We start from the raw sequence: 56,113 nt of genomic DNA, 5'->3' as shown, positions 1-56,113 counted from the left end.
CGAGCCGGCGAACGCGAGCACCATTGGCAGGATGATCAGCCAACGGAAGCGCAGACCAAAGTTAAGCAGCGGGGTGTAGACAGCTTTTGCTCCGCGCACTAGCCAGTTATCTCCTTCGGTGATGCGACCGCCGAGAAAGAACGAGCACAGCACAGGCATCAATGTGAGCGCCAGCACCAGCGCTCCGCCGAGCGCGAGCATCACCACCACGGCCATCGGCTTGAACATCTTTCCCTCGATACCTTGCAACGAAAGAATGGGCACATAGACGAGAGTAATAATCAGCACGCCAAAGAACATCGGGCGGGCGACTTCCTTTGCAGAAAACAATACTTCGCGGGCGCGCTCCGCTGCCGTCAACGGACGACCAAGCTTGTGCTGGCGGTCGGCCAGATGTCTCACGATGTTTTCCACCATCACCACCGCGCCATCAATGATGAGACCGAAATCCACTGCGCCCAGGCTCATCAGATTCCCGGATAATCCCAGGCGGTTCATGCCAGTGATCGCGAACAACATTGAGAGCGGAATCGCCAGTGCTACAATGACAGCCGCGCGCCAGTTGCCCAAGAGCAGGAAAAGAATTATCACGACCAGCAGCGCCCCTTCGGACAGATTCCGCTCCACGGTGTGTATGGTGCGGTTGACCAGTTCGGCGCGGTCGTAGAGCGGACGAACCATCACCCCCGGAGGCAGCTTGGTCTGAATCTCGGTTAGTTTCTGGCGCACAGCACTCGCCACAATCCGCGAGTTTTCTCCCGCCAGCATGATCGCCGCGCCAATCAAGGCTTCTTCTCCCTGGTCGGTGCTCGCGCCCGTCCGAAACGCGCTTCCGATGCCGACTATGGCCACGTCACCCACCAATAGCGGCTTTACCCCACTGCCAAACTTTAGCGGCGTTTTGGCAATCTCCTCGGTGGTGGCAACGCGACTATTGGCGCGGATGACGATTTGCTCACCGCCAATCTCTACCATTCCGCCACCCGCATTATGCGTGTTCTGGCCAATGCGTTCGGCGAGGTCGGAAAGGGCCATCCCCGCGCTGGCCAGTCGGACGGGATCAGGCATGATGACGATCTGCTTGTCGTAACCGCCGCTGGTATTCACCTCCGCCACTCCCGGTGTCGCACGTAGCAGCGGCTTGATCTGGTAATCCTGAATCAGCCTGAGCGCCATCAACTGCTCGCGATGCGTAGCGGGCTTGTTGGTGGCCGAGTCCGTGAATTCAAGCGCGTAATAGAAGATCTCACCAAGCCCGGTCGCAATGGGCGCGAGCTTCGGGGTCAATCCCGGTGGCAATTCATCGAGCACGCCCTGCAACCGTTCGGTCACAAGTTGACGGGTGCGATACAGGTCCACACCGTCCCGGAAAGTCATCGTTACCTGCGAAAGCCCGAACTTCGACAGGGAGCGCAATTCCACCATGCCCGGAAGGCCCGCCATTTCGCTCTCGATCGGGAACGTGACGAGCTTCTCGATTTCCTCCGGCGCAAGCGCTGTCGTGGCAGTGTTGATCTGAACTTGCGGGCTGGTGATGTCCGGCACGGCATCAATCGGCAGGCGAAGCGCCGACGCAATTCCCACAACCACCAGCACTCCAGCAGCCAGCAAGATCCCGACGCGCTGCCGCAGTGAAAACTCGAGCAGGTAGTTCAACATAGCTCAGTGCCCATCCGCGCACGCCTTGCCGCCGCGCAGCGATTGCAGTTCCGCCAGCCAGAGCGTCATTACCGGACTCACAACGATTTGGTCGCCTGCATAGAGACCGTCGGTCACTTCCGTCCACTCGTGGTTTATGGCGCCCAGCTTCACGGGTGCGCGGACGAAACTTTCACCGCTCACCGTATAGACAAAGTCGCCTTCGGACGTCCGTAGCAGCGCCGTGCGCGGAATGGACACCACCCTCTTCTCGCTGTTCAGCGGCACACTAACGGAAACGAATGTCCCCTGGGCCAACCGCGCTTGGGTGTCCTCGATGCCAACCAATACTTCCACCGGGGCATTGCTCTGGCCGAGCCTCGGTTTCACAGCTTCGATACGCGCTGAGAGTGCGTCTGTTCCCTCCGCCTTCACTGCGACCACCTGACCCTCGCGCAATAGTGCGGCTTGAACAGGGCCGATCACTCCGCTCGCCCTCGATTCTGTTGAAATTGCCGGCTGCAACGAGACAAACTGCGCCTCGTTCGCGGCCCGATACACGCGCGCGGAGAACTCCAGCGCCGACGCTATCTGCCGTTCCTCAACATCTGCTATCTTCAAGCCGATGAACTTCGCCGTCTCGGGGCGAACGCGCAGCCCCGATTTCGCGTTGAAAGAGACACCGGCGGCTTCTGAAGCGGCCTCTGCCGTTGCTTTCTCGCCCCGCTGGCTGCAACCGCACGGCAGCAGCAGGAGCAAAGCATTGCAGACTGTCAGGGAGAAGATTCGTGGAGGTTTCATTACTTTTCTTCGGCTGGGGTGGATCTCGACAGCGGCCAGGGGATGCCAGTCAGCAGTTCCAGTTGCGCCGCCGCTTCCAGCGCTTCCTTCTTCGTGTCGAGCAAACCCTCGACGGCATCGAGGTATTGCTTTTGCAATTCGACGTAGGTGGAGATTGGCACTGCGCCGAGGCGGTAATGGCGGTCGGCCACTTCGGCGGCTTCCTTAAAGTGCTGCACCGAGTCGGGCCGCCACCTGGCCATCTCGCGCAGCTTCATCTCGTAGGTCAGTGCAGCCTCAAGAACCCTTCGCTGAAGCTCGCGCTCGGTGACGTTGAGCGAAACCTCAGCCTGCATCTGGCGCGCGGCGGCGGCTTCGATGTTGCCCTTGTTGCGATTCCACAGCGGGAGCGGCAGCGAGATGACCATGCCAATAATGCGCTGTTCCTCCGAGCCTGCCTTTTGTTCCGAGTAACTTGGCCCGACGCTGATGGTCGGGTAGCGTTCGTTCCGGGCGAGATCTACGCGGAAGCCCTGCTGCGCGAGTTCGACTGCGCGCACCTTCAGCTCGAAATTGTTCGAGCGGGCCAGCATCAGCAACGCGCTCCTGGCCTCCGGCGGACGGAATGCCAGTTGGGTCTGGCTCACGGAAAGCCGTGTGTCCGGCGCGACGCCGCGAAGCTGGTTCAACTCCAATAACGCCGCTTGCGTAGCCAATACCGCTTCGCTGGCCTTTCGCTGCGCGTTCAACTCGGTCGCCTCGATGACGCGCATTTCCAACAGCGGCGTCAGCCCGGCGGGGTCGCGTTGCACCAACACTTCCCTCAATGCCATAAACCGCTCGGCCACTTCGGTCGCGGCGGCGGATTTCTCCTGCGCGGCGAACAGACCGTAGGCCAGCGTCCGCACCCGGCCCACCAGCGCAATCTTGAACCGCTCGAAGCCGAGTTGGGCGAGTTCGATGTCGTGATTGGCGATGGCTTTGCGCAATCCGATGCGGCCCGGCCACTCGAACGGCTGGACGACGGACAAGGACCAAGCGACGCCCTCGGCGGAGAGGCCACCAAACTTCTGAACGTTATCTCCTATGTCGCCACTGAGCTGCGGATTGCCGAGCAGCCCGGCGATCTTGCGCCCGGCCTTCGCGGCGGTGATCTCGGCCTCGTAGAACTTGAGTTCCGGATTCTTGGCAAGAGCCTCATCCACTATGGCCTCCAACGTGGCCGAATGAGGTTCAGCGGGCCGGGTATTGGTCCAAGCGATGGCTTGGTGAGCCATCAGGTTGAGGACGAGGAGGATCGCGGGGCCCGGCCTGGCGCCGCAAAAAATGGGTGCAGCAGATGATGGTATCGAAAGCATGAGAGCGGAGAATGGTTGAGTGCATGAAAATGACCTGAAACGACATGCGAATGCATGCGTACCCAGGAATGTGAAGACTCACGCGAGGTGCGTGAGCCGTTCAGGAAGCTGCGGAGGGAGCGCGGACGGGGAGGGCGAGACGGAGGGCAAATGCCCAAGAGGTCGACAAAGGCGGCGGCGGTGCCGCAATCAGTACACCTTCAGATTCCTCGGCGGGTGAACCGATGTCGAAAGCAATGCATTCGATGGCCCCGACAAGATTGGGATGCAGGTCAGGAGCAAGGTCTTCCCATCGCGAGGATTGGTACTTCTCGCTTTCCAGAGTGCAGCAACCGCAATCGTCGCAAGATTGATGATCCTGATTTCCGGAATGCTCGTGGTCGGCGCAGCGCAGAAAATCCAGACCGGGCACGGACGCGACCACGCAACGCGCCGTCAGTGGCACCCACAGTAGGGCCATGACGAGGAACAGTGTTTGGCTCAACGCGCGCACGTCATGCGAATTTATTATTGGTTTGAGGGGTGTTCAACCGAAAACGATTGCTATGTTTCGCCTCTCGCCTCGTCTCGATTCGAACAGCGCGTTCGCTATGTGCTTCCCTTGATCAGGCCCTTTTCGACAAACGCCGCCCGCAACTCGTTAGCGAGGGTGATGACGCTGGCGAGGTCGGTGGCTGCGGCCTGATCTGCGTTCGCCCGCTGGGGCGTAGGCGTCGCACCGTGAAAACCAACTTTGGACGATGTGCCTGCCCCGACTTGCACCTCCCAAGACAAGCTCCCAGCGTGGCGCTTCAGGCCGCCGTCGGAAACGTTGAGGATCAGGTACCCGGTCGGGAACGAACCCGCGGCTGGGTCGGCGGTGACGGTTGCCGGCGTGGCTTGCCGCCAGGTACCAGGCGTGTCGGCCACAGTGCAAACGAACTCCGCGCCGTTCTGGTCGCGCCAGAGGTCGCCCACGCTCCACGTCCCGGAGGTCGGCGGGCCGTTGAGGGTGTTCGGGCTGCCGTTCTGGTAGGTCGGAACGCGGCGGTACAGTTCCTCACTGGCGATGACCCAGTTCTGCTGGGACAGGGCCACGAAGCTGGCGGCGTCGGTTACGTTGAACAGGCGGCCGGGGGCGATGGTGCTCATACTTTCCTCACGATGATCTCGTCGAAGTTCAGGCTTCGCAGGCCGGCGAACGAGTAGTAGGCCCGCAGCATGAAATCGGTCTCGGCGCCCAGCAGGGCGACCAGTTGGGTATTGGTGATGGTCCCCGGGCCGGTGTTGCCGGCGAAGACGATCTCGCCCTTCAGCGTGCCGCCGGTGGTCAGGACCTGAAGAACGGTGGCATCGGCCCGGCAGTCGAGGTTCTGCGTCACGTTGAATCCGAACCGCAGTTCGCTGGTCGGGGTCCAGTTGACGACGATGTCCTGCCCGGTGGCGTAGGTAGGGTGGGCGCCGTCCTCGAACACGCGGAGGTTGGTGGGCGCAGCCGGACGCTGGGCGCGGCGTTGGATGGTGACGGCGATCTCCGGGCAGGTCGCCAAGTCGAGTTCCTGCGCAAGCAGGTAGGGCTGCTCCTTGAAGGTGGCGGTTCCCTCGGGCAGGTCGGCCGTCCAGGTCACGGGCTTTTCGAGGCCCAGTTGGAGGACGTAGGCCGTGGCCCCGGTGGCGTGCGTCTCGGCCCGGGTCCCGAACCATTCCCGCAGCACCTTCAGCGTGTAACGCTTCGGTCCGGTGAGCAGGGCGTCGTAGCCGACCATGATCTCGTTCCCGAGGAACACCTGGAGCGGCTGCGTGGTCGTCGCTTCTTCGAGGGTGGTTTCCTCCAGGTCCCAATCGTCGCCGGTGAACGTGATGTCGACGGTGGCCTCGGCGAGGGTCCCGCCGTCGAGGACGGCATTCAACGTACCCTTCATGGCGAAGGACGAGCCCCCTGCGATTTGGACGAAGGAGTCGGCGGTGCGCTCCCACCACACGTGAAAGCCGTTGGTCAGCGGGTCACCGCGAACGGGCAGGAAGATCAGCGACGGCTTGGCATCCCGCAGGTAGCCGTAGGGCAGTTCGAGGGCGACGTTAGCCAGGAGGGGCTGAGCGGAGTACTCGCCCTCCGGCCCCACGTCGTCGGGCGCGACTGCTGTGGGAATGGCGTTCAGCCAACCCCGGTCCTCCTTCCACCGAATCGCCACCTCAGCCGAGTCGGGCTTGTCGATGGTCAGCTCGGCGATGCGGACCTTCAGCCCAGTCAGTCCGGCCGCGGTGTGCGTCAGGGTGACGAGGTCGCCGACCTGGACACCGGCCATGGACGTGCGCTTCACGCGGGCTGTTCCCGTCATCACTGGCAGGGCCGCCTGCCGCCCGAGGCTCGCCGCAATCCGCCACGCGACAGCCTGCTGGGTCACCCACGGGCGTTCCACGCTGCGGGTCCGAATCGATCCAGTGAGCGCAAAGTTCCCCCGGTCTCGGAACGAGACACCGTCCGCGGTCCAGGCCTTCTCCCGGTTCGTGAACTTCACGGTCAGGAGGTTGTAGGTGCTCTCCCATCCACCGGCATCCACATCGGGCGGATCGGTGAAGTCGTCCTCGTCCCAGGCCGCGAGCGCCTCGCCATCGCGAACAAGCCGCAGGCCGATCTTCCCAGTGGCGGGGTCGATGACGGGGAAGGCGTCGATGTTCTCGATCAGGGAGCCGAGGACCTGGTTGAACGAGGTCGGCGAGGTCAGGACGGGCGAGATGCCCATGCCTTCCGAGGCGAGGGTGCCAGCGACGGTGCCGAGGGTGGTCTGGTCGAGACGGGACGCCGGTAGCCCGAGGCCGAACACCTCGGAAGACCAAAGCTCGGCGAAGACCGCTACCGGGTTGGCGTCCTGTCCGATCAGGGCCGAGCCTGCCAGCCACGGGACCATGGGCGCCCGGCGCAGGACGAACTCCATGTTGGGCATCGAGGTCTTGTTGGCGCCGAGGAAGAGGTCCACCACCACGTAGCACTGGCGGCGGTAGGCCGGATGGGTGACACCGCTCGCCGCGAGGCTGGCATCGAGGGGCTGCGTCGCCGTGCCCCAGTAGACCGTGATGGTGCCCCGGTCCGGGATGGTGATGGCCGTGGAGTCCGTGCCCTCCCGCTCGACTGGCCCCGTCCACACCACGTCATCGTCGAAGAGGATCTCCTCGAGGGCATCGACCGGCCCATGGCAGACGATGGCGGCGGCGCGGGCGTAGTAGTTGAAGCCCACCGTTTCCTTCTTCTTGCCGACCTTCTTCTTGATGGGCTTCGAGCGGACATCCCAAGGCTCGGAAATCCAGGTCACGCCGAGCTTGGCGATGCCGGCGAAGTACGGCAGCGGGCGCCCCTGTTCGTTCGTGTTGGTCCGCTTGGGATCAACCCCCAGGGGTTCTTGCTCGCTGGCTTCCCTTAGATCGTTGGAGGCACCGAAGCCCATCGTGGTCGAAAGTGGTTGGTCAGGAGCTTGCGGTAGGTGGGGTCCTTGAGCGTCGATTGGATGACGCCGTGCCCGCGCAGGCAGTGAACGAAATTACCGGTCGTGGAGGTGACCAGGCCGAGGTGATGGGCGACGCCATGGCCAAAGCGGAAGCACAGGAGGTCGCCTTCGAGCAGCGGCGTCAGGGGGTCGGGCGGCTCGTCGACCGGCCATTCCTCGAAGCGCCCGTCCTGTCGGAGCCAGGTCACGAGCAGGCTGGTCGGGGCATGGCGCCCGGCGTCGATGGTGTACGGCCCGGTGAGGACGAACTCGATGACGCCAGCCTCGATCAGGATGGCGGCCGGCAGGTTCACGCAATCGACCCCAGCCCGTTTGATTCGGGCGTGGGGGACGAAGGGCGTGCCGATCCACCCGCGGCTGATTGCCGCGATTCGCTCGCGGAGTTCGGGAGTCAGTTCAAGCGGAAGGGTCGCGGTCATTTCTTGCCTCCTCCGATGTCGGGCGTGCGCATGCCCTTGAGGGTGATGTTGCGGGAGACGCTCCGGTGCCCGCCCCAGTTGATGAAGTTGGCGAACTTCGAGGTGCAGGTGTCGGCCTTCCCGTCGCAGCCGGGAATGACGGTGGCCGCGTTACCGGTCTGCGCCCGGTGGAACGGGTAGCTGAGGGTCAGCGTCACCGCGTTGCCGGCTGCAGCCGACGAGGCCATGACGGTGCGAACCTCGCGGTTCACGCCGGCTCCGACTTCAATCCAACCCTCGGCGAACCAGGCCGCACCGATTCCGGACAGGGAGGCGTCGGTCACGACGACGCTCCGACCCGAAACGGCGGTCACCTCCGCGGTCTTCCGGTAGGCTGCCTGGCTGGCGCCGCAGGGACCGGAGAACACCTGCCAGTTGCAGCGGGCCTGCAGGAGGAAGCCGGGCACCGAGCGCGGCAGGACTTCCGAAAACGAGGTGCACTTGGCGACAAGGCTCCGCCCAGAGGCGCGAACGCTCTGGACCCGGCCAATGGCGATCACGTTGCCGGTGTCGGCGAGGGAGAGGGATTCCCGAACCTCGACGTTCAGCGGCAGAGACAACGCGGGCGGCACCAAGTGGATCACCGGGATGTCCGGGTCCCGTTCACACTCGATTGAGAAGTCGGGCATGTCCGCCCGGGTGCTGCGCTGAATCTGCCCGTGCGTGATCCGCTTGGCAGTCCAGGTGTGCTCCTCGATTTCGAGGTCCCACGAGAAACCCGTGAGGCGCCATTCCGTGACTGGATCAGTGTCGATCCAGAAGCGGTAGAGGTAGACCGGCGATTGCCCGGTCTCGGCGGCCGCGTACTCCAGCGGAAGCTCGATGACCTTGATCGAGCGCACCTGCCGATTCTCCGCAATGATCTGGGCGCGTTCCGTGTCGTCGGCCAAGCGGACGTAGAGCAGCGGGCGGACGTACCAGTCGGCATCGGGCGTCGCCCCAAGGCCGGGCGACACCGTGACCCGCTCAAGGCCCTCGCCGAGGTCGGCGACCGAGGACACCTTCACGGCCACGGGAGCCTCCCCAGCCTTGGTGAACCAGAGATGGAGTTCGGGGCCGTCCTCGAACGTGGCGGCCACGCCAGCGGCCTCGATGTCGAACTGGGTCGGCGAGGTCGCAGCCACGATCCGGAAGGCCTGCTCCGGGGCCGGGAGCCAGAAGCCGACCAACCGCCCCCGCAGGGCAGCCGTCCAGGCATCGAACTCGGAGATGGCCTCGCCGGAATCGAGGGGCACCTCCGCCGTCCACCCCCGGATGACGTGCGTCTGGTCACCCCAGAGCAGCGTTTCCTTGAGCCCGTAGCCGACCTCCTGGATGTCGTAGTCTAGGCGCTGGACCGGCGACGTGGACCAGTCCAGGTCCCACGTGAAGACCGGACGCGAGAAGTAGAGGGTGATGGCCATGGTCAGGTCACAATGAGGCTGTCGAACCAGCAGCCGGATTCGCCGCCGGACCACGGAGCGAAGAGTTCGATCATGACGCCGCCCTTGGCCGTGGCGGTGAACGTCAATGGGCCGATGACGATCCAATCGGAGCCGGCCGGGGCCGATGCGCTGAAATCGGCGTTGAGCCCGATGTCGGCATTCGCCACCAGCCGAGCGGACGGGCGAGGTAACGTGGCCGAAGGTTGCTTGGCCTTGATCGTCACCGAACGGCTTCCGGCCGCGACGGGAATGCGGAGGCGGATCACGCCGCCCTTCGGAAGGTAGAGGCTTGGCGCGGCAGCGGACCCTTCGGTGTCGTCGCGACCAGCACCCAGCGCCAGACACTCCGCCGACGGCTCCGCGCTGACCGTCCGGATGCAACGGTGGGTGAGCGGAAGGACTGGGTGCAACTGGACCGCCATCGTGGGTATCAGTGCCCCCGGGTATTTCGCGATTGATCCGCCGTCTGCCATGGTCAGCTCCTTTCGACGGTGTCGCTGGTCTCCAGGAACATCCGTCCGTTCGTGTTCGCCGAGTTCGCCACCCGCCCAACGTGAACGAAGGACCGCCCGGCAAAGGCGCCCGTGCCGCTGACGGTGTCACCCTGTGCGTAGGTGATGGACGCCGGCGCATGGGCGGGTGCCCATATCCCGCGGAGGCGACCGCGCAGCACCACGCCGGGCGCGTCAGAGGTCCGGATGAAGAGGGGCGAGAGAATGAGCCCGCCGTCGGCCGGGTTCGGGAAGGCGAAGTTGCCGGCGCAGTTCGGCATGTCGGAGAACCCGGCCAGGACATCGAACTGCGGGCTCTTCACGATGGCCGTCGAGTCGCGGAACAGGAAGTGCCCGGGCATGGCGGAGTAGGCCCCCTGCGTCTGCGAGCCGATGCCTTCGATCCCTGAAGTCCAGTTGTTGGTGTTCTCCCAATAGCGCCCGATGATCGCCACGGCGTAGTTGTCGTTGGGCAGGTAGGACAGGAACTCGCCAAAATAGACGCCGCTGACGATCCCGGAGGCGTCGTAGTGCGTGAAAAGCACGAAGGTCCGGTCATCGGCCCCGAGCCACCATTGGCGAGAACTCGAATCGGCCCCGCTCGACTTCTTGGCGACGAGGTGGCCAACCGAGGCGACGGGGTTGGTGACGGCGTCGATGCCGGTCATGTCCTCGAAGCTCTGGATGCGGGCTTCCGAGGCCAGAGTGGCGTTGGCTTCATCCACGCGGAAGTAGGCGCGCATCCGACCGCTGCCCATGCGGAAGGCGGCTCGGTTCACGTCGACGTAGGGTTTGGTCCAGCCGGCGGCGGCTTTGGAGCCGTAGCCGTTGACCAGACAGGCGTCGAGGAGGGCGATGAGTGAGCCGCGGGTCCCGTTGAGGACTGGGGCGCTCGCGTCGTCGTGCTTGTAGAGTTTCCATCCCATGGTGATCAGGTGTTGAGGTTACGGGCTGAGGATCGGTGCCCGTTGCAGCCAGTGATCGAAGTCGCCGCCCGCCGACATCCGTGGCAGTGGCGCGCCGTGAAACCAGTAGTCGAACTCGAACAAGCCGGGGTCGCCCTCGGGCTCCGGATCGATGGGCGGCTCGCCCTCGATGTCCGGGACGGTCTGGAGTTGGAGGACCTCGACGCTCACCGCTTGCCGCCAGTCGTCGAGGGCTTCGAGTTCGCCGAGGGTCACCTTGCCGAGGATGGTCGGGTACACCCGGGCTCCGGCCGGGTAGGTGCGGGCGAGCGGGTCGGCGAGGTGGATGGTCTTGCTCTCGTGGAAAACGACCACCGCCAGGTCGAACAGGTTGAAGCTCTCCAGGTCCGGTCGGTGAATGAAGAGCACGTCGCCGGGTTGGCTCTGGAAGCCGTCCGCGGTCACCGTGACCTTCTTGCCACCGGCGGCGGCCGCGAGTTCCAACCCTCGACCCCAGTGCGGAACGATGGCTCGGCCCGCTTTGGCAGCGGCGCGAAGTCGGTCCGCCAACCATCGACGCTCGGTGAGGTCCTGCGGGACGAGTCGAAACCGGATGCGCTGGCGAGGCTTTAACCGCATCCCGACCCGGGCTTCGGACCCGGTGACGGCCGACTCGATCCGGGTATCCCACGAGCGCGACCACTCGACCGGCTGCCGCCAGTCGGGCGGGTGCGGGATCACCACGGCATCGTTGTAGGTCGTGACGGGCATGGGTCAGGTCTTGAGGCCGATGTCCATTCGGCGACGGCGGATCACGTCGACGATCAGCGCCTGGCCGTCCGAGCTTTCGAGGAACTCGCGGGCGTGGCGACGGTTGTCGACCAGGACGAGGCTCATGTTGGCGTTGGTCCCTCGTGGCTGAGGCGCCGACGCTGAGGCGGCCGGTTGAGACTCGCTCTCGGCCCCCTGGTAGAAACCTTCAGTGGGGGCGGAGACGGCCGACATGATCCGTTCGGTGATGCCGGCGGGGACGATCAGGCCGGGCCGGTCGGGCACGAAGAGTTCCGGGCCTTCCTCGCCCACCAGCGCGGGCATGCCCGGCGTCGGCCGGCCACCTTGAGCGAATGCCCCGGAGATTGCGGCCAAGGCCGCGAGCATCGCTGCCATGCCGACGACTGCTGCGACGCCGTAGGAAGAGATGGACGACATCATCGCGCCGGGGGCCTTCGCCGCCGCGTCTGTGGCGCCTTCCTGTGTCGAGAACATCATGTTCTTGATCGCCATCAGAGCGCGCTTGGCGATCCATTCCGCAAACATCCGACTGATGGCGGAGATGACGCCGTTGAGGATGGAACTGCCAATGCTCCGGAGTGCGTCTGCCCAGTCCATCGTCCCTTTGACCAAGCCTTCGATGCCCTGCGCGATGCCCTCGATGGCGGTGCCGATCACGCTGGAAAACGCCCGGGCCACCGATTCCGCCGCGGTGCCGATCCGGTTCTCCAGTTCGGTCACCGTGTTGAGCATCTGGTCCCGCATCGAATACGGGTCCGGGGCTCCTTCGGCCCGCGTCAGTTGTCCCTCGGCCCCGTGCCGCTCGCTTTCGAGACCGCGCATGGATTGGGTGAGGCTGTCGCGGACCTCCGCATCCTTCTCGACTTCGAGGCGGGTGCGGAGCTTCTCAATTTCCTGATCGATGAGGGTGACTTCCTCTCGGAGGAGGGCGATGCGCTCGCGGTACTTGTCCGCCTCGGTGGTGCCAAAGTTGGCCTCCAGCCGGGCCATCTCGTCTTCGACCGACTGCCGGCGGCGCCGTAGCTCGTACTCGGAGTCCCGGAGTTCGCGGGCGATGCGCTTGCGACGTTCCGCGGCGGGATCGACATCGGTGTCGGTGGCCGCACCCCCGGGCTTGGCACCCGGAAGCGATGGCGGCGACCAGAGCGAACCGGCGGTGGTGCGGAGTTCGTCGAAGCCCTTCTTGGTCTCGGCGACCAAGGTGGCGACCGTTGCTGCCGCTCCTTGAATGGGCGTGACCAGAGCGTTCCGAAGGGCCTCGCCCGTCTTGTCGGCGCTATCGATGACGGCCTTCCCGGTCGCCAGGAAGGATTGGGCGATTTCGAGGGCGGCGGCCTTGGCCTTGTCCTTGGCTTCACCGAAGCGACCTTGGGCGGCCAGGACCAGAGCCTCGGCGAGATCCCCGGCGGCGAGTACCGCGACCTTGATGTGCTCGATCAGGGCGCGGATGACTTCGATGGGTTGTTGCCAGATGCGGGCCAGCAGTTTGCCGAAGGCCTCATACACCTTGCCCATCGTCGCGGTCTGAACGGTCCAGGTATTGAACCAGATGCGGCCAGCGACGATGAGCGCCTGGATGTCGAAGACGAGGTAGCGGAGGGCTTCGGCGAGGAACGCGGCGCCCTTGCGGACGGCGTCATTCTGTTTCACCCACTCGACGAGTCGGTTGCTCAGGTCGAGAAAGGTCGGGATCAGTTCCGCGAGGGCCGTGCGGGCGATGCCTTGAACGGCCATGTGCAACCGGCCGAGGTTGTCGTTCAGCGCATTGGCACCCGCCGCCGTCTCCGGGGCGATCACCATCCCGAACTCCCTTGCTTCCTCCATCATCTCGCGGATGCCGTCGGCCCCGGCGTTGAGCATCGGGATCATGCTCAGGCCTTCCTTGCCGAACAGTTCGAGGGCGAGCGTGGTCTTGGCGACGCCGTCCGGCATCGCGGCGAACCGGGTGGCGATGTCCTGCAGGAGGTCGGTCTGCGAGCGGAAATGCCCGTCGGTCGTCTTCACCTCGATGCCGAGGGTGACGAAGGCGTCCGAGCCCGCGGAGGCCGACTTCGCGAGGAACTTCAGCGCGTTGTGCAGCGCTTCGGCGGAGGACTCGGACAGGGTCGCGGCGTAATCGAGCGCGGTCAGGTCACTGGCGACGATGCCGAGCTTCTGCGAAGCCTCCGCCGCTTGGTCCATCGCCTCAAGGGCACCCTTGAGCTGCGAGGCCAGTTCGCGAACCGAAAACCCGGCCACGACGGTGCTGGCGAGCCCAAGGGCGAACCCGCGGACCTTGGTCGCCATCGCTTCCAGCGGCACCGTCACCGCGTTCCGGAACTGGCGCATGCCCGCCTGCACGGTCCCCAGGCCGGTCAGCTTGACGACGACTTCGACCGTGTCGGCGGGCATGGTTCAGAGGTGCGGGTTGAGGCCAGCTTTCGCCGCAAGCGCCATGCGGGCGGCGGCGGCATCGAGGTAGGCGAGGAGTTGGCGCAAGGTCAGGCTCATGACCCAGTCCGGCGGGTAGCCCTGCCAGACCAGGAAATCGACGGCCCGGGTCAGCGGGTCGTGACGGTCGCCGTGACCGCCCCTTGCAGCACGCCGCCGACCGCCTTGAGCTTTCCCAGGAGTTCCTCGCGGAAGTTGATTTGGACGGCGGCACTCAGAAGCGTGAGCGCCTGCGAGGCGGACAGCGCTTCCAGTCGCGCCTGAGGCAGGCCGGTGGACTTCGCTAGCAGCGTATTGGCCAGCTCTCCGCCCGCGAGCACGGCGTCTCGCAGCCGGTCGGCGTTCAAATGGACCGATCCATCCGCTCCGATCGCCTGCGAACCGACAACCTGCTCGATCCCAGCGGCGAGCTTTTGCAGGAACTGGAGCGTGTCCAGCCAGCGGAGTTCACGGACCTGCACCTGTTCGGTGCCGATGTCGACGACCCGCACGGGGTCCAGAAGTTCGAGTTCGGTGCTCATGGGTTACTTCGAGGGCGGGTAGATGATGGGAACGCCGTTGGCATCGACTTCGGGCTCGGACTTCGCACCCCGGCTGCCCTTCGTGGCCGGGGTCGTGGTCTTGCCGGTCCACCCGCAGTAGGTGCGCAGGAAGATGGCGGCAGCCGCGGCGGCGGCGGACTCCTCCTTGCTGACGGGGCGGACCTCGGTGCTCGCAAGGTAGAGGGTGTACACGTCGGCGTAGGTGGCGCAGCGCTTGTCCTTGTCGGCCGTGGTTGAGCAGCCGGCGACAAGAGCGAGAGCCACGCAGAGGGCGAGGAGGGTGAGCTTGGTTTTCATGGCGGAGACGTGAGTTGGGGGGGGGGAGGTTCAGGAGGCGCTGCGGCGCTTGACGGTGGGCGTGCCGGTGGCGGTGGCACGGACGGTGTACTTCCCGAACTCGCCGCTCTGTTCGGGCCATGCGGTGACGCTGAGGATGCCGGTGAAGCTGATGTCGCGGAGGGGCACCCCGCTGAACTGGTTCGATTCGAGGATGCGAACCGAGCCGCGGAACAGGACCTGGCTGTTGCCGGTGTAGCTCTCGAACGAGACGGCGCTGGCGCCGAAGGTGAGGCTCAGGTCATCACCATCACTGACGGTGACGCTCGCAGGGAGGACGGTGACGACGCCCGCGCCATGATCGAGGGTGTAGTCGGTGCCCTCGACCAGCGTCGTGACGCCCTTCTTCACGACGACCGTGTTCAGGCCGACCGCGCCGACGAAGTAGCAGCGGCCTTTCACGACGCCGGTCAGGCTCGCGGTGCCCGCCGGAGCCGTGCTCGCCGCCTGGCTGACGGTAGCCGGGGCCTTGGCGAGGTGGAGCAGTCGGTGGTTGAAGGCGTCCATCTCGTCGAGGGTGAACTCCCAACGGTCGTGGACGGTGTCGACCTGCTCGTCATTGACCCGGCGGAAGCCGCCCTCGGCCACCATGCGGGTCTTGTACTGCTTTTCGGGCGTGTGCTTGTAGTCGGCGACGTTGCCGCAGTCGACGTACCCCGATTCGCCCGTCGGTTGGACGAACAGGCGGGCGGTGAGTTTCTCGTGGGCCTCGATGTGGCCGAGGGTGATGGCGGTTGGCATGGGATCAGTCGTTGGTTTCGGTGTCGTGGGCGACGCCAGCGCCGGCCTCGATCAGGTTCTGGGCGCAAGTGGCGGGGAGAGTGAGAATGGTGCCAGGCTCGAAGCGCTGACCGTTCACCCAGTGCTCCCGGGTGAGTTCAACTTCCTGGAGTTGGCGGACCTTGGGGGTGCTCATGCGTTCGAGTGCGGTCGGTGATGGGTGCTCGGCGCGTCGTGGTAGAAGCACGGGCGGGAGCGGAGTTCTTGAGCCAGGGCGTTGATCGCCGTGATGGAGGCGACCGACTGCGCCATCATCTGGCGGACCAACCACGCGCTGAAGAGGAGCGAAACGATGGCGGTGACGAGGGAAAGCCACACCACGTCCTTCTCGCGGGCCACGTCGGCAACGTGCGTCACCGGGGCCAGCGCATCGGTGGTCGCCGCGAGGAGCGCAAAGGCGTGCAGGACCCAGAGTCCGATGGCGACGAGCGACAGTTTTCGGAATCGTTCGGGGGACTTCATAGGGTGCCGACAGGTTTCACGTAGGCGGTGCAGAGAACGTTCAGGACGACGCGGTTGACCCCGTCGATTTTGCCGAGGTTCTGCCAAGCGGGGTCGTAGAGCTGGAACTGGGTGCCCGGGGCGCGGTGGCCGCTCAGGGCTTCGAGGCTCGACTGGAGAAGCCGCTCCCACGGGAGCCCGAGCCCACCGTGGCGGTTGCGCTCGACGTTCTCCTCGATGACCACCGGCACGTAGACGAGGTGGGCCGCGACGCCGTCGCGGGCCGACGCCGGAATGCCGAAGCTGGCGATCTGCCAGACGATCATCACCACGCCGGCACCTTTCAGGGCTGCCTCGCGACCCGGCGTGCGGTCGTAGGCGCCGTCATCAAGCAGCACGGGAACCCCGGCCATCGACGGGTGCGCGACGAGGGCGGCTTTCACCGCGGGTTGGATCTCCCAGAGATTCATTTCTTGAGGCCGGACGTTCGAGCGGCGGTGTTCGTGGCCTTCTCGATTGAGGCGAGGATGGCCTGTCTGCGGGCGCCCATAGCGTTGGAGAGAACGCGATCGACGTAGGCGTCCCCGGCCCACTCCGAACGGTTCTTCATCTTCACCGACGGGTTCATGGAGCCAGTACGGTCCTCGACTGTGCCGGTGACGGCGTGTTGCAGGAGCCATTCCGGGACGTTGCCGCCAAGGCGCGTCACCGTGGGCACCCAGCCGCCCTTGGCGCGGCCGACGTGGGTCTGAACTTCGCGGATGTAGTCGCGGACCTGCGGCGCATCCGGTGTGGCGACCCTCGCGGAGCGGGTCACCCGACCGCGCTTGTCACGGCGCGAGCGGTGGAGTTCGGCGGAGAACGGCAGGACTTGGAAGCTCGCGAAGCCGCCCTGCTTGAATCGCGAGAACACAACTTCCAGACCGGCGTAATCGCGTTTGCGGATCAGCTTCTTGATGCTGGGAGCTTCGAAGTCCGAGGGCCGGATCGGCGTAACCGCCCGTCGGATGTCGCGGGCCACGGCCTTGCGACCCTGCGCCCGCGTTCCCGGAGGCGTAAACTGAACGAGCTTCCGACCGAGCAGCATCGACTGCTGCCGGACGGCGACGCGGGCATCCTTGCCGAGCGTCAGGACGTACCGGGTGACGGCGTCGTTGAAGCCGTGGGCGTTGACCTTGAGATCAAGCACGGGCCACCTCCACGGTGAAACGGATCAGGAGGTTGTGGGCGGAGTCCTCCACCGCGACGACGCGAAAGCTGCGGCCATTCGCGTCCGTCAGTTCGTCACCGACGGCGATTTCGGTTTCGCCAAGGTCGGAGCGGAGGATGTGGAGGCTATCCTCCGAACGTTCCTCCGCCCCGAACGCGTACTCGCCCTCGGCTGCCGGCCGGGCCTTGAACCCCGGCTGATGATCCGCCAGCGCACGGAACAGCAGGCCGCTCCGGACGTGAGTCACGGTGCGACCGCGAACCGCGAGCTGGGATTGGATCCCAGCCATGCGTGCCTGTTCGGTCAGGGTCACGGGGTCTCGGCGGGCTTGGACTTCTTGGGCTTGGTAGTGGCGAGGCGCTGGTGCTCGGCAAGCAGCCAGGCCACGTCCCGGTTGCGGCGAGCGAGCCGTCGCAGCCGGGCATCCCGGCCTTTCTCGCCCTGCACGACCGTGAGGCGCTTCAGGTCGAGGGCCGTCAGCGCCACGGGCTCCGGGTACGGATCGACTTTGGGAGTGCTCATGTTTTGGTGGCCGTGCGCAGCACTCAGCCGTTGGTGCGCATGCACACGGCCCCGACGCGGTTGGCCGTGCCCAGCACGAGGTTCCAATTGGCGATGGTCCCCAGCTCGGCGTTGCTCGGGCTTTCCGCGGCCGGCGTCCCCACCCACTTGGTGCCGTTCAGGTGGAGCACGAACCGGGTCCGGTCGTAGATGATCTCGTTGTTGAGCCCGAACTTCTTCTCCATCTGGAGCGCGGCGACATCGACCACGTCGGTCTTCTGCGGCTTCTCACCCTTGGCGATGATCCCCTTGGCCAGGAGGTAGGTGTCGTACACGAACCCGTTGGTGGTACCGGCACGCACCAGGGCCTCCGACGTGTAGATGGGGATGCCGCGGTAAGTGCGGATGGTCCACGGTCCCTGGCTGGCCTTGTCGAAGCTGGTCTCATCGGCCAGTTCGAGCGCGGCGAGGATGGTCGGGTGCAGCCACAAGGCACCATCCATGAGGTCATCCGCCAGTTCGCCCATGAGGCTCTTGGCGTGGATGAAGAGTTCGATGCCCATCAGTTGGGCAGCGGTGGCGTCGGTGCCGGACTCGTCGAAGGCATCGACGCGGACCGCCTTCAGGGGCGCAGCCACGCCGGAGGCGCCCGCAGAACCGAAGGCCCCACGCACCATGGCGAGCAGGGTCTTCTGGCGCTGCTTCAGCCGGCGCTGCGCCATCTGGGCAACGATCTCGCCGACGGGGTCCTCGCCGGAAAGTTGGGCCGCGAACGCCGTGGCCGAGCTTTTGCAGACCCGGTTGCAGGCGACGGCCTTCATCTGGCCGCTGGTGATCTTGTTGTCGACCGTGGGCTCTGCGTTCTCGATCTGGATCTCGTCGTCCTGGTCGGTGATGTCCTTGAAGAACGGGATGGTGGCGACTTCGCCGGGGCCGGAAGCGAGTTCGGTGGCCTTGGGGTTGTCGACCACGACCCCGGAGTTCAGGAGCGTGGGAAAGGTGGCCTGCTTCTCCCGCATCGTCTGGAGCCAGATGTCGGGAATCCACAGATCGCTGATGGTGGTGGGCATGTTCGTGAGTGGCTGAGGTTCGGGAGACGGGGTTCAGGCGTTGAGCTTCGGGGACAGTTCGCGGATCGAGCCGACGCCCTTGGCGGCGAGGACGCGTTGGGTCGGAGTCAGGTCTGGATCGGCCGCGGCTTCCTTGTGCTCCGCGGCCTTGGGGCGCAGACCGAGCTTCTGAACCTCGGCGGCGACGGCCTTGTTGAAGTCGCCCAGCTTGGTGTTCAGGCCGGCGACCTCCGCCTTGGAACGTTCGAGGTTCTCTGTGAGGGCCGTCACCTTGGCGGTGAGGTCGGGGACCTTCGCGGCCTCCTTCTGGGCCGCCGTCAACTGGGTCTGGCCGGCTTCGAGCAACTCGGTGGCGGCGGTCAGTTCGGCGGTCAGCCGAGTGACCTCGGCCGTCAGGCGTTCGTTGGTCGCCAGAACGTCGTTTTGGTCAGGGATCGTGTCGGGCATGGCTTTCCTTTTTTCTTCAGGCGGAACGTTGTCCTTTGCGTGCCAAACGACGGGCCACCGACTTGGCGTAATTCAGGTCTCCCAACGCATCGACAAGCCCGTTGCGCTTGGCTTCCGCCCCATCGAAGACCTGACCTTGCATCGCCGTAGCGGGAACGTTGTCCTTTGCGCGCAGCACATCGGCCCGGAAGAGGTCGAAAGTGCGCTGCGCCTGGCGGGTGAATTCTGACGCGTGATCGGACGTGATTTCGGTCCCCGGCATGCCCGCCGCTTTGAAGGCGCCTTCCTTGTTCGTGAACACCCGGACCTCGATGCCGGCATTGGCCAGCATCCGGTGGTAGTCCACCACGGACACATAGGCCCCGATGCTCCCCACCATCGCGCTGCGACCCGAGATGACGGCCTTCGCCTGCGAGCCGATCCAGTAGGCGAGGCTGCACATCATCCCGCCCACCCAGGTCACGGCGGGCTTGGCGGAACCACGAACGGCATCGGCGATCTCGGCCCCGCCGACGGAAAAGCCGCCGGGGGAATTGATGTTCAGGACGATGGCCTTGGCTTCGGGATCGGCTTCGAGCCGATGAAACGATGCCAGGACCTCCGCGCTATCCTCGAAGCCGTCGAAGATCAGCTCCCCAAGGTCGGGCCGGTAGGCCAGCACCCCGTTGATTTCGAGGACGCCGACCCCGTCCTCGATCGTGGTCCGCGGGGCGAAGTTCTGCCGGACTTTGCGCCAGGAGTCGGGCTCCGCGGCGGCGGGACCGAGGATGCGGGTGAAGAGGGCCTGCCCGGCACGGGCCTCAAGCATCGGCACCTGCGCCGCCAGCATTGTCAGAACTCTGCTCATTACCCGATGCCGGAACGTTGTCCTTTGCGTTGTCGGGGGACGGCCCACCGCCGCCTTTCGGGGTGGCAAGACCGAAGCTCGCCATGACCGTTTCCACCGGGATGCCGTGCTCGCCCGCGACGGTCTTGGCCCGGTCGAGGATGTAGTCGATCTCCTCGAAGAGCTGGTCGGTCTCGCGTCGCCACGACCGGCCCCGGTTGCCGTAGTGATCCCGCCGCGTCATGAGCCCGCGGGCCACGTCCTCGCGCTCCTGCGCCATCTCGCGGCCGGCATCGATGGTGATCTTGGACGGGCCGATGAAGTCGCACCGCGCCCAGCCGTCGGTGGCCGGCAGTGCGCCGGATGCGATCCCGCTGGCGATGACCCGTTGCCAGGCCGAGCGCCCCAGCCGGGCGGCGACCTGCTTGCGGCGGTCGAACTTCCGCTGGGCCTTGCCATTCACCGCCCTCTGGTTCGGGCCGGTCAGCTTCTCGTCGAGGAAGAAGGCGGGCGGGAGGCCCATACCGGCGACGAAGCACCCGGCGAGGTAGCTGATGACCTCGATGTTGTTGGCCGGCGCGCTGGGAGTGTTGACCTGTTTCAGTTCGTGACCTTCCGGGACGGTGGGGATGTCGCCGGCGACGAGGTCGGCGACGGTGAAGCTGCGCTGTTTGGCGTTCGACTCCGGTGCCGACTCCTCCTCGGTCGAGCCTTCGCCTGCCGGTTCCGGGGGCGAGCCCCACGGGTTCTCTTCGAGGGGCGCCCCCTGAATGGCGAGGGTCAGGACCGTGGAGAGCTTCGACAGGACCTTCTGGAATCCCTTGATGTCGTTCCCGTCCCGCATGTCGTTCGCCCCACGGCGAATCGGGCTCATCCCCCGGTACTGGGTGTACCGCTCCAGGTCGAAGAGATGAACGAGGGCGTTGGCATCGAGCAGGGTCTTGCCGTCGAGCCAGTACCCGAGGACCCGGCCCTGCGTGTCGATTTGGACGCCGTCGAAGATGCGGTCATCCGCGACCGTCGGCTTGTCGATCCGCCACGATTCCAGGAGCTGGACCTGCGGGAAGCCGGCCTCGTCCGTCCAGAGGGCGAACACCTCGCCGTCGGTGTCCAGGTAGAAGGACCCCAGCCGTTGCAGGTCCCAGAAATCGAACCGGCCTGTGAAATCGGCGCGCTCGGCCCACTCGTCGAAGAAGCTGTTGGCGGCCTCGTTCCACTTCCGGTCCAAGGTCGCCGCTCGGGGGACCATCGGGGTGGAGTAGTTGGCGACCAGGTCCGTGGCGTAGAACACCAACCCGACGTTGTCCCAGAGGTAGCGGGCGACCGAGGCCAGTTGAAGCCGGTTGAACTTCGACAGCAGCCGGTGGACGTAAAGCCCGGTGGCTGGGATCGGCGTCCGGTGGTCGACGGTGTTCAGCGCCTCGAAGTAGTGCCGGACAGGCGTCACCGTGGGTGCGGGGCCTGCCGCGGGTTGGGGCGGGCGAACGTTCGAGGTTCCCTTGGCCGGGTTCGAGGCGGACGGGAAGAGGCGGCGGAAGAGGGTTATCACAGGACGGCTTTGTGGAAGGTGGGGTGGAGGCGATTGTACCGGGCGACGTCCAGCGGCGGGTTCTCCGGATCGGCGAGGGTGTTCACCCATTCGAGGGCTTCCTCCGCCATCACGGCGAGTTCGCTGGGCGTGTAAGCGCGTTCGAAGGTGAACGTCACCGACCCGCCGGCCTCGGAGGTCGACAGGACGGTCTGGCCGTTGACCACGTTCGCGGCCCACTTCTGGGTCACGAGCGCGTTCAGGGCGGCGACCAAGGTTCCCTCGGTCGCAAGTTGGAGTTTGAGCGCCCGGACGAGCATCCGGACTTCAAGGCGTGGACGAGCAGTCACGCCCCAGCGGGAACGTTGTCCTTTGCGGTCTCGGAATCGGGGATCGTGCCCACCTTCAGGCCGCCTGAAATCACCGCGGCGGCGTCGATCATCAGTTCGCAGTCCAAGTAGTGGTTGTCCCGCCGCTTCTGAACCCAGAGCACCTTGATCCGACCACGCGAATCCTCCCGTTCCTCGCGAACCTCTGCCGTCATCTGGTCGACGTAATCCCGGCCCGTCTTGCGGGGAATGGACCACTGGCCGACTACTCCATGAGTGAACAGGGCAAGGTGATCCTTCAGGCTCGGGTTCGACCACTGGAAGAGTGGCAGGTGCCGCCGGACTCGCGCCCTGCGTGCCCCGAGAGTCGGGTCGACCAGGATGCGACGCCAAACGCGACGGAAGGTTTTGCCTGTTCGCGGGTCCTGGCTGAGGAACCACTCGGCGTCGTCGCCCTTCATCGCCTTCCAGCCGGTGGCCATGCAGAAGCGGTAGACCTCGGACGCCTTGAAGCCGGTGTCGATCATGGCGTTGACCACCGGCACGTTCAGTTGCCGACGGATTTCTTCGAGTTCGGTCGTGTTGCTGCACCGGCCGTAACCGAGGAGCCGGCTGGCCCCGCCGGCGCCAAAGGCCCGTGCCACCCAGAAGTAGTGCTCGCCGCCTCGGGCCTGCCGGTCGGCCGCGATGAAGCGGGCTTTTTCCAGCGGCCAAGGGTCGCCGAAATCGTAGTCGGCCTTGCGCTGCTGGAGGTAGTCGTCGGTGGTGACCAGCCAACGGTCGAGGTCCCACGGTTCGCCCAACGTCTCGGTGACGAACGTGAACATCGGTTCGATGTCGCCCTCGATCCGCATGGCATCTACGGCGGCGAGGAACTCTTCGACGATGGACCGCCACTCGATCCAGTGCGGCAGGAGCGCGTTCCACGTGTAACTCACCCGTGACCTCGGGGCGTTGGCGTTCTGCGGGATGAACTGCCCGTGGCTTTCGATCCATCGGCGGTCCACGGGCGTGTCCTTGATCCGGTGTCCGCAGCCCGCGCACTCGAAGCGGACCGTCTCGGCGAGGGCGTCGAAGCGCCACTTGCCCTCGGGCTTCGTGGTGTCGTCGGAATCCCACTTGAGCTGCTCGAACTTCAGGGGCTGTAGGTGGTGGCAGGCAGGGCACTCGAAGTGCCAGACACGCTGGTCACCGGCGCGAAACGCGGTGTCCATGGCGTCGCCCTTGGTGCCAGGAGTCGAAATCAGGAACCGGCGGGAGTTCCAGAAGGATCGGGTGCGCTTCAGGACCATTTCCAGCCGGCCGGGTGCGTAGTTGCGGACCTCGTCGCAGAAGAGCCAGCGGATGGGCTTCGACTGGAGCCGGGCCTTTGAGCCCGACCAGCCCGCGTAGAATGGCATGCCGTCGAAGGCGAAGCCGGTCAACGTGGGCTCGGCCATGCGCGCCTTCACCGGGGGGCAGTCTTCGAAGGTCGGTGTCAGCCGGTCGCGGAGGAAGTCTCGCAGCTCATCCTTGGTCGCCGTCACCCACATCGCGGGGCCGGGGTCCTCCGCGATGGCCCAGCAGGCGCAGTTCATGACGGTCTGGGTCTTGGCGCTCTGGGCCGCGCACTGGACGGCGATGTCCCGGATAGCGTTGTTGGCGAAGTCGTCCATCACCGGCCGGACCCACGGGGACGCATCGGATCGCCAGCGGCCCGGCAGCGGGGATGTCTCGTCGACCCGGACGTGTTCCTCGCACCACTGCCAAGGAGGCCGGCGGTCGGCTGGTTTGCATGCGCTGCAGAAGCCTTCGATCAGGGGGTGTCTGGACGGTCCCACACATCAGGCGGGAACGTTGTCCTTTGCGCCTCGCTGGCCTGATCCAGCGAAACCCCGGTCGACCTACCTGCCGGACCGTCCAAACAGCGCCTCGGCCGGTCCTCGCGCGGTCTCGCGGCGGTCTCGCGGGCGCGTTTGGACACGAAAAAGCCCCTCTGGTTCGTCAGAGGGGCGTCGTGGCGCGGTGCGCGTCGGTTACTTCTTCGCCGGGACCAGTTCGAACACCCGGGCGTAGAGGCGGACGCGGCCGGTGATCCGGCGCACGATCTTGGCGGCCTGCGGCTCAGCGAGCTTGAAGGCGGCGGCGAGGTCCTTGGCGATGGCGTCCTTGTCCTTGCCGGTCAGGAAGTGGAAGGCGACGAAGCCGCCCTTGGTCTCCTTGAGCTCGTCGAGCGTGGTCGGGAGCCGGTCGGTCGCTTCCCCGTCGGAGTCGGACTTCGACGCCTTGGCAGCCTTCGCGGGCTTCTCGACCTTCGCCGGGGCGGCGGCGGCGGGCTGGGCCACCGGCTGCTCGGTCGCGGGGGCCGGGGTCGCCTTCTTTGCTTTCGCGGCCTTCGGCTCGGTGGCAGTCGCGGTGGTGGTCTTCGAGGTCTGGTCCTTGGTGGTTTCGGTCGTCTTCTTCATGTTGATCTTGGGTCGGCGCGGGGGTTTGGTTGGTCCGCTCCGAACGTGAGTCTCGCTACGGTGAGGCCGTCAGAGTGTCCAAGGGTTCTCCGAACAAACCGTGGACCCCGGTTCAGTAGAACAGGCCGAGCTCGCGCAACGACGCCCACGGGCGCGGGTGATCGGGACCGGACTGTCCGATCACAACATGATCGAGGACTTCGATGCGGATGATGCGGCCCGCCTGAACGAGTTCGCGAGTCGCTCGGATGTCGGATTCGCTGGGCCTCGCGTCCCCTGAAGGGTGCGAATGGGCCACCACGATGGCCGCGGCGTTTCTCAGGATCGCGGTCCGGAACACCTCACGCGGAGACATGAGCACGGTATCGAGCGTGCCGATGCCGGCGAGGTGGAAGCCGGTGGCGCGCCGTCGTGTGTTCAGGTGGATCACGCAAAGGCACTCGACCTCCTGGCTGTACCACGATGCCGTGGCGATGTTCGCCATCCAGTAGTCGTAGATGCGCTCGGGGCTGTCGCAGCAGGCGATGGGCACCGGGAGCTCACGAAGGCGGACGACACCGAACTCGTGGTTGTCCTTCGAGCGCCGACGACGGGGAGGTGTTTCGCTCATGGTCAGCCCAAGGGGATGAAGCCGCCATTGTGCTCGGCGATGGCGCGGTCGTAGGCCTCCTCGATGACCGATTGCAGCGTGTCGCAGTACACGCCGAGGACGCAGGCCAGCACCATCGATTCGGCTTTCCGCCGTGCATGCCCCTCCACGAGCCAGACGGTGTAAGTGTCGTCGGGCTCGTAGACGATGAGGAGGGTCCACGCCCGGCCGGGCTTCCCGTTCACCCGCGCCATCATTCCAACATCGAACTCGACACGGGGCGGACCGCCCTCCGAGGTGAGCCGGGACCGGAAGCCGGAACGGTATTCGCCCTCGGCTCGGGCGCACTTGTAGCGGAAGTCCTGCGCGCCGATGTAGGTGAAGGCCCCGCGGAGGCCGAGGCCTCCCGACTGGGCGATGATAGTGCGGATGGTTTCAGGGATCGAAGCAGCGTCCATACGAACGAGCCTCGTAAAGGGCGCGCCCGGGCAGCGGCCAGAGTCGACCGTGGTCAGTCCGAAGAGGAGCGCTGCCACTGGCCGAGCCGTTCGTCGATGGTATGCAACTGCTTTAGGACCTCGTCCTCTTCCTCCTTGAGCCGAGCCTCGACGACTTCGACCGGATGCCCGACGAGGGAGGGCGCGATGCGATGCAGACGGGTCAGCACCTTGCGGATCGCGGAGCCGAGTTCGGCGCCCAGGTGGGAGACTTCCTCGACCGGGATCAGCTGCCGCTTCAGTTCCCGGAGTTGGACCTTCAGCTTGGCGTTCTGCAGGACGACGTGTTGCGCCTTCTCCTGCTCGTAGTTCACCGGCGACCGGTTCGGCGTCTCGAACAGCCAACGGATCAGCGGGGCGAGGTAGACCCGGCTCCCGCGAAACGCCCCGCACCCCGACCGCTTGGCGTGCTTGATCGAAGTCGAGGGAATGCCGGTCGCGGCCGCGCAGGACGTGATGCTGTCGTAGGATTCCTGAACGGTGCGCTTCTCGTCCCGCTCACGGTAGTAGCGCAGCAGGCCTTGGATAGCGGCCACGAGCTGATACCGGCCGTTGTGGGGCGCTGGGAGCCAGCCTTCACGAGCGAGTTCGCGCAGACGCCGGTCGGTCAGTCCCGACAGCCGGATCAGTTGAGCCGTGTCGATTGTCCCGGGGTCGGCCATGGATCAGGCCTCCGGTGCCTCGATGATCCAGCCGACGAACTCGCCGACCTGGAAGAACACCCGCGCCGTCTTCGGCAGGAGCCGAGTGTCGAAGGGTCGCTGATACCCGGCGAGGGAAAGTTCCTTCTGGAGGATCGCGCCCGGTTCCGCGCCCACCGCGAGCTTTTGCTGGAGCGTGAGCCGGCTGAACGCGGTCCCCACGTACCCGGGTGGCATCTGGATCTTGTCGAGGATGACGAGGGCGCCGCCGGGCTTGGTCAGGCCCTGCAACCGGCGCAGGAACGAGCCGCGGGTGGCGACGGGCAGGAACATGAAGACCAGGAAGGCCACCGCGAAGTCGAATGGCTCGTAGGCGAAGCTGACGGCGTCGGCGACGATGAGTTGAGGCGGGCCTGCGTACTTGTCGGCCATCTCCTGGCTTTCCTCGATCGCGGTGAACTTCGCCTTCCGCTGGGCGAGCGTCTCCCGGAGGGCGTTACCGATGTTCCCGGTCGAGGCCCCGATGTCGTACACCCGACCTCCGTTCGGGATGTAGTGGCGGCCGAAGTGGGCGACGGCGTTTGTGGCAACGTCATACCACGGAAGCTGCTCGCGCACGTGCTGGTCGAAGTGCTTCGCGACGGCACGGCTGCGGAACGTCCAGTGCTGGGGGATCTCAAGCGAGGATTTCATCCCGAATGGTCCTTCCGATGGCTGCCATCATGACGGGGGGCACGGCGCGACCGAGACGCTCCCACTGCTGGCCGTAGCTGCCGGTCAGGACAAAGTCGTCAGGGAAGGCGCAGATGCGCTTCAACTCGGCGATGGCCAGCTTCCGCTTCTCGGTCGGGTGCGTGACGCTCGCAATTCCCGGATGCCCGTGACTGGCGCAGATGGTCGGGCACGGTGCGTCCGGATGCGGTCGCACGAGGTTGAAGTAGCGGTCGGACGATTCGCCGGGCTTGAGCCGATCCCACTCCTTGCCGATGGCGAAGCGGGACATGTCGAGGCCCTCGACCGCGAACTGGTTCGGTTTGGTGCCCAGCACCGTCGGGCACGGACGGTCAGGGTCGAACGCCTGGCCCTTTTGATCGAACGCCGCGCCGGTGCCGCCGGTGATCCGCGCCTCGACCAGTTCGAGACCCTGATGGCTCGTCACCGGGTTGTACGACCCGTGCGCGCTGACGGTCGGCGACGGCGCGTCCGCCGGCTTCCACGTCGGACCGTATTTGCCGCGCACGATCCACGGCAACGCGTCGCGGAGCGTGTAGCGGTAGGGCAGCGGCTTCGGGAAGACGGGCGGTTTCCCGAGGTCCTCGCGCACGCCGATGAAGATGGTTCGTTGCCGCGCCTGCGGGACGCCGAGCCATTGCGCGTCGAGGACCTTGACCCCGACTCGGTAGCCGCAGGCCTTCAGCTTGGCGAGGATTTCGAGGAAGTAGCCCTTGGCCACGCCTTTCACGAGACCGCTGACGTTCTCCGCCACGAACACCCGGGGCTTCAGCCCATCCAGGAGCCGGATGAACTCGAAGAAGAGGTCGTCCGTGCGCTGGACGGTGTCGGAGTACTTCTTCGCCTTGCCCCAGTGCTTCTCGCGCTTGCCCGCTGTAGAGAACGAGGCGCACGGCGGCGAGCCATCCATGAGATCAAGTTCGCCCGCCTTGAGCCCTGCCGCTTCAAGGATGTCGCTGGGCTTCACCTCCCGGATGTCGCGAGTGTCGAGGATCGTGTCGGGGTGGTTGGCCCGGTATACCTCGGCGGCGGCCGGGATGAACTCGCTCGCCCACACGAGACGGAAGCCGGCCATCCGGTACCCGAGGCACGAACCGCCGCACCCGCTGAAGGTCGAGATGGCGGTGAAACCGTTCCGCGGCACGGCGGCGATCTCCGCCATGCTCGGAACGCGGTAGGGTGGCTTCTCGATCTTCACGACGGCTTGCCCGACCACTTGAAGGCACACCTCGGACACTGGAACTCGGTCGGCACGTTCTCGTCGACCGCGGGGAAGTCGGCCGGGGCCTCGGGCTCTGCCGCGCCGGACAGGAGGCCTTGCAGCGCCGTCGCGTCGAACCCGGACAGGTCCATGTCGAGATCGGTCGCCTTCAGTTCGCCGAGCAGCGAGCGAAGCGCGGCGTCATCGGCCTCCGCGAGTTCAGCCAGCCGGTTGTCGGCGATCAGGTGCGCCCACTCGTCGGCCTCGGTTGCGAAGTCCTGGTAGTCGACGGGCACCACCGATAGTCCGAGTGCCTTGGCCGCTTCGTAGCGACCGTGGCCTGCGACGATGAACCCGGACCGGGTCGAGACGACCACCGGCGAGCGCCAGCCCTGATGCCCGATGACCTTGGCCAGAAGGGCGACCTGGCTCTGCGGGTGCTGGTTTGGGTTGCGTGGGTTCGGCACCAGCTTTTCCAGCGGCACCAGCTCGTCGAAGGCGCAGTTGACCGCTGGGCCGGCGGGCGGATTGGCGGAGGGTTCCGGGGCCGGGCTTGGAACCGCGGCGCGTTTTTTTGGTTTTCGGTCGTTCATGCGCGTTGTCGGGGCTGACGCCACACCTCCACCCCACCGGGGGCCGGCAAAAGATTCCTTCCCCCCACCGGCCCGGGGCCGAGGCACCCCGTCTCGCCTGCGAGAAGCCGGTTCTCGTGCGTTTTCAGGGAAGCGGGAACGTTGTCCTTTGGGTCGGCGTCAACGGCGGCCTCTCGCAGGCTGAGGCACCGGCTGCGCAGGCTGGCTGTGCGCGGTTGGAGCGTTGGGTCGCAGTGCATCGTTCTACCCACGTGCGGAACGTTGTCCTTTGCGCCAGTTCCAGGCGTGACGCTGGCCACGGTGACGCCAGCGCAGGAGGCGGCTGTAGCGGCCTGCGTGCTTGGCGAGCTTGGCCGGGGTCACCTTCGCGCGGCGGGCGAGTTCGCGAAGTGAAGGGCTGCCGGGGAAGTAGCCGGGGTCGAGAACCCACGCGAGGGCGAGGAGTCGAACGCCGAGCGATTTGGGCCAGACGCGACGATTCGTGTAGTTCGGGACGAGCAGCTGGATCAGCCGCTTCACCGCTTCGGCAACGGTCTTGTCCGTCTTGCCCGCTTCGAGGTCCTCGTCCAGGCGGTCCAAGATTTCGTTCCACTCGAAGTCCTGGTCTGCGGCGTCGAGCGGATCGCGATGCTTGGCAATCCACCCTTCGTGGAACTCCGGTTTCACGTCTGCTGCTCCTGGGGTTGGGGTTTGAAATCGTTCGAAGTCAGGACCTGAACTCGGGGTTGCCAGATCAGCGCTTTGCCGCCGCGCTGGGCTTTCACCTTCCGCCACGCCCACAACTCGAGCGCGGTGCCGGGCGTGGTCAGCCAGTCGAGGCACTCCTGGGCCTTCTCCTCGGTCAGCTTGCGAAGGTGGCCGGCGAAGTCCTGGCCGGTGGACTGGACGCCGACGACGCCGCGCCGAGGGTCGAGGGCGAGGATGTCGATGATTCCGAAGAGGTCCTGCCGGATGCCGTGAGGCCCGCCGTAGGGATTCCACTTCTCGACGATGGTGCAGACGAGGCCTTGCTCGCGGAGAGCGCGAAGCGTTCGCTGGGTGGGGGAGAGGCCTTTCACCGGCTACCTCCAGCGAGGACGTTGAACTCAGAATGGCCGCCCTTGAATGAATTGAATCGTCCGCCCCCCCCTTTAGGGGGGCGGTGATTCGATTCAATTGAGAATCGAGTTGATTGATGGGCAGTCCGGCATTTTGTCGAAAGGGCTTGGCAGCAGAGAGTTGGGCAATAATTGAATCGCATGAGAGGGGTTTTGATTCAGGGCTTTTTCCAGTCGTGAGCGGTGGGGCGTTCCTCGGCCTTGGTTTGGCCCTTTTCCGTGAGGTGGTAGAGGCGGGTCCGCCCCTTCTCGGTGAAGCGCACGAAGCCGGCCTCGACGGCGTCCTGGATGGTCCGCTGGACTGCCTGCTCGGAGCAGTCGAGGGCCTTTGCGACGACGCCGTTCAGGAAGCCCTGGTGGCGACCTGGGTGCGTTGCGATGCAGTGAAGGACCTCGACCAAGTCGCAGCTGCGCGGGCGGCCACCGGGGTTGCCGGCCAGCACCTCCTCGACCTCGGACTTCTCCGCCTCGCGCCAGCAGATGACGCCGACCGCCCGGTGGTGGGCGATGAAACGGGTGACCGTGGGAACGCCGTCGGACTGCCATCGGAGTCGTTTGCCGCGCTTGGGCGCCCTGAGTTCGAAGACGGTGTCCGAACCGATCGACCGAAGCGCGATGGCTGCTCTCGCCGGGTTGATCCACTCCGCGGAGCCGGCGCCGAGGTAGGCGTAGTCCCCGGCCTCCCAGTTCTCCTTCTCCTTTCCCCGGAGCGGCTTGTTCGTGTGGTGCGCGAGAATCAGGCCGACCCGGTGCCGTTGCAGGAGCGGATTCAGCAGCTCGCGCATGAAGTGGCTGACATCCTTCTGGCTGTTCGAATCGCCGCCGAGGTAGGCGAAGGCCGGATCGATGATGACGAGGTCGAAGGGACCGAACTCGGTCAGGAGCGCATCGAGAGTGAGGGCGAACTTGTCGCCGCTGCGGTCGTTGACCGTGCAGACCATGAATCGTTTCTGGGCCTGCGCTTTTTCGACTTCGGGCAGGTTGCAGCCGCTGAGGACGCCATCGCGCATTTCGGCGAGGTCGCCCTCGTCGTTCTCAGCCTGGATCAGGAGGACCCGCATCCCGCGTTCGCGGTAGGCCCCGCCGGGGGTGATGCCGAAGAGCGGTTTGCCGACGGCGAAGTGGATCCCGAGTTGCATCAGAAAAGACGACTTGCCGATGCCGGTGGGGCCGAGCACGAGGCAGACGCCGCCGCGGTAGAGGAATCGGTGCATGATGAGTTCGGATGGATCGTTTTCGGCGGCCGGGGCGCGAAGGTCATCGAGCAGCCGGACAGGAGGCACGCTCTCGACCTTGACCGCCTCCTTGTGGACGGACTCGACGAGGGCGGCGGGGAGGAAATCGGTCAGCAGGACGTTGAATGGGGTGGACTCAGACACGGGCAGCCTGGGGTTCGAAGTGAAGGATGCGCTGGCGGATGGCGGGGACGCCGTCGACGACGCGGAGGCCGCCAGGCATCCGGAGCCAGCCGCAGACGTCCCAGCGCGTGGCGTCGGCGCCCAGGAGGCAGGCGACGCAGAAGAAGCGGACTTGGTCCTGGCGGGACAGGTGATCGACCCGGAACCAGGCGTGCAGGCTCTTGCCGCCGGAATCGACGACCAGGACGAGGGGCGCGAGTTGCCCGAGCCTGGTCGACAGTCGGGCCTGCTGTTCCTTGGACAGGGCCGGGTTGTCGAACTCGGCGACCAGATGCCGGCGCAGGCCGGTGTTGTTCTGGCAGCGCGGGGCGAGCTTGCCCTGATAGTTCGGGGCCTCCCGATCTCGCATCGGGTTCACCACGATGAACTGGAGCCAGTCAGCGTCGGCGAGGGTGTCTTTGAGCGGTCGCACGAGCGCCCTCTCGGTGGTGCGCCCGGTGCAGACGAGTTCGCCCGGCTTGAAGAGACGCGGCAGCACGTCGGCGGCGCCGAGGCCGGTGTCGCCGGTGACATCGAAGGCCGGTGCGGTCTCGAACAGGACCCGGTCGATGAGCGCCTGACTAAGTTCGGGCCAGTCGACGGGTTGCCGGCCGAAGTTGACCTTGGCGACCGGGCGACCGGAGTAGGCGAGGTCCACCGCGGCCTCGATTTCGCGGTCCGGAATCTTCCGGTGGTCCACGAATTCGTCGCAGCACCGGCGCAGGAAGGCGAAACAGGCGTCGGCGTCGAGGACGTGACGCAGGCCGCTGGCGACCTGGGCGAGCCACCGGTGCGTGTTGCCCGGGGTCGGGACGGTCTTCAGGCGCTCGGCCGTTCGATTTGAGATGGGAAGCAGGAGGGCCATGGCGGGGTCACTTGGCGTAGAAAGGGGTCAGCTTGCCGTCGACCTTCAGCGGGAGGTGCGGTGCCCAAGGCATCGGGGTTTCCATGATCCGGGTGATGCGTTCGAGGTCCTCGCGGGCGGAGGCCTCGGGCAGCTCGAACACGAGTTCATCGTGGACGCTGAGGACGGGCAGGAAGCCGGCGTCGGCGCATCGGAGCCACGCGAAGGCGAGAACGTCGCGGGCGGTGGCCTGCGTCCAGTTCTCGGCCAGGAGACCGCCGTAGACCCGGATACGCTCACCGCCCACGGTGCAGGTGATACCGTCCTCGGTGACGCTGATGTCGCGGTAGAGCAGGAACCGCTTCGACGCGGGGTCGTGTTGCGCGACCGGCAGCGGCAGGGCGTAGTGCTGACGGTCGCGAGCTTCGCACGCCGCTTGAAGCCGGTCCCAGAGGTCGACGATCAGCGGGTTGGAATCGCGGAACTCGGTCACGATTCGCTTCGACTCCGCGTCCGAGAGTTCGAGGCCCGCCATCACCCGGGCCACCTCGATGAACTTCCGCCACCCGCAGCCAAAGCCGAGGCCCAGCACGCGTGCCTTCGCGAGTTGTCGGAGTCCGGAGCCGGTCCGGTCGCAGTAGGCCTTCAGCGGTTCGGGCTCGGCGTAGCCCATCGTCCGGCGGGCGTGGATTTCGTAGGCGTCGGCCTCCGGGCTTTCGCGGAAGAGGCGCAGGGCCTCGGTGTCCCCGGCGAGGTAGAGCAGGACCCGGCTCTCGATCTGGCTGTAATCGACGACGGCGAGCACTCGTCCTGGTGGAGCTACGATGGCGCGGCGGAGGTCAACGCCTTCGGCAGTCTTCCGGTTAAGGTTCTGGAGATTCAGCCCGCCGCCACCGGACCAGCGGCCCGTGCTCGCGCCGAAGTACCGCAACTCGTAGGCCATCCGGCCGCCAGGCATCCGCCGCGCTTCCATCGCTTCAAGCACCCGGGCGGTCCGGTTCGCGGACCGGATGCGTTGCATGTCCCGAGCCCAGCCCGTGCCCACCGATTCCGGGTTCGCGTCCGCCCACTCGATGAAGCCCGGGTCCTTGGCCGAGGTGCTGGCCGGGGCCTCGACGCCTTTCAGTTGGCAGGCGGCGCGAAACGACTTGATCGACAGCGCCCGATCCCACGGCAGCCCCGCAGACATCGCGCTGACCAACTCTTGGAGGCCTTGGCGACTCGCCCGAACGTGCTCCCAGTCGACGCAAAGCCCGCGCCGGCCCATCTCGGAGGTGATTTCGAAGAGGCGGCGCTCGTGCGTCGGCCAGTGGCGCTCCAGGTGGTTCCAAAGGGCGAGGCACGCCAACGCGTCTCGACCGGCATAGCGGCGCATCTCGACGGCGAGGAATCCGTCCTCCATCGGGTTCCAACCCTTCGCCCGAGACCTCGGCGCCTTGTCGAGCGTCTGGCCGAAGACGGCCTTCACCGCGCCCGCGAGGTCGCGGGGAAGTTGCAGGAAGGCACACAGGGCAGCGGAGCAGTGCCACTCGGCGGGACCGCGGGCGTCCGATGGAATCGCCCCCAACTCGCGGAGCCGCTCGAACACGGCGCGGTCGAAGTCGCGGTTGTGGCTGACCCACCGTCGGCCCGCGATGGTCGCCCACGGAAACTGTCGTGGGGCGCAGACGCAGGTTCGTTCGCCGTCGGTGACTGCCACGAGGTACGCGTGGAAGCGCGGGTCGTGGCAGTAGGCCCAGTGGCCCAGTTCCTTCACCGAGTAGGCCGATGTGTAGAAGGTCTCGAAGTCGACGGCGACCAGGTCTCCGGTCGGCTGCGCGAACCACATCGCCGGGGTCAGGATGACGGGTTCCGCGATCATCCCAGGACGGCCTTGCGAGGGTCGTAGCCATTCTTGTAGCGCCAGAGGGCCGCGACCATGCGGAAGGCCTGCCAGTCGCGAGTGGGATCGGGATGCTTCACCACGACCACGCGGCCGGGCTCGGTCGTCGAGATGAAGATGTTGGCGGCGAGAACGCGGCCAATCTGTTCCTCGCCCCAGTATGTGGCGCCGTACGCGGCGAGTTGCATGGCCTGGTTGTCGTAGGCCTGAACGTCCTCGCCCGGCTTCGTCTTGCGGGTCTTGTAGTCGAGGATGCCGATGCCGTTTCGGCCGTACCGGAAGAGCACGTCGGCGGTACCGGCGAACCCGTGCTGCCGGTTCACGAGACGGGACTCGCGGTCGACGATTTCGATTCCGACCTGCTGCTTCCACGCGAGCACGGGCTCGACGTACGTGCGGAGGTCCTCGGCGTAGGGCTCGCCCGCCATCGCGGCTTCGAGCGCACCGTGAATCATCGTGCCGAGGTCAGCGGCTTGCTCGACCTGCTCGAAGGCCACAGTGCGGACCCGGTTGCACCAGTAGTCCTCGGACTCTTCCTGCGCCTTCGGAGTGCGGAGCGTGGCGAGGGCGACCTGGTCGAGCTTCCACTTTTCGAGACCTGGCTTGGCCAGGATGCCGAGGATGCCGGTGACGCTCGGGTAGAGCCCGAGGCGCTTGGCGTCGCGGATTGTGGTCGGACGTTCGCCCCGACCGTCGGAAGTCGGAAGACGATGAACCGGCGTGCCGTCCTCGCGGTACCAGTGACCGGCGGGGACCTTGTTCTTGCTCAAGACTGCCATGGTAAGATTGGGAGGAAGTGCGGGGAGGACCTGCGGCCGATCCTCCCCGCGGGGTTGGGGTTGGTTCGCCGATCAGAAGGGCACGTCGTCGACGAAGGTCTCGATGCTCGGCGCTGCGGGAACCCGAGCAGGAGCCGGTGCGGGGCGCGGCGGCGCGAGCGGCTGCTGCACGGGCGCGGGAGCGGGGACAGGTGCGGGGGCAGCGGGTGCCACGAGCCCCTGCGGCACCGGGGACAACGCAGCGATCGAGGCGAACACTCCGACGCCGTCCTTGCGCTTCACATGCTCGACGGTCAGGAGGCACTTCGCCCCCTTGAGCGTGCAGTAGTCCCATCCGTACTCGGGGGCCTTTCCCAGCAGGGCCTTCAGGAACGCGAACAACGCGGACTTCTCGTTGCCGCTGATTTTCATCCGCCGACTGGCGACGCGATGGGGCAGTCCCTGCGGGCTGCGGAAGCCGAACAAGAACGTGGTCAAGTCGACCTTCTCGGTCTCCGTGGATTGGAACTTCGTTCGGACGACGCCAAACTCGTCGCGCACGTCGAGGACGGTTGCGATGTAGGTGCCCGCCGGTGCGAGGTCGTTTCCGATGACCTCGATGAACGGGTTGGATGTGTCGGTGGGTTGAGTGAGGACTGCCATAGTCAGACTTCTCCTTTCAGGGGTTGGGGATCAGCGGTTGGAGGACGAGCGCTCGATGGTCATGAAGGCCATCCAGTTCACCCACGTGGAGAAGAAGACCGCGCCGAGCGCGATCTGGGTGGCGTTCTTTTCCCCGGTGGCGATGGCGAACCACGCCGCGAAGAGAAGCAGCGCGATGTACGTGCTGAAGCCCCATACGCCGGTGGCGAACTTCTTGAGGGTCATGTTCCAGTCGATTTTGCGTTTCTGCGTTTCCATGTTGGTGTCTTGCGATTGCTGCTGACGTGCCGGGCGGGATTGGGATGGCGAGACAGCGAGCCCGGCGGTCACTGCTGCCAAAGGGGAATCAGGCTTTGCGGGAGCGGGCGCGTTCGGCCCGTACTGCCGCCTTCCGCCGCTGGAAGGCTTCGGTGGCGAAGTAGGCCTCCACCTCGGCGAATCGGTATCGCTTGGCACCGCTGACGCCGTGGCCGGGAACACGCCACCGGCGAAGGGTGGTGATGCCGAAGCCCAGGCGGCGGGACAGCTCGCGGAGGGTCAGGTACGGCTCCTCCTTCGGGAGTTCGCCGCGGAGAATGCGAAGGGCCGCTTCACGACGCTCGGGCGGTGCCGTCATCGCCGCGGACATGATGTCCTCCAAGGCGATCACGGTTCGTCCTCCGGGAACCGGTATTCGTAGCGGTTCCAGAGTTCAGCGATGGCGCCGAGGTCGCCCTCGCGGGCGAGGTCCAGGAGTTGGTGGAAGCGACCGTCGCGGAGGGGGCGAACCGGAGCCGCCTTGTCGCCGGGAGTCGCGGCGCGCTTCTTCTGAGCGGCCCGCTTCATACGCCGACCTCCCACGTGGCGACGCCCAGTTCCCGGGCAATTGCTTCCTTCAGCCACTTCTCCGGGGTGGCTCTGCCGGTCTCGATCTTTGTGATCTGGGATTCGGAGCATCCCACCCGCTTCGCCAGCGCGAACTGCGTCAGGCGGAGGCGACGTCGCGCCTCGCGCATCGCTAGCGATTGTTGGTTCTGCGTCGTTTGCATCTTCTTCGTCGGCGCCTTCTGGCGGGGCGAAAACGAAACCCGCCATCCAGGCATCTGCCTAAATGGCGGGAAATGACGCTTCCCAATTGGGAAGCCGGGCTTCCCAAACGTTGTGCTACGACTCTAGTGCCAGACACCTCCGGTCGGATGGGCGTACCGGAATGAATATCCCTTGCTCACGCACTGCTTGAGGTGCTCGCCGAACGCCCTCTCGTGCCTCTCTCCTTTTAAGAGCGAACGCTCGACCGCCCTGATTGCCTTGCTGACGTTCCCTCGCGCTCGCTCTCCGGTATCGGTGGCAATTTCGCCTTTGTTCAGGGCGGCCTCAAGCGGGCCGATTTCTGCTTCGATTTCGTCCGCCTCGACATGGCGACCTTGGTCTCTCGCTTGGTCGCGATCCGCTCGCAACCTGGCCAAATCCCGGAGGTAGTTGCGGTTGGCCTCCGGGTCCGCGGCGAGATGAATCGAAGTGCCTGATCGCGACGTCGCCTTTTCAGGGGTTACCGCTACTTCAAGGTCAAGTGCCCCGATGGTTTCGCCGGCATGGTGCAACAGATGGTCGAGATAGCGCGCTCCCAGGTTGTCAGCGAGGTGAAACTCCGGCCCCCCGGCGAACACAACACGCCAGACCTGACCGGACCTGCGGAAGACGAATCGTTCCGGCGGCTGGCGAGCCGAGATGGCTGCGGACACCTGCTGATGGGGCATCATCTTCACGGCGCTCCCGATGAACCGCCGTATCAAAGCATCGGCTGTGTCGCGCACTTCAAATCCACCACCAGCCTTTGTCGCGACGTGGCGGTCCAACGGGATATGCAGTGCCGAGTGCTGCTGCATTTGGCCGAGCGACTCGGCACTCAGAATCGACGCAGTTGGCGTCAGCTGAACAAATGGGCCGGGTAGGACTGAACGAAGGGTGGCGAACTCTCTGAGGAAGTTGGGTGGCATGCCAGCGACAGTCAGGACCGCTGGATGCCCTGCGCTTGGAAGTGCGCCCGCGGCGAATGAACATCGAGTGCCCGTGATTGCGTTTGGAGCAACAGGGGCAAAGCCGAGAGATCGGCCGATGGCGACCGCGAGACCTGCGACATCGAGATCGTACACCAGCCCGTCAGCGGCGGTGACCTGGAAAGTTGGGCAGGCTGATCCAGGACACCTGCAGATTGCCGCGAAGCGATCATCGTCGAACGGAACAAGCTCATGACGGCATCCGCAGGGCGCGGGATGAACGCAGGGACACGTCGCGACGCGTTGGGCGGACGGGCGAAGGTAGTTGGCAACGGTGTCCGCGTCCGCGCCGAGATGAAGTCGCCACTCGATCAGCGGCGCGGATGGAAACTCGAAGACTTCAAGCGCTTTCCAGAGTGCCATTGGAGTTCGGTTCAGAATGCTCGGCGGGGTGAACGAAGCCCTGACGCTGGAGCCATGGCGCGAGGACCACTGCATCATCGTCCCGCCCGAACTGCGCGTGGTTCGATGGACTGATGGTCAGCGTTCGTGGTCTTTTGGAGTCAGTGAAGTGGACGAGGAACTTGGCCTTCCTGACCTCCAGCGTCATCGGAATCGAGTAGCCTCGCCGTTCAAAGACGCCGAAGACGTCCTGCGCTTGATACCGCTCCCTTACCCACAGCGCCCCGGGGGTGGCGAGTTCGACCTCCACCAGCGTGATCGCCTCAATCCCCGGGATTCCCGCGGAGACGAGCGCGGCCCGTTGGGCCGTCTTCAGAGGTTCAAGGGTGTACTTCTTCGTGGTCGTCGGGAAGAAGTCGGCGTCATTGAACAGGTGCCGGCCGAAGGCGCGTCGGAACAGCTCGGGCTCGTAGCGGCTGTCCCCGTGGACGGCGAGTTCGCAACGCACGCTGTCGTAGATGACCAGATCATGGCGTTCAGGCCGATAGATTGTGCAGCCGGATGCGTTGCCGCGGAGTTCGACGGAGCCCTCGCGTTTCATGGGCTCCGCGTGACGAATGTAATACCAGAAGTGGCCATCCTTCTCCCGGTAGAAGACGCGAGCCGTCCTGCCCCGGTGGTGCTGTTCGTAGAAGTCGTTGAGTTCTGCCTCAAGTGGGCTCAGATCCTCCGGCGGTTGAACCCTCCGCACCCTTTGGCGAGAGACAAAATAGGTGAAGGAGCGGAACCTGGAGACGGCCTGCTCGGCATGCAGTTCGTTGAACAGCCTGCGATCACGGAGAAGCAGTTGCGCCGCGACATCCGCTGGCGACGAGTCCGGATCGAATGCGATCACGATGCTCCGGGCGCGCAGGCCCTCAACAATGTGGTCGAGCCCGTTTGGGCTGCCCAGCTGTCGGATCATGTCGAACTTCTCCACCAACTCGGGCGGGATGTCGTCTGGAGATGCGAAAAGGGTCGCGAGAGCCGGATAGTCGAACTCGGCGCACGAACCAAGAGGCCCGATGTTGAGGCCCTTGCCTTCGAAGAACCCGCGGTGAGGGACGAGCAGTTCATGCAGCCGTGGCGGAGCGAGCTCTTTGAGCGCGTCGGGGTCGGAGAATCGCCGGAGGTTGACGGTTTTCATGGTCTTCTTCTTCTTCGGTTGTCGAGATGACGGATGCGGGGTTGGCCCGCTGCCAGACGGATGGGTGCATCGAATTGGGGCGTAGGCGCTCGCGGGTCACCGGGAAGCCGCGGGAGCTTTTGCCCCCGCGGCTTGGTGTTCAGCGACGGCAGTTAGCCGCGGATCCAGAACCGCCGCTGCGGCTCAGGAACTTCCTGCCGCCCCGAGATCGGACAGATGACCAAGGTGATCTCCACCTCACGCCATCCCGCTCCGGGGCAGCACCAATGCTCGATGATCATCGAACTGGCCTTTCAAGGGAGACGCTGCTTGATCCGAAGAGAAGACCGGTGTAAGACAACCGGCGGACCTTCTATTCGCTCGGAGTGGGGTCTCGTTCCACCCGAGTTCGGTTCTGCCCCGGTGTGCGCGCTAACGCCCCGGGGCTAACCGTTTCGGCCCCTCGCGGGGCCAAAATCTTCACCGGGGCAGGTCGGTTTGTGCGTCCTCCTCGACGATCAGCTGAACCGCGAGCCAGTTCTTGATTCGGTCCAACTCCTTCTGGGTCACGGTCGGCGGGGCTTGGACCAACACTCGACGTTTTCCCTTCGGGTCGAGGAGCAAGATGGCGGGCGGATTGTCGAAGGCGGCAGGCTCGCCGTTGCCGGTTTTCGGGGCATCACCTTGGGGTTGCTGGATCGAGGGAGATGGCTCGGACGTGGTGGTTGGGTTCTTCAGCTTCAACTGTCCGCCTTGTCGTACGATGAGGCCTACGAGGATCAGGTACTCGACGATCACCCGAAGCTGCGGAAGATGGCCGGCTTCAGCGGTGGAGACCTCGGCAAGCTCGTGAACAGCCTCGTCCTCGGTCATGGGCTTGAATTTCAGCAGAGGAATCAATCGCTGACCAAACCACGAACGCTCGAACAACGGTGCGAGTTTGCTCCACGCCCGCGACTCGTCGATGCCGTACATCCGATGCATTGCCATCAATTCGTCGGAGGGCAGGAACTTCCGTCCCTCCTTGCGAATAATCCCGACATCCAGGAGGAACGCATTCCCCATGCTGATCGTGCCCGGGGTCATGTCGGCGAACTTAGTGAGAGCCTCGACCACCACAGGCGCGCCCTCAGCTTCGTATGCAGCGGCGTGCGCCCGGATGATCTCGCACTGGCGAGGGAAGGTCACCCGGTCTGTGGGAATGGTTCTGGTCAACGTGGTGCGCCGCTGCGGTTTTGCGAGCTCGGAATCGGTGCTCGGCGCGGTGGGAGTCTCGGGCGAAGTTGGGTCTTGGCTCATAAGAACGGGATCAGTATGCATCTCGGAATGCGGACGTCAAGCATCTCGATTGCTACGAGGACAAATAATGCCGCGATCCAAAGGACGTCAAATCATCGACAATGTTGCTCCGTGCGCACTGTGATGTTTGGGTTGCTTGAATTTGCATTTTGGATGTTTGGGTTGCGCGTGATGCAGGTGCCTGGCTGGCGGAGTCTGGTGCGTAGTGCTGCAGGTGCTGGTTCGACGCCGCTGCCCCTTCCGACGGAGGATAGGGGCCCAGCTCGTACGCAGGCTTCAGCCGAAAGGTGACGGGGAGGTTGACGTGATCGGTGAAGGGACGCCCGGAGCCCACCGTTCGCGGAGCAAGACGCCGATTGTGCGCGGTGGCCCGGGGGGGAGTTCGGGCCCAGTACCGGCGCCCGTCATTCCCGACACGGCGATATTGCGCGTGCTCCGTGACCGGATCGGCGCATCATCCGCGCCGGGGTTCCAACTGGAACCGCTGGATGTCGCGCCGTAACCTTAGATAAATGCTCATCCGCAGCGCAAAGGAACCCAACGCACTAGCCCTCGCAGATCGGCTAAGGGAGGAGGTGTGCGGGCGTCTGGACGGCGGTTCTCGATCGAGGCTGGGGCAGTTCCTTACCCCTCCTTCCGTCGGTCGCTACTTGGCAGGCCAGTTTCAGGGGTATGGCGAGCACATCAGATTCTTGGACGCCGGAGCCGGTTTGGGCTCGCTGTCGGCGGCATTTGTGGAACGCCTCCTGTCCCTGAGGTCCAAGCCGAAGTCCCTGCATATAGAGGCATGGGAGATCGAACCTGCGTTCCTACCCGGGCTTCAACTCGTTCTCGATGATTGCCTGGAAATGGCTTCAGGCATGGGCATTCGTGCGACGTGCGAAATTCATGCGCGAGATTTTCTGCAAGAGGCCGCGCTAATCGCGGATGGACTTTTCAGCAAGCGCGAGCGATTTACCCACTGCGCGATCAATCCACCGTACGGCAAGATAGCGACCAATTCAGATGCGCGGCGGATACTCCGACGCGCCGGGTTGGAGACCACGAATCTGTACGCCGGCTTCGTCTGGATGGCATCACGCCTCTTGACGGCAGGAGGCGAGATGGCCGCGATTACTCCCAGGAGCTTCTGTAACGGTCCGTACTTTCAGCCGTTCCGGGAGGCCTTCCTCTCCTTCATGGCGCTCCGGCACGTAACCCTCTTCGAGAAGCGCGATGAACTTTTCGCCGACGATCAGGTGCTGCAAGAGACCATTGTCTTTCATGCGATTCGCGGCTCGCCGAATTGCGAGCTCCGAATCAGCAATTGGCGCAGTGCAGCAGAAATCGAGACACACTTAGTGCGGCAGGGGACGGTTGTTTCGGAGAGCGATCCACAACGAGTCATACACCTCCCCGCCGGCAACGAAGATTTGGAAGTCAGTAAGACCGCCGACTGTCTGACATCCTCCCTTGAGAATCTTGGAATACAGGTTTCAACCGGACGGGTAGTTGATTTTCGGTCGAAAGAGTTTCTCCGATCCGAGCCCTCCGTGGACACTGTCCCCTTGCTTTATCCAGGGCATTTGAAGAGCGGTCGCGTCGTGTGGCCAATCCCAGCATCGAAGAAAGCCAATGCGATCGTTGCCTCAATCGGAACCGAGGGCCTGCTCGTGCCGAATGGTGTCTACGTCCTGGTGAAGCGATTCAGCGCAAAGGAGGAGCGCAGGCGCATCGTGGCTGCTTTGTTCGAGCCGATTTCGTCGCCAGCGCGGTACAATCGGGTTGGGTTCGAGAATCATCTGAATTACTTCCACACGAACGGGCGACCCTTAGAGAAGGCGCTCGCGACAGGGCTCGCGCTGTTCCTTAACTCCACTCTCGTGGATAGACTCTTCCGCCAGTTCAATGGACACACGCAAGTCAATGCCAGCGACCTGCGCCGCCTGCGTTATCCGAGTGCAGCAGAGTTGCGGAGACTGGCGGCGAGTGTGAGTGAAGGCGCCGCCGACCAAGACGAGATCGACGAGTCGTTGGCTCGTACCCTATCTCTGAAAATGCAAGCGGCTTGAGTTATCCCTCTACCTTGAATTGCTTCGCGCCGTCCTCGCAGATCCAGAGATGGGTTCCCGGTGGAAGATTCTTGTGCTTTCCTTGTCGGGATGCTGCCGTTTTCCAGTCGGGATAGGCGGTAGTAAACCCGATGCCCGCTTTTCCGTGGCGTGTTGCCAGCATGCGTAGGCGATTCACCTTGTGGAAATCCACCTCGCCGTCGCTCGTGACCGCCTCGATTACCCAAAGCCAGTCCGTGCGGGGATTCCATAAAAGGACGTCCGGCATCGCGTCATCGAGCAGGATCTCGATTCCGGCCTCCTTCAGCGGCGAACGATACTCGTCTTTGATTCGCATCCCGTCTTCTGCGTCGATGTAGAGAACTTGGAACCCCGGAAGAAACCGGGGCGCGTAGTGTTCCATTGCGGCGTGAATAAGGATGTCGTGAGGGGATCCAATCGCCTCGCGAGTCGCTCTTGCTGCCGCAGCCTGAGCCGCAAGACGCGCCTGAATCTCGGAGTCGGCTCCCCAGATGGCGAGTTTCGCAGGCAGTTCGGCGCTCGATGCGGTGAGGACTGCGACGAACGAATCCACGACCCGGTAGGCGCTGTTCGGGGACTTTGCCACCGGGTGGCCGAGGCGAAACGAACTCAGCTCCGGATCGAAGTACACTTTCTCAAGGGCGGCGATTTCCCAAAGGGGCTTCAACCAGTAGTCGCGGCCCTCTCGGTCGAGCTTGCCCGCGCCGCGCTGGAGTACGCCCATGTGGCAGGCAATCTGGGCGGTGGAGGCGCCAGCATTAAAGCGGAGGCCGATTTCGGCGGCGCCGGAGAACAGGCTTGGGTTCTGGTCGTCAAGGAGCGCGAAAATCGCGTCGACCTGGTCCCTCGACCCGCGGGAGAGATGCTGGAGCACTTCGGTGATTCGGGCCTTGCTGATTCCTTGAAGGGCATCAGGGGGCCGTCTGAGCGTCCCGTTGCGCAGGAGTTCTCGGAACTTCGTCTCCAGGTTCATGAATCGACCGAGGATGGGTCGTCCCTCGAAGCATGAGCAAGGAGAACAGGGTCGCGCTGGTGCCGGCGATCCTCGGATCGAGGAACCGGCTGTGGTCAATGTCGGGTCAGATCGTGTCCAGCAGCTCGAGAAGTCGGGATTTCGCGTCCCGACAATTCTTTGGGGTCATTTGCTGGATGATCGCTCTCATTTCGTCTTTCGCGGAGTGGCGCTCTCCGACACCGAGCATTTTGGGCATCGCCTTGACGAGGACCTGGCGGAAGTCCTCCCGTCCGGGACGGAAGTAATGCTTCATCACTACTTCGACGGTCCGATGCCCGGTGACCCGTTGCACGAGCTCAAGGGGAACCCCGGCGGCCAGGGCGAGCGTGATCCAGGTGACTCGGAAGCTGTGGAAGTCGTGCAGCGAGGCGCGCCGCAGGCCCACTTCGCGTTCCTCCTGCAGGGCATCGGTCTTTGGCGCTCTCCGGTTGCCTCGCACGATCGAGGTGCCGGTCTCGCGTTCGAGCTCGTTCAGGTAGTTCGAGACCGCGCCGCGACTGAACCCTGTTGCTGCCATGACCTCGCCCAGCGGGGCGCCGGCCGCGTACGCGTCGAACACGGCGCGGAGCCTGACGGCGCGCTTCGATTCGCCGAGCTTGGTCAGGTATGCGTCGACCCGGGTCCGCACCTCCTCTGCCGATGCGGGCGGCGGCAGCGCGGGGGCGTCTGGCTTCGCCATCGACTCCAGCGCCCGGGCGATCACCTGCTTGACCCGCCACGTGATGCCATCCGGGTTGTTCTGGTACATCTGGGCGGCTTCCGGGAAGCAGAACTCCGATTTGCCGGCCTTGGCCTTCGCCCGGTGCAGTTCTTCCGCGAGCATCGGGAAGATGGGGATGTCGACGCGCTCGCCGGTCTTGGCGGTCTCGACAGAGAGGAAGCCGGCCTTCAGGTCCACGTCGGCCCACTTCAGGAGGCAGCAGTCGCCGCGGCGCATCGCCGTACACATTCCGGTGACGATGATCGGCCGGATGAAGTCGTCCCCGGCGCAGGTGTCGACGATGGCCTTCAGTTCCTCGACGGAGAACGGCTCGCGGTTGACCGTCTCGGAGGCCTTCGTGACGAGCCCGTGGAAGGGATTGCTGCCGTCCGCCAGTTGGGGGTGGAGGTGTTTGAAGGTCGCCCGCAGGAGCTTGAGCGTGTCGTTCCACGTCTTTGGCGACACGTTCCGGTCGGCCTCGGCATCCATGAACGCCTGGGCTGTGGCCGGCTTCACCTCGATGAACTCCGTGGCGCCCTTCTGGTGCTCGGCGACGAACTCGGCGAACCGCTTCAACCGGAGCCGGACTTGGAGGGCGTACCGTTCGTCCGGGGTCTTCCGACGCGGGATCTTGGCCCACCAGTCGGCGAGTTCGGCGAGCTTGGGGAAGGTGACCTCCCGGCCGGTCTTCATCTCGGCCAGTTTCTGGAGGGTCTTCTCGCCGGTGCGGTCGTCGCGCATCTTCCGGGCCAGTAGGTCGTAGGCGGCCAGGGCCATGCCGCGGGATTGCTCGAACTCGTCGTCCCCCTGCATCGTGCGCTTCGGCGGTCGCTTGCCGGCGATGGGGACCTTCAGGTTGACGATGGTCTTCTGGCCGTTCTCCATGAACACGCCGTACCACCACTTGCTGGATTTTCTGAGTTCAAGGCTCATACTCGGTTCGTTGGGCGCACTGGGGTGCGTTCGGGTGCGCTGGGGCGCACTTTTCGAGTCGAACCAAACAATTGCCAAATAAATCGGGCCGGACCCGGCCTAAGAGATTGGTAATCAGGTATGCCGCCTTCGGCTCATAACCTGAAGGTCCTAGGTTCAAATCCTAGCCCCGCAACCAATTTCCGTTGCACCGCAACGACTTAAGCCGCTGGCCTCCAGCGGCTTTCTTGCTTTTCTGGCACGCTTCCTGATTTTCCCTGGCATTTGGGCGCGCTGGGGCGCACAGGGGTGCACTCGGGCGCGTTTCCAAATTTTTGCCAAATAATTTGGCCCGAAAGCCCCGCCAATCATGGGTTCATTTTGGAACAAAGGCCTGAAGGGCTGAGGTTCAAACTCGCTGCCGCACGCGCCAGACCGTGGGAATAGCACCGCGGTGCGAGCTCCACCTCAGAAACAAATCGGATTTTCGTCAGCGCGGTTTCAAACTCCCACGACAATGACGAAGGAAGCCTTCCTCGACGCCCTGCAAGGGGAAACCGATCGGTTCGCCAAAGCCGTAGCGACAGACGAAGGTCAGTGGATCATCAAGGGGTTTATCGATGTCCATAAGCGCATCTATACCATCTCGGTTGACACCAAAATCGTCTCGAAGGTTTTGGAGCTTCTGCTTTTTCCAATGTTCGCAGAATTCGGCAAGAAACACGGACTGCGCTTGGATCTATCGCCTCAGCAGAATTTCTACCCGGACATTTCATTTGTTGACGAAACCACTGGCGCGAAGTTCGCGGTCGATGTGAAAAGCACTTACCGCACAGGAGCTGATACCGTCAATGGAATGACCTTGGGCGCCTTTACGGGTTACTTCCGCAATCGTAAGAGCACTAAGAATACCCGGTACGCATACGGTGATTACACCGGTCACTTCGTTCTTGGAGTTATCTATACCCAGTGCCTCGAAGCGATTGATGAACGCGCAGTTTACATGTTGGATGATCTAGAGAAGATTCCATCGGTGATTCATTCCTTTAGGTTTTTCGCTCAACCAAAATACAAACTCGCGGTTGGTCGCCCTGGGAGCGGGAATACCAAGAACATTGGATCGTGCCAAAAAATATCCGAACTGGTTAATGGAACAGGGCCCTTCAGCGTCCTGGGCGAGGATGTCTACGACGACTATTGGATGTACTATCTCACCAAAGACATGGCCAAAGCGCTGGAGATCGAGCGGCCTTACACATCTATCAAGACCTATCTGGAATATAAGACGAAGGGAATCGAGTCTTTAACTCAGCATGAAGACGAAATAAAAAAGTTGGGCGAAGACGAACCCGGAGATGAAGAAGCATGAAGACTACGGTTCCTCCGCTGAAGTGCCAGGGCATAAAAACGAAGCTCGTCCCGTGGATCCGGGAAGTCGCAGGGGAAGGATTCAGACGATGGATAGAGCCCTTCATGGGAAGCGGTGTGGTGGGATTCAACATGCATCCCAAGGTTGCGGTGTTTGCTGATTCGAACCCGCATATTATCAATTTCTACTCGGCTATCCAGGCTCAACGGATCACCCCAACGGTCGTGAGAGACTTCCTCAAGGGGGAAGGCCAACTTTTGCGAAACGCTGACGATGCGGGCTATGCTCACTACCGGCTTGTTCGAGACCGATTCAATGAGTTGGGTTCTGAGTTGGACTTTCTATTTCTATCGCGCGCAGGGTTTAACGGAATGATGAGGTTTTCCAAGAAGGGGAATTGGAACATTCCGTTTTGCAAGAAGCCAGATCGCTTCGCCCCCTCATACATCACCAAAATTGCCAATCAGGTTGCTTGGGTTGGTAAGGCTATGCGACCCACCTGGAGCTTTCAATGTTGCGATTACAGCGAAATCATCGGTCAGGCTGAAGTCGGTGATTTGATCTATTGTGATCCGCCATACCTTGGTCGCCACACGGACTACTACAATAGTTGGACTGAGGATGATGAGCGCCGATTGTCGCAGGCATTGTCGGAGACTAAAGCGCGGTTTATTGTCTCCTCATGGCATCACAATGACTTCAGAGAAAACATTGCCATTCAGAAATATTGGAGGAGTTTCAATATTCTGACTCGCGATCATTTCTATCATTCGGGTCCTAAAGAGGAGAACCGACGCTCAATAGTCGAAGCGCTGATATGCAACTTCGATTGTGGTGCATTCGACTCCCACAATCACGGGATCAAGAAGAAGCCACAGCAACTCGCTCTACTTGACATCGGTGCGAGCTAAGGCTGCCCCGCCGTGTCGCTTGCTGCGCTGGTTTCGTTACCGTTGGCTCAGGCCTCTCCCTTGATTAGGCCCTTCTCTAGCATCGCCGCCCGCAACTCGTTGGCGAGGGAGATGACGCTGGCGAGGTCGGTGGCGGCCGCTTGGTTGCCGTTGGCGCGCTGTGCGGTGGGTGTCGCACCGTGGAAGCCGATCTTGGCAGCGGTGCTCGCGCCAACCTGAACTTCCCACGACAGGCTCCCGGCGTGGCGCTTCAGTCCGCCGTCGGCGATGTTCAGGATCAGGTACCCGACCGGAAACGGCCCGCCCGCGGGATCGGCTGTGACCGCTGCCGGCGTAATCTGCCGCCAGGTCCCGGGCGTGCCGGCCACCGTGCAAACGAACTCGGCCCGGTTCTGGTCGCGCCAAAAGTCGCCCGCATTCCACGTCCCGGAGGTCGGCGGGCCGTTCAGGGCGTTCGGGCTCCCGTTCTGGTAGGTGGGGACGCGGCGGAAGATCTCTTCCGAGGCGATGACCCAGTTCTGCTGGGACAGGGCGACGAAGCTGGCGGCGTCGGTGACGTTGAAGAGGCGTCCGGGGGCGATGGTGCTCATAGTTTCCTCACGGTGATTTCGTCGAAGTTCAGGCTCCGCAGGCCGGCCAAGGAGTAGTAGGCCCGCAGCTTGAAGTCGGTCTCGGAGCCCAGCAGGGCGACCAGTTGGGCGTTGGTGATCGTCACCGGGCCGGCATTGCCCGCGAAGGCGATCTCGCCCATCAACAGGCCCGCCGTAGTCAGGACCTGGAGGACCGTTGCATCTGCCCGGCATTCGAGGTTCTGGACGACGTTGAACCCGAAGCGCAGCTCGCTGGTCGGGGTCCAGTTGACGGCGATGGCTTGTCCGGTGGTGTAGGTGGGGTGGGCGCCGTCCTCGAACACGCGAAGGTTGGTGGGGGCGGCGGGGCGTTGAGCTCGGCGTTGGATGTTGACCTCGATGGCCGGGCAGGTGGCCAGGTCGAGTTCGTGGGCCAGGAGGTAGGGTTGCTCCTTGAAGCGTGCCGTCCCCTCAGTCAGATCGGCTGTCCAGAGGGCTGGGGGTTCGATGCCCAACTGGAGGACGTAGGCCGCAGCCCCCGCCGGGTGGATTTCAGCCCGGGTGCCGAACCATTCCCGGAAGACCTTCAGGCTGTACCGCTTGGGACCGATCAGTTCGGCGTCGTAGCCGACCAGGATCTCGGAGCCGAGGAACACCCGCAGGGGTTGGGTGGCCAGGGCCTCCTCGACGGTGGTTTCTTCGATCATCCAGTCGTCCCCGCTGAAGGTCAGGTCGAGGGTGGCACCGGCCAAGGTCCCGGCGCCCAAGCCGTCGTTCAGCGTGGCCTTCATGGCGAAGGTGGAGCTGCCGGCGACCTGAACGAACGAGTCGGTGGTCCGTTCCCAGTAGGCGTGGAACCCGCCGCTCAAGGGGTCGCCACGGGCGGGCAGAAACAGGATCGAAGGGCGCGGTTCCTGGAGGTAGCCGTAGGGCAGTTCGATGGCGACATTGGCCAGGAGAGGCTGGGCGGCGTAGGCGCCCTCTGGCGTGACCTCGTCGGGGGTGACGACCGTGGGCACGGCGTTGAGTCAGCCCCGGTCTTCCTTCCAGCGGATGCCGACCTCACCAGAGTCGGGCCGGTCCACGGTGACCTCGGCGATCCGGACCTTGAGTGCCTCCAGGCCGGCTGCGTCATGCGTCAGGGTGACCAGGTCGCCGACACCCACCCCGGTCATGGACGGCCTGCGGACCCGGCAGGTACCGGACATCACGGGGAGGGCTGACTGCCGCCCCAGGCTGGCGGCGATACGCCAGGCAACCGCCTGCTGGGTGACCCAGGGGCGTTCGACGACCTTGGTCCGGGCACTGCCGGTGAGGGCGAAGTTGCCGCGGTCGCGGAAGGAAACCCCATCGGCCGCCCAGCCTTTGTCGCGGTTAGTGAACCGGACGGTCAGGTGGTTGACGGTGTCCGACCAGCCGGTGGCATCGAGGTCCGGGGCCGCGGTGAAGTCGTTCTCGGTCCAACCTCGCACCGCCGTCCCGTCCCGCACCAGCCGGAGGCCGATCCGGCCCGTTGCCGGATTGATGACCGGGAAGGCGTCGATGCTTTCGATCAAGGCGCCGAGAACCTGGTTGATCGACGTGGCCGTGGTCAGGACGGGCGAGATGCCCAGGCCTTCCGGTCAGCCGACGACCCTGCCGATCATAAACGTTCGACATGCTGGGGGTCGAATCCGAATAGGTGATTGTGGCTAAGTCCACGGCGGTGTAGTACCCGTACATGGTGTCGACGCCTCCTGAAAATCGGTCGACCGACGCGAGAATAAGGCCGGTGTGGTCACGGTCGGAAGAGGCGCCGCCGACAACAGACACATCCAGGCACGCCGGCCGACCGCGTTCGCGACGCCCAAAGGGGGCTCCATCGAAGACTTGGATACGCAGGTATCTCGAACTGTTACACACTCATGAGCAAAAACTAGGCCTCGATACGGACCTCACTCTCGGCGAAGGCGATAAAAGCGGTTGTGGTTCTCCACGAGATCATGGACGACCCATTGGTCCCTGTCGACGGCGCCGATTCCCGAAACTTCCGACCAATTCGTCTCGTGCATGGCGCTTTTCGCTTCCAGCACATAGTTGCTGCCCGTCGCCGGCCATCGGATCCGCACCTGACCACGCTGGTGCTCGATGCTCAGGGCGTGGGGGATGTTCCAAATCGCAACGTTAGTCGAGGGTTTGCCTCCGGCAGCCCAAAAATGGCCGCCGACGAACAGTCGGTCACCGGATACAGCTAAATTCTTGATCCCATCGCCCCATTGGATGCCGTTTCCGAGGGGAGCCCATGTGTTGCCATCCCACAGGGCGATGCGATTGACCTGAACTCCGCCGATCATTAGAAATGAACCTCCCGCATAGAGCGTATTTCCATTGGGAACCAACGCGGAAATACTCGGGTCATTTCTCCCATTTCCCACCGGTTGCCAGCCGGTGTCACCGCTCCATCGAGCGATATTGGTGGCGTTTATGTCGCCGGCCAACCGAAAATCTCCTCCGGCGTAAATGAACCCATTCATCACAGCCAGCGCACTGACATTCCCGTTTTCTGGATACAAAGGATTGGATGCATCAATAACGCGGAGCCCTCCCCCAAGGGCTTGCCATTCGGAACCATTCCACCTGGCAATATTCATTGCGGCGACGTTTCCTGCCCTTCGGAAACTGCCTCCAACGATCAGATTCGTGCTATCAACCGCCAGGCTATGAACGGTGCCAAGATAGAAGCTATTTTGAACAATTGGCGCAATTCCGTCACCTAGGGCCAACCATTTCGCGCCATCCCACTGAGCTACATTGTTTGCTGTGGTCCCACTAGCATTTGTGAACAAACCCGCTGCAAAAACGCTGCTGCCGCTCGCCACAATGGACCGAACGGACCCGTTGACACCTTCTCCCAAGGATGACCAATTTGTTCCATCCCAGCGCGCAATGTTATTGGCCGTAACGCCTCCCGCGCTTGCAAAGAACCCTCCGGCATACAGGTACCTGCCATCGCTTGCTGCGGCGCTAACAGTCCTGCTGCCAACGCCTTCCCCCAATGGCGACCAATCACCCCCCTTCCATCGAGCGATGTTCGTGGCGGTAATGCCGCCCACCGAATGGAATGAACCAAACACATACAGATCCCCCTGGTGCTCAGCAACTCCCACGACTCCGACAGCATCAGTAACGCCAGGATATCCGACGCGTCCATCCCAATGCTCGTCCGCGGCAGCGAAGATCGTCTGACTGGCGCCAACGATAAACAAGACCAGGAGGGTATCTTTGTTCCATTCGTGGGGTCGGGTTTTCATTTCTCGCAGCCTAAGCAATACCTCCATTCGGGCAAGTCCGTTTGTGCAACTTCGGCAGGCCCGCAAGCATCGTTTGTGCCAAGAATCTAGACAGGACCGGTTAATGGAAAGAACAGCGGTTGAGCAAGACTTGCGGGCTGCGACCACATTGGACCCATTGCTGATGCGATACGTGGAGTTGCTCTCGCGTGAACTCCCTCCTGAGGCAGTCACTGCGCTTGAGGAACTCTTGGGAAAGACACCTGGCAATGCTAGATCTAATGCAACGATAAAGGATGGAGATAGAGAAGTTAAACTTGTAGACTATGCAAAAGCCGAGCTCTCTCGTTTTGCTCAAGTCTTGAAATCTGCGGCTGACGAGGTGTTTCGGTTACGTGAGTTGTCGGATTTGGAAGTCGAGCGTGCGCTGCTTCGGGCAGTTAGACGGGACTTGGGTTATCGTGCATTGTCGGCTCTTACCGATGATGCCCGAAAGAAGTTGACCGGAAATGTAGTCCCAACTGAGCGATTCGACGAGTGCTTGAAAGTTGTTCAGCATGCAGAGGAACTCGGCCGACCGGATATTGCGGAGCTTTGGATCCGAAGGGCCGAGTTGATTCGTGATGAAAACCCCAATGCCATCAGTGAGACGCAGCGTGAGAGGCTGGAGAGCCTAACGGGCAAGATTAGAATGTCTTCGCTCGGTGGAGTTCTGGCCGTGATCTAGTCGGCCAAATGCGGCTGAATTGCGTAGCTCGGCATTTCTCTTAATAGCGTCCGCCATCTACGGTCCGCCGTTGACCAAACCCTTTTCAACCATCGCCGCCCGCAACTCGTTCGCGAGGGTGATGACGCTGGCGAGGTCGGTGGCCTCGGCCTGATCGGCGTTCGCTCGCTGGGCGGTGGGCGTAGCCCCGTGGAAGCCGACCTTCGCGGCGGTACTCGACCCGACCTGAACCTCCCACGACAGAGCTCCGGCATGGCGCTTCAGACCGCCGTCGGTGGTGTTCAGGATCAGGTACCCGGTCGGGAACGTTCCGCTGGCCGGATCGGCGGTGACGGTCGCCGGAGCGATCTGCCGCCACGTCCCTGGCGTGCCGGCCACGGTGCAGACGAACTCCGCCCGGTTCTGGTCGCGCCAGAAGTCACCGACGTTCCACGCCCCGGAGGTCGGTGGGCCGTTCAGGGTGTTCGGGCTGCCGTTATGGTAGGTGGGGACCCGGCGGAACAGTTCTTCGCTGGCGATGACCCAGTTTTGTTGGGACAGCGCGACGAAGCTGGCGGCGTCGGTGACGTTGAAAAGGCGTCCGGGGGCGATGGTGCTCATGTTTTCCTCACGGTGATTTCGTCGAAGTTCAGGCTCCGCAGGCCGGCCAACGAGTAGAAGGCCCGCAGCTTGAAGTCGGCCTCGGTGCCCATCAGAGCGACCAGCTGGGGGTTGGTGATCGTCGCGGCGCCGGTGTTGCCGGCGAAGGCGAGTTCGCCCTTCAGTGTGCCGCCCGTGGTCAGAACCTGGACAACCGTCGCGTCGGCCCTGCATTCGAGGTTCTGGACGACGTTGAACCCGAAGCGCAGCTCGCTGGTCGGGGTCCAGTTCACCGCGATGTCCTGCCCGGTGGTGTAGGTGGGGTGGGCGCCATCCTCGAACACGCGGAGGTTGGTGGGGGCTGCGGGGCGCTGAGCGCGCTTCTGGATCTGGACCTCGATGGCTGGGCAGGTGGCCAGGTCGAGTTCGTGGGCCAGGAGGTAGGGCTGTTCCTTGAACCGGGCGAGGCCCTCGGGCAGGTCGGCGGTCCAGAGGGCCGGGGGTTGTTCATGGCCAAGCTGGAGGACGTAGGCGGTGGCCCCCTCAGGGTGGGTCTCGGCCCGGGTGCCGAACCATTCCCGGAAGACCTTCAGGCTGTATCGCTTGGGACTGATCAGTTCGGCGTCGTAGCCGACCATGATTTCGGAGCCGAGGAACACCCGCAGGGGTTGAGTGGCCAGGGCTTCCTCGACGGTGGTTTCTTCGATCATACAATCCCCTCCGGAACGCGTGGGGAAATCGGCGGCCCAAGGGGAGCCGGGAAATGCCGTCGGAGTTTCCAAATCCCCGATTCAGAGGCGGGACTTGACAGGATCGGCCTTGGAAAACGAGCCTGAATTCGGCTGGAAGCTTGAGCGAGTTCACCCAAATCCTGGAACGCGTGGACCGTGGCGATCCCGAAGCTGCGGCGGGATTTTCCCCCATCGTTTACGAAGAACTCCGCCGTCTGGCAGCGCAGAAGATGGCCCGTGAAGCCGCTGGCCACACGCTCCAGCCCACCGCCCTCGTCCACGAGGCCTGGATGCGGTTGGTCGGCGGAGATGCCCCGACGTTTCACAATCGCGCGCATTTCTTCGGTGCGGCTGCCGAGGCGATGCGTCGCATTCTGGTCGAACACGCCCGGCGAAGACTGGCGGCCAAACGCGGCGCCGGGGTCCAGGTCATCGACCTGGATGGACTCGACCTTCCCTCTCCCGTCGCCGCCGATGTGGCTGAGGCGTCCAGGACCGCCAAGGCAGCCCAGAGCGCCTGGGCCGCGCTGCCGCCGAAGGCGCGGGGCGATGTCCTGCGCAAATTTGCGAGCCTCTGCGAGCGGCATGTCGAGGAGATCAGCCGTTGGATTGTGCGAGGGACCGGTTCGATTCCGCCCAAGGGGCCGTTCGAAGTCATGACCTCCGCGCGCGAGGCCATCGAAATCGCGGCGCTCACGGGCCAGCCCGTCGGACATATGAACGACACCGAGTACGGCCTGGTCGCCTCGATCTTCACAGCCGACCAGGCACGTGCCATGCGGGTGGCCGCGCAGCTCAAGACGGGCATCGTTCACATCAACGACCAGACCATCAACCACGAGGTGTTCGGCCCCATTGGCGGGATGGGCGCATCGGGGAATGGCGCCCGCTCCGGCGGCCCCTCGATCATGGACGAATACAGTCAGTGGCAATGGATCACGGTGAACGAAAAGGTCCCGGCCTATCCCTTCTGACCTTCCCAATATCCACTCACATCGGGGTGGCTGACGATGACCGCCGGGTGCGGCCCGGCGTCGGCAGAGTCGCAGATCCAGATGTCCCACGGTTGTCAACTTGCCGTCTCCAACCATGAAGCCTGTCGCTCAGATACCCTGTCAAACGCAGTTCGCTCGAGAGCACTCCTGCACCAGGACCAACCCTCCTCCAAAAACCATGAACTCACTCACCGCAACCGCACTGATCGGATGGCTCGCCTGTTCCTCGCTTCTGGCGGCAGGACCGGGGACGGAAGGCGCCGCCCTCTTTCAAGCCATCCGTGAGGGTGATTCCGCGGCGGTCCGGAAATTGTTGAAAGCCGGCGTGGACCTGCGATCGCGCAACGATACCGGCGACACACCGCTCATGATCGCCGCACTTTATGCCGACGCCGCCATTCTGGAGCTTCTTCTCACGGCGGGCGCCGATGTGAACGTGACGAATGCAGCCGGTGCGACGCCCCTGATGCGCGCGGCGACGTTCCAAGACAAGGCGCGCCGGCTCGTAGAGGCCGGGGCCGATGCGGGCGCACGTTCCGCGATGGGCAATACCGCGCTGATCCTCGCCGCCCGCCAGCATGGCAACGCCGCCACCGTGAAGCTCCTGCTCGATCGAGGTGCAGACCCGAACGCGACGAATGCCTTCGGCGCATCAGCGCTCCTGGCCGCTGTCGCGGCGGAGGATCTGGAGGTCACGCGCCTGCTGCTCGACCACGGGGCGGACGTGAACGCCGTGCCGGCCATGAGTGAGGATGGTTTCCTCTGGGGTGGCGCCCGCACGGCGCTCGGGTGGGCTGCGTTTCGAGGCCACGAACCGCTGGTCAGACTGCTCCTCGAGCGTGGCGCGCGGGTGGACGATCTGGCCATCGCGGGCAGTGCCCTCACACAGGCCGGTTGGGCTGGACACGCGGGCGTCGCGCGGTTCCTGCTCGACGCTGGCGCGCCGGTGGATCAGCGCGACCTGATTGCCAACTACACGCCCCTGCACTGGGCGGCTTCGTCGGAGCATGCCTCGACCGCGTTGGTCGAGCTGTTGCTGGCCCGCGGAGCGGATGCGAATGCGGAAGGCGGACAGCCCGTGGACAATTTTCTCGGCGTGGCCCAGACCCCCCTCATGCTGGCCCGCAGACGTGGTGACACTCCGATTGTGCAAGTGCTGCTTGACGCGGGTGCCAGGGACACGGTCACGCCAGTGCGCCGGAGCAAGTCCGCCGAGAGGACCGCTGCCGCGCCGCTCTCCCCTGCCGCCGCCATTCAGCGCGCCTTGCCCGCCCTGGTCAGAACGGCGGAAGAATCCGTGTCCACCTTCCGGCGTCACGCGAGCCGTCAGGTTTGCGTCTCGTGTCATCAGCAACAACTCCCGCTGGCCGCGATCAGCCTCGCGGCCTCGCACCAGTTCACGACCGATACGACCGTGGAACGGCACCAGCTCGATCTGCTGACGCAGTTCATCTCGTCCACGCCCATCACCTTGGCCGACCCGCGTTTCACGGCCTTGGAGATGAACCTGGAGTCCACGTTCCATCCGGAGCCGGCGATTTCGGATGGTTATACCAGCCTGCATTTCCAACTCGCCCGACAGCCCGCCACCGAGGACACCGACGCCCTGGTGCATCACCTGGCTGCCATCCAGAATCCGGATGGCCGTTGGAGCTGGAACCTACCGCGCCCGCCCATCCAGGCCAGTGACATCACGGCCACCGCGCAGGCGCTTCATACCATCCGGTCTTATCCGATCCCGGCGCAAAGAAAGGAACTGGAGGCGCGCGTCAACCTCGCCCGTTCCTGGCTGATGAAGGCCGAACCTGAAACCAATGAGGAACGTGTCCATCAGTTGCTCGGCCTGGCCTGGGCCGGCGAGAAACCGGGCGCGTTGCGGAGGATTGCGGAGGAACTGATCCGACAACAACGCGCTGACGGCGGCTGGGGACAATTGGCCGGGTTGGACAGTGACGCTTACGGCACCGGTCAATCGCTCTATGCGCTGATGGACGGAGCCCGGGTCCCGGCGGACCATCCGGCCGTGCTTCGTGGGATTGACTTCCTGGTCCGCACGCAACTCTCCGACGGAACCTGGCACGTCCGCTCCCGCGCTCATCCGTTCCAGCCGCCGATGGATAGCGGCTTCCCCCACGGTCGGGACGGTTGGATCTCCGCCGCCGGGACCAGTTGGGCGGTGATGGCGTTGGCCATCTCGCTCGATCCGGCGCAAGGGCCGACAACAACATCACCCGCGATCGCGAACGTGGCGGCGCCGGCAATTGCCGTCGTTTCGCCCGGTGACACCGCGCCGCCCATCGAGTTCTCCAGACACAT

62 protein-coding genes (2 of these 62 only partly in view) are annotated in these 56,113 nt (G+C 64.2%); 6 read left to right on the top strand and 56 right to left on the bottom strand.

The window, feature by feature from the left end:
• The 48 genes from KF833_02620 to KF833_02385 form a co-directional block, all read right to left on the bottom strand.
• Positions 1–1,659, bottom strand: partial view of an efflux RND transporter permease subunit gene (locus KF833_02620; protein MBX3744180.1) — the 5' portion only. 1,530 nt of this gene lie to the left of the window's left edge; only the first 1,659 of its 3,189 coding nucleotides appear in the window; it begins with the start codon at positions 1,657–1,659; the stop codon falls past the left edge of the window.
• Positions 1,660–1,662: 3 nt separating this feature from the next.
• Complete coding sequence (locus tag KF833_02615) at positions 1,663–2,439, bottom strand: hypothetical protein (GenBank protein ID MBX3744179.1); 777 nt, start codon at positions 2,437–2,439, stop codon at positions 1,663–1,665.
• A complete protein-coding gene (locus tag KF833_02610) occupies positions 2,439–3,776 on the bottom strand; it encodes a TolC family protein (GenBank protein ID MBX3744178.1) in 1,338 nt (445 codons plus the stop codon). The genes KF833_02615 and KF833_02610 overlap by 1 nt, the downstream gene beginning before the upstream one ends.
• Positions 3,777–3,876: 100 nt before the next feature.
• Positions 3,877–4,260: a hypothetical protein gene (locus tag KF833_02605; GenBank protein MBX3744177.1), complete on the bottom strand. Its 384-nt coding sequence runs from the start codon at positions 4,258–4,260 to the stop codon at positions 3,877–3,879.
• Between the two features lie 104 nt (positions 4,261–4,364).
• Positions 4,365–4,907, bottom strand: coding sequence for a hypothetical protein (locus KF833_02600; protein ID MBX3744176.1), 543 nt, complete (start codon positions 4,905–4,907; stop codon positions 4,365–4,367).
• Entirely contained in the window at positions 4,904–7,198 is a 2,295-nt protein-coding gene (locus KF833_02595; GenBank protein MBX3744175.1) for a hypothetical protein, read from the bottom strand. The genes KF833_02600 and KF833_02595 overlap by 4 nt, the downstream gene beginning before the upstream one ends.
• Positions 7,171–7,677, bottom strand: coding sequence for a hypothetical protein (locus KF833_02590; protein ID MBX3744174.1), 507 nt, complete (start codon positions 7,675–7,677; stop codon positions 7,171–7,173). Before KF833_02590 ends, KF833_02595 begins: the two co-directional genes overlap by 28 nt.
• Positions 7,674–9,119 (bottom strand): phage BR0599 family protein, encoded by a 1,446-nt coding sequence (locus KF833_02585; protein MBX3744173.1) that lies wholly within the window; start codon positions 9,117–9,119, stop codon positions 7,674–7,676. Before KF833_02585 ends, KF833_02590 begins: the two co-directional genes overlap by 4 nt.
• A gap of 2 nt (positions 9,120–9,121) precedes the next feature.
• Complete coding sequence (locus KF833_02580; protein MBX3744172.1) at positions 9,122–9,562, bottom strand: hypothetical protein; 441 nt, start codon at positions 9,560–9,562, stop codon at positions 9,122–9,124.
• Between the two features lie 53 nt (positions 9,563–9,615).
• Positions 9,616–10,557, bottom strand: coding sequence for a hypothetical protein (locus KF833_02575; GenBank protein MBX3744171.1), 942 nt, complete (start codon positions 10,555–10,557; stop codon positions 9,616–9,618).
• Between the two features lie 18 nt (positions 10,558–10,575).
• Positions 10,576–11,307: a hypothetical protein gene (locus tag KF833_02570; GenBank protein MBX3744170.1), complete on the bottom strand. Its 732-nt coding sequence runs from the start codon at positions 11,305–11,307 to the stop codon at positions 10,576–10,578.
• A gap of 3 nt (positions 11,308–11,310) precedes the next feature.
• A complete protein-coding gene (locus KF833_02565) occupies positions 11,311–13,719 on the bottom strand; it encodes a hypothetical protein (protein MBX3744169.1) in 2,409 nt (802 codons plus the stop codon).
• A gap of 149 nt (positions 13,720–13,868) precedes the next feature.
• Positions 13,869–14,279 carry a hypothetical protein gene (locus tag KF833_02560; protein ID MBX3744168.1) on the bottom strand — a complete coding sequence of 137 codons (411 nt, stop codon included), beginning with the start codon at positions 14,277–14,279 and terminating at the stop codon, positions 13,869–13,871.
• A 3-nt stretch (positions 14,280–14,282) separates the two neighbouring features.
• Entirely contained in the window at positions 14,283–14,597 is a 315-nt protein-coding gene (locus tag KF833_02555) for a hypothetical protein (GenBank protein ID MBX3744167.1), read from the bottom strand.
• A 30-nt stretch (positions 14,598–14,627) separates the two neighbouring features.
• Entirely contained in the window at positions 14,628–15,377 is a 750-nt protein-coding gene (locus KF833_02550; GenBank protein ID MBX3744166.1) for a hypothetical protein, read from the bottom strand.
• A gap of 4 nt (positions 15,378–15,381) precedes the next feature.
• Positions 15,382–15,552 (bottom strand): hypothetical protein, encoded by a 171-nt coding sequence (locus KF833_02545; GenBank protein ID MBX3744165.1) that lies wholly within the window; start codon positions 15,550–15,552, stop codon positions 15,382–15,384.
• Positions 15,549–15,878, bottom strand: coding sequence for a hypothetical protein (locus KF833_02540; GenBank protein ID MBX3744164.1), 330 nt, complete (start codon positions 15,876–15,878; stop codon positions 15,549–15,551). The genes KF833_02545 and KF833_02540 overlap by 4 nt, the downstream gene beginning before the upstream one ends.
• The gene (locus KF833_02535; protein ID MBX3744163.1) at positions 15,875–16,300 is read right to left on the bottom strand and encodes a hypothetical protein; all 426 of its coding nucleotides are present in this window, start codon (positions 16,298–16,300) and stop codon (positions 15,875–15,877) included. The genes KF833_02540 and KF833_02535 overlap by 4 nt, the downstream gene beginning before the upstream one ends.
• 23 nt (positions 16,301–16,323) lie before the next feature.
• Positions 16,324–17,046 (bottom strand): hypothetical protein, encoded by a 723-nt coding sequence (locus KF833_02530; protein ID MBX3744162.1) that lies wholly within the window; start codon positions 17,044–17,046, stop codon positions 16,324–16,326.
• Entirely contained in the window at positions 17,039–17,380 is a 342-nt protein-coding gene (locus KF833_02525; protein MBX3744161.1) for a hypothetical protein, read from the bottom strand. The genes KF833_02530 and KF833_02525 overlap by 8 nt, the downstream gene beginning before the upstream one ends.
• The gene (locus KF833_02520; GenBank protein ID MBX3744160.1) at positions 17,377–17,589 is read right to left on the bottom strand and encodes a hypothetical protein; all 213 of its coding nucleotides are present in this window, start codon (positions 17,587–17,589) and stop codon (positions 17,377–17,379) included. The genes KF833_02525 and KF833_02520 overlap by 4 nt, the downstream gene beginning before the upstream one ends.
• Before the next feature lie 23 nt (positions 17,590–17,612).
• Positions 17,613–18,638: a hypothetical protein gene (locus KF833_02515; GenBank protein MBX3744159.1), complete on the bottom strand. Its 1,026-nt coding sequence runs from the start codon at positions 18,636–18,638 to the stop codon at positions 17,613–17,615.
• Between the two features lie 33 nt (positions 18,639–18,671).
• Positions 18,672–19,085, bottom strand: a complete 414-nt coding sequence (locus KF833_02510) for a hypothetical protein (GenBank protein ID MBX3744158.1) — start codon at positions 19,083–19,085, stop codon at positions 18,672–18,674.
• A 16-nt stretch (positions 19,086–19,101) separates the two neighbouring features.
• On the bottom strand, positions 19,102–19,932 hold the full coding sequence (locus KF833_02505; protein MBX3744157.1) for a S49 family peptidase: 831 nt from the start codon (positions 19,930–19,932) through the stop codon (positions 19,102–19,104).
• On the bottom strand, positions 19,886–21,460 hold the full coding sequence (locus tag KF833_02500; GenBank protein ID MBX3744156.1) for a phage portal protein: 1,575 nt from the start codon (positions 21,458–21,460) through the stop codon (positions 19,886–19,888). The genes KF833_02505 and KF833_02500 overlap by 47 nt, the downstream gene beginning before the upstream one ends.
• Entirely contained in the window at positions 21,457–21,789 is a 333-nt protein-coding gene (locus KF833_02495; GenBank protein ID MBX3744155.1) for a hypothetical protein, read from the bottom strand. The genes KF833_02500 and KF833_02495 overlap by 4 nt, the downstream gene beginning before the upstream one ends.
• Complete coding sequence (locus KF833_02490) at positions 21,786–23,588, bottom strand: phage terminase large subunit family protein (GenBank protein MBX3744154.1); 1,803 nt, start codon at positions 23,586–23,588, stop codon at positions 21,786–21,788. Before KF833_02490 ends, KF833_02495 begins: the two co-directional genes overlap by 4 nt.
• A 195-nt stretch (positions 23,589–23,783) precedes the next feature.
• On the bottom strand, positions 23,784–24,212 hold the full coding sequence (locus tag KF833_02485; GenBank protein MBX3744153.1) for a hypothetical protein: 429 nt from the start codon (positions 24,210–24,212) through the stop codon (positions 23,784–23,786).
• Positions 24,213–24,324: 112 nt separating this feature from the next.
• Positions 24,325–24,822: a JAB domain-containing protein gene (locus KF833_02480; GenBank protein ID MBX3744152.1), complete on the bottom strand. Its 498-nt coding sequence runs from the start codon at positions 24,820–24,822 to the stop codon at positions 24,325–24,327.
• 2 nt (positions 24,823–24,824) lie between these two features.
• Positions 24,825–25,259 (bottom strand): hypothetical protein, encoded by a 435-nt coding sequence (locus KF833_02475; GenBank protein ID MBX3744151.1) that lies wholly within the window; start codon positions 25,257–25,259, stop codon positions 24,825–24,827.
• Positions 25,260–25,312: 53 nt separating this feature from the next.
• On the bottom strand, positions 25,313–25,960 hold the full coding sequence (locus KF833_02470; GenBank protein MBX3744150.1) for a hypothetical protein: 648 nt from the start codon (positions 25,958–25,960) through the stop codon (positions 25,313–25,315).
• 3 nt (positions 25,961–25,963) lie between these two features.
• Entirely contained in the window at positions 25,964–26,632 is a 669-nt protein-coding gene (locus tag KF833_02465; protein MBX3744149.1) for a methyltransferase domain-containing protein, read from the bottom strand.
• The gene (locus KF833_02460; GenBank protein ID MBX3744148.1) at positions 26,616–27,833 is read right to left on the bottom strand and encodes a DNA cytosine methyltransferase; all 1,218 of its coding nucleotides are present in this window, start codon (positions 27,831–27,833) and stop codon (positions 26,616–26,618) included. Before KF833_02460 ends, KF833_02465 begins: the two co-directional genes overlap by 17 nt.
• A gap of 32 nt (positions 27,834–27,865) precedes the next feature.
• A complete protein-coding gene (locus tag KF833_02455) occupies positions 27,866–28,465 on the bottom strand; it encodes a ParB N-terminal domain-containing protein (protein ID MBX3744147.1) in 600 nt (199 codons plus the stop codon).
• 243 nt (positions 28,466–28,708) lie between these two features.
• A complete protein-coding gene (locus KF833_02450) occupies positions 28,709–29,131 on the bottom strand; it encodes a hypothetical protein (GenBank protein ID MBX3744146.1) in 423 nt (140 codons plus the stop codon).
• Positions 29,128–29,523: a hypothetical protein gene (locus KF833_02445; protein MBX3744145.1), complete on the bottom strand. Its 396-nt coding sequence runs from the start codon at positions 29,521–29,523 to the stop codon at positions 29,128–29,130. The genes KF833_02450 and KF833_02445 overlap by 4 nt, the downstream gene beginning before the upstream one ends.
• A 197-nt stretch (positions 29,524–29,720) precedes the next feature.
• On the bottom strand, positions 29,721–30,941 hold the full coding sequence (locus tag KF833_02440; GenBank protein MBX3744144.1) for an AAA family ATPase: 1,221 nt from the start codon (positions 30,939–30,941) through the stop codon (positions 29,721–29,723).
• On the bottom strand, positions 30,934–31,824 hold the full coding sequence (locus KF833_02435) for a hypothetical protein (protein MBX3744143.1): 891 nt from the start codon (positions 31,822–31,824) through the stop codon (positions 30,934–30,936). The genes KF833_02440 and KF833_02435 overlap by 8 nt, the downstream gene beginning before the upstream one ends.
• Before the next feature lie 7 nt (positions 31,825–31,831).
• Positions 31,832–33,664: a hypothetical protein gene (locus KF833_02430; protein MBX3744142.1), complete on the bottom strand. Its 1,833-nt coding sequence runs from the start codon at positions 33,662–33,664 to the stop codon at positions 31,832–31,834.
• On the bottom strand, positions 33,661–34,455 hold the full coding sequence (locus tag KF833_02425; GenBank protein MBX3744141.1) for a hypothetical protein: 795 nt from the start codon (positions 34,453–34,455) through the stop codon (positions 33,661–33,663). The genes KF833_02430 and KF833_02425 overlap by 4 nt, the downstream gene beginning before the upstream one ends.
• Before the next feature lie 81 nt (positions 34,456–34,536).
• The gene (locus KF833_02420; protein MBX3744140.1) at positions 34,537–35,106 is read right to left on the bottom strand and encodes a hypothetical protein; all 570 of its coding nucleotides are present in this window, start codon (positions 35,104–35,106) and stop codon (positions 34,537–34,539) included.
• Between the two features lie 30 nt (positions 35,107–35,136).
• Entirely contained in the window at positions 35,137–35,364 is a 228-nt protein-coding gene (locus KF833_02415; protein ID MBX3744139.1) for a hypothetical protein, read from the bottom strand.
• Between the two features lie 88 nt (positions 35,365–35,452).
• On the bottom strand, positions 35,453–35,755 hold the full coding sequence (locus KF833_02410) for a hypothetical protein (protein ID MBX3744138.1): 303 nt from the start codon (positions 35,753–35,755) through the stop codon (positions 35,453–35,455).
• The gene (locus tag KF833_02405) at positions 35,752–35,931 is read right to left on the bottom strand and encodes a hypothetical protein (GenBank protein ID MBX3744137.1); all 180 of its coding nucleotides are present in this window, start codon (positions 35,929–35,931) and stop codon (positions 35,752–35,754) included. The genes KF833_02410 and KF833_02405 overlap by 4 nt, the downstream gene beginning before the upstream one ends.
• Positions 35,928–36,101, bottom strand: a complete 174-nt coding sequence (locus KF833_02400; protein MBX3744136.1) for a helix-turn-helix transcriptional regulator — start codon at positions 36,099–36,101, stop codon at positions 35,928–35,930. Before KF833_02400 ends, KF833_02405 begins: the two co-directional genes overlap by 4 nt.
• 156 nt (positions 36,102–36,257) lie before the next feature.
• Entirely contained in the window at positions 36,258–37,505 is a 1,248-nt protein-coding gene (locus tag KF833_02395; GenBank protein MBX3744135.1) for a hypothetical protein, read from the bottom strand.
• Positions 37,483–38,670, bottom strand: a complete 1,188-nt coding sequence (locus KF833_02390) for a hypothetical protein (GenBank protein MBX3744134.1) — start codon at positions 38,668–38,670, stop codon at positions 37,483–37,485. The genes KF833_02395 and KF833_02390 overlap by 23 nt, the downstream gene beginning before the upstream one ends.
• Positions 38,671–39,129: 459 nt before the next feature.
• The gene (locus KF833_02385; protein ID MBX3744133.1) at positions 39,130–39,948 is read right to left on the bottom strand and encodes a hypothetical protein; all 819 of its coding nucleotides are present in this window, start codon (positions 39,946–39,948) and stop codon (positions 39,130–39,132) included.
• A 512-nt stretch (positions 39,949–40,460) separates the two neighbouring features.
• Here KF833_02385 and KF833_02380 point away from each other — a divergent pair.
• Positions 40,461–41,999 (top strand): Eco57I restriction-modification methylase domain-containing protein, encoded by a 1,539-nt coding sequence (locus KF833_02380; GenBank protein MBX3744132.1) that lies wholly within the window; start codon positions 40,461–40,463, stop codon positions 41,997–41,999.
• 1 nt (position 42,000) lies between these two features.
• Here KF833_02380 and KF833_02375 read toward each other — a convergent pair whose 3' ends face one another.
• Positions 42,001–42,993 carry a hypothetical protein gene (locus tag KF833_02375; protein MBX3744131.1) on the bottom strand — a complete coding sequence of 331 codons (993 nt, stop codon included), beginning with the start codon at positions 42,991–42,993 and terminating at the stop codon, positions 42,001–42,003.
• Positions 42,994–43,099: 106 nt separating this feature from the next.
• Entirely contained in the window at positions 43,100–44,668 is a 1,569-nt protein-coding gene (locus KF833_02370) for a tyrosine-type recombinase/integrase (GenBank protein ID MBX3744130.1), read from the bottom strand.
• A 496-nt stretch (positions 44,669–45,164) separates the two neighbouring features.
• On the opposite strand from KF833_02370, the gene KF833_02365 reads away from it, so the two are divergent.
• Together KF833_02365 and KF833_02360 are read left to right on the top strand one after the other, a co-directional pair.
• Positions 45,165–46,016, top strand: coding sequence for an EcoRV family type II restriction endonuclease (locus KF833_02365; protein MBX3744129.1), 852 nt, complete (start codon positions 45,165–45,167; stop codon positions 46,014–46,016).
• Positions 46,013–46,927, top strand: a complete 915-nt coding sequence (locus KF833_02360) for a Dam family site-specific DNA-(adenine-N6)-methyltransferase (GenBank protein MBX3744128.1) — start codon at positions 46,013–46,015, stop codon at positions 46,925–46,927. Before KF833_02365 ends, KF833_02360 begins: the two co-directional genes overlap by 4 nt.
• A gap of 47 nt (positions 46,928–46,974) precedes the next feature.
• Here KF833_02360 and KF833_02355 read toward each other — a convergent pair whose 3' ends face one another.
• From KF833_02355 to KF833_02340, 4 genes are all read right to left on the bottom strand, one after another.
• The gene (locus KF833_02355; protein MBX3744127.1) at positions 46,975–47,517 is read right to left on the bottom strand and encodes a hypothetical protein; all 543 of its coding nucleotides are present in this window, start codon (positions 47,515–47,517) and stop codon (positions 46,975–46,977) included.
• A complete protein-coding gene (locus tag KF833_02350; protein ID MBX3744126.1) occupies positions 47,514–48,515 on the bottom strand; it encodes a hypothetical protein in 1,002 nt (333 codons plus the stop codon). Before KF833_02350 ends, KF833_02355 begins: the two co-directional genes overlap by 4 nt.
• Positions 48,516–48,524: 9 nt before the next feature.
• Positions 48,525–49,052, bottom strand: coding sequence for a hypothetical protein (locus KF833_02345; GenBank protein ID MBX3744125.1), 528 nt, complete (start codon positions 49,050–49,052; stop codon positions 48,525–48,527).
• Positions 49,053–49,430: 378 nt separating this feature from the next.
• On the bottom strand, positions 49,431–50,786 hold the full coding sequence (locus KF833_02340; protein ID MBX3744124.1) for a hypothetical protein: 1,356 nt from the start codon (positions 50,784–50,786) through the stop codon (positions 49,431–49,433).
• 163 nt (positions 50,787–50,949) lie between these two features.
• Between KF833_02340 and KF833_02335 the strand changes: the two genes are divergently transcribed.
• Positions 50,950–51,492: a hypothetical protein gene (locus KF833_02335; protein MBX3744123.1), complete on the top strand. Its 543-nt coding sequence runs from the start codon at positions 50,950–50,952 to the stop codon at positions 51,490–51,492.
• 57 nt (positions 51,493–51,549) lie between these two features.
• On the opposite strand, the gene KF833_02330 is transcribed toward KF833_02335, so the two are convergent.
• Positions 51,550–52,092, bottom strand: coding sequence for a hypothetical protein (locus KF833_02330; GenBank protein ID MBX3744122.1), 543 nt, complete (start codon positions 52,090–52,092; stop codon positions 51,550–51,552).
• The gene (locus tag KF833_02325) at positions 52,089–52,781 is read right to left on the bottom strand and encodes a hypothetical protein (protein ID MBX3744121.1); all 693 of its coding nucleotides are present in this window, start codon (positions 52,779–52,781) and stop codon (positions 52,089–52,091) included. The genes KF833_02330 and KF833_02325 overlap by 4 nt, the downstream gene beginning before the upstream one ends.
• A 140-nt stretch (positions 52,782–52,921) precedes the next feature.
• Between KF833_02325 and KF833_02320 the strand changes: the two genes are divergently transcribed.
• Positions 52,922–53,776, top strand: coding sequence for an aldehyde dehydrogenase family protein (locus tag KF833_02320; protein MBX3744120.1), 855 nt, complete (start codon positions 52,922–52,924; stop codon positions 53,774–53,776).
• 199 nt (positions 53,777–53,975) lie between these two features.
• A protein-coding gene (locus KF833_02315; GenBank protein MBX3744119.1) for an ankyrin repeat domain-containing protein crosses the window boundary here: on the top strand, positions 53,976–56,113 show its 5' portion. 316 nt of this gene lie beyond the right edge of the window; 2,138 of the gene's 2,454 nt are visible here — the first part of the coding sequence; the start codon lies at positions 53,976–53,978; the stop codon falls past the right edge of the window.

This window comes from Verrucomicrobiia bacterium (assembly GCA_019634625.1).
Classification (GTDB): Bacteria; Verrucomicrobiota; Verrucomicrobiia; order Limisphaerales; family CAIMTB01; genus CAIMTB01.
This window is presented reverse-complemented; position numbering and strand designations above follow the sequence as displayed.

Excerpts from the sequence above, each read along its gene's own strand:
- KF833_02585 (MBX3744173.1), bottom strand. The coding sequence starts at position 9,119 with ATGGCCATCACCCTCTACTTCTCGCGTCCGGTCTTCACGTGGGACCTG.
- KF833_02515 (MBX3744159.1), bottom strand. The coding sequence starts at position 18,638 with ATGCCCACCACCATCAGCGATCTGTGGATTCCCGACATCTGGCTCCAG.
- KF833_02590 (MBX3744174.1), bottom strand. The coding sequence starts at position 7,677 with ATGACCGCGACCCTTCCGCTTGAACTGACTCCCGAACTCCGCGAGCGA.
- KF833_02545 (MBX3744165.1), bottom strand. The coding sequence starts at position 15,552 with ATGAGCACCCCCAAGGTCCGCCAACTCCAGGAAGTTGAACTCACCCGG.
- KF833_02385 (MBX3744133.1), bottom strand. The coding sequence starts at position 39,948 with ATGAGCCAAGACCCAACTTCGCCCGAGACTCCCACCGCGCCGAGCACC.
- KF833_02375 (MBX3744131.1), bottom strand. The coding sequence starts at position 42,993 with ATGAACCTGGAGACGAAGTTCCGAGAACTCCTGCGCAACGGGACGCTC.
- KF833_02415 (MBX3744139.1), bottom strand. The coding sequence starts at position 35,364 with ATGGAAACGCAGAAACGCAAAATCGACTGGAACATGACCCTCAAGAAG.
- KF833_02505 (MBX3744157.1), bottom strand. The coding sequence starts at position 19,932 with ATGAGCAGAGTTCTGACAATGCTGGCGGCGCAGGTGCCGATGCTTGAG.
- KF833_02405 (MBX3744137.1), bottom strand. The coding sequence starts at position 35,931 with ATGAAGCGGGCCGCTCAGAAGAAGCGCGCCGCGACTCCCGGCGACAAG.
- KF833_02325 (MBX3744121.1), bottom strand. The coding sequence starts at position 52,781 with ATGATCGAAGAAACCACCGTCGAGGAAGCCCTGGCCACTCAACCCCTG.
- KF833_02570 (MBX3744170.1), bottom strand. The coding sequence starts at position 11,307 with ATGCCCGTCACGACCTACAACGATGCCGTGGTGATCCCGCACCCGCCC.
- KF833_02600 (MBX3744176.1), bottom strand. The coding sequence starts at position 4,907 with ATGAGCACCATCGCCCCCGGCCGCCTGTTCAACGTAACCGACGCCGCC.
- KF833_02555 (MBX3744167.1), bottom strand. The coding sequence starts at position 14,597 with ATGAAAACCAAGCTCACCCTCCTCGCCCTCTGCGTGGCTCTCGCTCTT.
- KF833_02420 (MBX3744140.1), bottom strand. The coding sequence starts at position 35,106 with ATGGCAGTCCTCACTCAACCCACCGACACATCCAACCCGTTCATCGAG.
- KF833_02550 (MBX3744166.1), bottom strand. The coding sequence starts at position 15,377 with ATGCCAACCGCCATCACCCTCGGCCACATCGAGGCCCACGAGAAACTC.
- KF833_02460 (MBX3744148.1), bottom strand. The coding sequence starts at position 27,833 with ATGGCGGAGATCGCCGCCGTGCCGCGGAACGGTTTCACCGCCATCTCG.
- KF833_02595 (MBX3744175.1), bottom strand. The coding sequence starts at position 7,198 with ATGGGCTTCGGTGCCTCCAACGATCTAAGGGAAGCCAGCGAGCAAGAA.
- KF833_02565 (MBX3744169.1), bottom strand. The coding sequence starts at position 13,719 with ATGCCCGCCGACACGGTCGAAGTCGTCGTCAAGCTGACCGGCCTGGGG.
- KF833_02540 (MBX3744164.1), bottom strand. The coding sequence starts at position 15,878 with ATGAAGTCCCCCGAACGATTCCGAAAACTGTCGCTCGTCGCCATCGGA.
- KF833_02475 (MBX3744151.1), bottom strand. The coding sequence starts at position 25,259 with ATGGACGCTGCTTCGATCCCTGAAACCATCCGCACTATCATCGCCCAG.
- KF833_02435 (MBX3744143.1), bottom strand. The coding sequence starts at position 31,824 with ATGGCCCTCCTGCTTCCCATCTCAAATCGAACGGCCGAGCGCCTGAAG.
- KF833_02380 (MBX3744132.1), top strand. The coding sequence starts at position 40,461 with ATGCTCATCCGCAGCGCAAAGGAACCCAACGCACTAGCCCTCGCAGAT.
- KF833_02465 (MBX3744149.1), bottom strand. The coding sequence starts at position 26,632 with ATGAAATCCTCGCTTGAGATCCCCCAGCACTGGACGTTCCGCAGCCGT.
- KF833_02470 (MBX3744150.1), bottom strand. The coding sequence starts at position 25,960 with ATGGCCGACCCCGGGACAATCGACACGGCTCAACTGATCCGGCTGTCG.
- KF833_02430 (MBX3744142.1), bottom strand. The coding sequence starts at position 33,664 with ATGATCGCGGAACCCGTCATCCTGACCCCGGCGATGTGGTTCGCGCAG.
- KF833_02615 (MBX3744179.1), bottom strand. The coding sequence starts at position 2,439 with ATGAAACCTCCACGAATCTTCTCCCTGACAGTCTGCAATGCTTTGCTC.
- KF833_02340 (MBX3744124.1), bottom strand. The coding sequence starts at position 50,786 with ATGAAAACCCGACCCCACGAATGGAACAAAGATACCCTCCTGGTCTTG.
- KF833_02335 (MBX3744123.1), top strand. The coding sequence starts at position 50,950 with ATGCGATACGTGGAGTTGCTCTCGCGTGAACTCCCTCCTGAGGCAGTC.
- KF833_02390 (MBX3744134.1), bottom strand. The coding sequence starts at position 38,670 with ATGAAAACCGTCAACCTCCGGCGATTCTCCGACCCCGACGCGCTCAAA.
- KF833_02580 (MBX3744172.1), bottom strand. The coding sequence starts at position 9,562 with ATGGCGGTCCAGTTGCACCCAGTCCTTCCGCTCACCCACCGTTGCATC.
- KF833_02510 (MBX3744158.1), bottom strand. The coding sequence starts at position 19,085 with ATGCCCGACACGATCCCTGACCAAAACGACGTTCTGGCGACCAACGAA.
- KF833_02360 (MBX3744128.1), top strand. The coding sequence starts at position 46,013 with ATGAAGACTACGGTTCCTCCGCTGAAGTGCCAGGGCATAAAAACGAAG.
- KF833_02365 (MBX3744129.1), top strand. The coding sequence starts at position 45,165 with ATGACGAAGGAAGCCTTCCTCGACGCCCTGCAAGGGGAAACCGATCGG.
- KF833_02330 (MBX3744122.1), bottom strand. The coding sequence starts at position 52,092 with ATGAGCACCATCGCCCCCGGACGCCTTTTCAACGTCACCGACGCCGCC.
- KF833_02575 (MBX3744171.1), bottom strand. The coding sequence starts at position 10,557 with ATGGGATGGAAACTCTACAAGCACGACGACGCGAGCGCCCCAGTCCTC.
- KF833_02455 (MBX3744147.1), bottom strand. The coding sequence starts at position 28,465 with ATGAACGACCGAAAACCAAAAAAACGCGCCGCGGTTCCAAGCCCGGCC.
- KF833_02480 (MBX3744152.1), bottom strand. The coding sequence starts at position 24,822 with ATGAGCGAAACACCTCCCCGTCGTCGGCGCTCGAAGGACAACCACGAG.
- KF833_02395 (MBX3744135.1), bottom strand. The coding sequence starts at position 37,505 with ATGGCACTCTGGAAAGCGCTTGAAGTCTTCGAGTTTCCATCCGCGCCG.
- KF833_02355 (MBX3744127.1), bottom strand. The coding sequence starts at position 47,517 with ATGAGCACCATCGCCCCCGGACGCCTCTTCAACGTCACCGACGCCGCC.
- KF833_02400 (MBX3744136.1), bottom strand. The coding sequence starts at position 36,101 with ATGCGCGAGGCGCGACGTCGCCTCCGCCTGACGCAGTTCGCGCTGGCG.
- KF833_02520 (MBX3744160.1), bottom strand. The coding sequence starts at position 17,589 with ATGAGCACTCCCAAAGTCGATCCGTACCCGGAGCCCGTGGCGCTGACG.
- KF833_02370 (MBX3744130.1), bottom strand. The coding sequence starts at position 44,668 with ATGAGCCTTGAACTCAGAAAATCCAGCAAGTGGTGGTACGGCGTGTTC.
- KF833_02560 (MBX3744168.1), bottom strand. The coding sequence starts at position 14,279 with ATGAGCACCGAACTCGAACTTCTGGACCCCGTGCGGGTCGTCGACATC.
- KF833_02610 (MBX3744178.1), bottom strand. The coding sequence starts at position 3,776 with ATGCTTTCGATACCATCATCTGCTGCACCCATTTTTTGCGGCGCCAGG.
- KF833_02485 (MBX3744153.1), bottom strand. The coding sequence starts at position 24,212 with ATGAAGAAGACGACCGAAACCACCAAGGACCAGACCTCGAAGACCACC.